General features: G+C 72.2%; 52 protein-coding genes, 1 tRNA gene and 1 pseudogene (2 of these 54 cut by a window edge). 23 read left to right on the top strand and 31 right to left on the bottom strand.

Annotated features, from left to right (window positions below):
- On the top strand, positions 1-1,586 hold the 3' portion of the coding sequence (locus ACKUU6_RS18285) for a histidine decarboxylase (RefSeq protein ID WP_407989649.1). Its footprint begins 49 nt before the window's first position; only the last 1,586 of its 1,635 coding nucleotides appear in the window; the start codon falls outside the window, past its left edge; its stop codon occupies positions 1,584-1,586.
- Positions 1,587-1,711: 125 nt separating this feature from the next.
- Positions 1,712-2,725, top strand: a complete 1,014-nt coding sequence (locus ACKUU6_RS18280; protein WP_407989648.1) for a hypothetical protein — start codon at positions 1,712-1,714, stop codon at positions 2,723-2,725.
- Between the two features lie 203 nt (positions 2,726-2,928).
- On the opposite strand, the gene ACKUU6_RS18275 is transcribed toward ACKUU6_RS18280, so the two are convergent.
- Together ACKUU6_RS18275 and ACKUU6_RS18270 are read right to left on the bottom strand one after the other, a co-directional pair.
- Positions 2,929-3,282 carry a hypothetical protein gene (locus tag ACKUU6_RS18275; protein ID WP_407989647.1) on the bottom strand — a complete coding sequence of 118 codons (354 nt, stop codon included), beginning with the start codon at positions 3,280-3,282 and terminating at the stop codon, positions 2,929-2,931.
- Between the two features lie 431 nt (positions 3,283-3,713).
- Positions 3,714-3,787: transfer RNA gene (locus tag ACKUU6_RS18270), tRNA-Thr, on the bottom strand.
- A gap of 277 nt (positions 3,788-4,064) precedes the next feature.
- Between ACKUU6_RS18270 and ACKUU6_RS18265 the strand changes: the two genes are divergently transcribed.
- From ACKUU6_RS18265 to ACKUU6_RS18255, 3 genes are all read left to right on the top strand, one after another.
- Positions 4,065-5,156: an ABC transporter ATP-binding protein gene (locus ACKUU6_RS18265; protein ID WP_407989646.1), complete on the top strand. Its 1,092-nt coding sequence runs from the start codon at positions 4,065-4,067 to the stop codon at positions 5,154-5,156.
- A 192-nt stretch (positions 5,157-5,348) separates the two neighbouring features.
- On the top strand, positions 5,349-5,786 hold the full coding sequence (locus tag ACKUU6_RS18260) for a hypothetical protein (RefSeq protein WP_407989645.1): 438 nt from the start codon (positions 5,349-5,351) through the stop codon (positions 5,784-5,786).
- 203 nt (positions 5,787-5,989) lie between these two features.
- A complete protein-coding gene (locus tag ACKUU6_RS18255; RefSeq protein ID WP_407989644.1) occupies positions 5,990-6,736 on the top strand; it encodes a nucleotidyltransferase family protein in 747 nt (248 codons plus the stop codon).
- A gap of 91 nt (positions 6,737-6,827) precedes the next feature.
- Here the strand turns inward: ACKUU6_RS18255 and ACKUU6_RS18250 are convergent, their stop codons facing one another.
- From ACKUU6_RS18250 to ACKUU6_RS18225, 6 genes are all read right to left on the bottom strand, one after another.
- The gene (locus tag ACKUU6_RS18250) at positions 6,828-8,360 is read right to left on the bottom strand and encodes a DoxX family protein (RefSeq protein ID WP_407989643.1); all 1,533 of its coding nucleotides are present in this window, start codon (positions 8,358-8,360) and stop codon (positions 6,828-6,830) included.
- 192 nt (positions 8,361-8,552) lie between these two features.
- A complete protein-coding gene (gene rlmB, locus ACKUU6_RS18245) occupies positions 8,553-9,548 on the bottom strand; it encodes a 23S rRNA (guanosine(2251)-2'-O)-methyltransferase RlmB (protein ID WP_407989642.1) in 996 nt (331 codons plus the stop codon).
- 119 nt (positions 9,549-9,667) lie between these two features.
- Positions 9,668-11,062: a cysteine--tRNA ligase gene (gene cysS, locus ACKUU6_RS18240; protein WP_407989641.1), complete on the bottom strand. Its 1,395-nt coding sequence runs from the start codon at positions 11,060-11,062 to the stop codon at positions 9,668-9,670.
- Between the two features lie 61 nt (positions 11,063-11,123).
- Positions 11,124-11,636, bottom strand: coding sequence for a 2-C-methyl-D-erythritol 2,4-cyclodiphosphate synthase (gene ispF, locus ACKUU6_RS18235; protein ID WP_407989640.1), 513 nt, complete (start codon positions 11,634-11,636; stop codon positions 11,124-11,126).
- Complete coding sequence (gene ispD, locus ACKUU6_RS18230; protein ID WP_407992158.1) at positions 11,626-12,363, bottom strand: 2-C-methyl-D-erythritol 4-phosphate cytidylyltransferase; 738 nt, start codon at positions 12,361-12,363, stop codon at positions 11,626-11,628. The genes ispF and ispD overlap by 11 nt, the downstream gene beginning before the upstream one ends.
- A gap of 281 nt (positions 12,364-12,644) precedes the next feature.
- Positions 12,645-13,127, bottom strand: a complete 483-nt coding sequence (locus tag ACKUU6_RS18225; RefSeq protein WP_030244332.1) for a CarD family transcriptional regulator — start codon at positions 13,125-13,127, stop codon at positions 12,645-12,647.
- Positions 13,128-13,499: 372 nt separating this feature from the next.
- On the opposite strand from ACKUU6_RS18225, the gene ACKUU6_RS18220 reads away from it, so the two are divergent.
- Positions 13,500-14,171, top strand: coding sequence for a DUF461 domain-containing protein (locus ACKUU6_RS18220; protein WP_407989639.1), 672 nt, complete (start codon positions 13,500-13,502; stop codon positions 14,169-14,171).
- Positions 14,172-14,246: 75 nt separating this feature from the next.
- On the opposite strand, the gene ACKUU6_RS18215 is transcribed toward ACKUU6_RS18220, so the two are convergent.
- On the bottom strand, positions 14,247-14,942 hold the full coding sequence (locus ACKUU6_RS18215) for a response regulator (RefSeq protein WP_407989638.1): 696 nt from the start codon (positions 14,940-14,942) through the stop codon (positions 14,247-14,249).
- Entirely contained in the window at positions 14,939-16,207 is a 1,269-nt protein-coding gene (locus ACKUU6_RS18210) for a sensor histidine kinase (RefSeq protein ID WP_407989637.1), read from the bottom strand. The genes ACKUU6_RS18215 and ACKUU6_RS18210 overlap by 4 nt, the downstream gene beginning before the upstream one ends.
- Positions 16,208-16,486: 279 nt before the next feature.
- On the opposite strand from ACKUU6_RS18210, the gene phoU reads away from it, so the two are divergent.
- A complete protein-coding gene (gene phoU / locus ACKUU6_RS18205; protein ID WP_407989636.1) occupies positions 16,487-17,164 on the top strand; it encodes a phosphate signaling complex protein PhoU in 678 nt (225 codons plus the stop codon).
- Between the two features lie 418 nt (positions 17,165-17,582).
- On the opposite strand, the gene ACKUU6_RS18200 is transcribed toward phoU, so the two are convergent.
- The gene (locus tag ACKUU6_RS18200; RefSeq protein WP_407989635.1) at positions 17,583-18,170 is read right to left on the bottom strand and encodes a lytic polysaccharide monooxygenase auxiliary activity family 9 protein; all 588 of its coding nucleotides are present in this window, start codon (positions 18,168-18,170) and stop codon (positions 17,583-17,585) included.
- A gap of 254 nt (positions 18,171-18,424) precedes the next feature.
- The gene (locus ACKUU6_RS18195) at positions 18,425-19,183 is read right to left on the bottom strand and encodes a phosphoglyceromutase (RefSeq protein ID WP_407989634.1); all 759 of its coding nucleotides are present in this window, start codon (positions 19,181-19,183) and stop codon (positions 18,425-18,427) included.
- 158 nt (positions 19,184-19,341) lie between these two features.
- On the opposite strand from ACKUU6_RS18195, the gene ACKUU6_RS18190 reads away from it, so the two are divergent.
- Positions 19,342-20,589, top strand: coding sequence for an MDR family MFS transporter (locus tag ACKUU6_RS18190; protein WP_407989633.1), 1,248 nt, complete (start codon positions 19,342-19,344; stop codon positions 20,587-20,589).
- A gap of 24 nt (positions 20,590-20,613) precedes the next feature.
- On the opposite strand, the gene ACKUU6_RS18185 is transcribed toward ACKUU6_RS18190, so the two are convergent.
- Both ACKUU6_RS18185 and mshA read right to left on the bottom strand, forming a co-directional pair.
- Entirely contained in the window at positions 20,614-21,135 is a 522-nt protein-coding gene (locus tag ACKUU6_RS18185; protein WP_407989632.1) for a YbjN domain-containing protein, read from the bottom strand.
- An 83-nt stretch (positions 21,136-21,218) separates the two neighbouring features.
- Complete coding sequence (gene mshA, locus ACKUU6_RS18180; protein WP_407989631.1) at positions 21,219-22,577, bottom strand: D-inositol-3-phosphate glycosyltransferase; 1,359 nt, start codon at positions 22,575-22,577, stop codon at positions 21,219-21,221.
- 142 nt (positions 22,578-22,719) lie between these two features.
- Between mshA and ACKUU6_RS18175 the strand changes: the two genes are divergently transcribed.
- Entirely contained in the window at positions 22,720-23,550 is an 831-nt protein-coding gene (locus ACKUU6_RS18175; RefSeq protein ID WP_407989630.1) for a class I SAM-dependent methyltransferase, read from the top strand.
- A gap of 141 nt (positions 23,551-23,691) precedes the next feature.
- Here ACKUU6_RS18175 and ACKUU6_RS18170 read toward each other — a convergent pair whose 3' ends face one another.
- The gene (locus tag ACKUU6_RS18170; RefSeq protein ID WP_407989629.1) at positions 23,692-24,225 is read right to left on the bottom strand and encodes an O-acetyl-ADP-ribose deacetylase; all 534 of its coding nucleotides are present in this window, start codon (positions 24,223-24,225) and stop codon (positions 23,692-23,694) included.
- A gap of 228 nt (positions 24,226-24,453) precedes the next feature.
- On the opposite strand from ACKUU6_RS18170, the gene ACKUU6_RS18165 reads away from it, so the two are divergent.
- Positions 24,454-25,872 carry a PP2C family protein-serine/threonine phosphatase gene (locus ACKUU6_RS18165; protein WP_407989628.1) on the top strand — a complete coding sequence of 473 codons (1,419 nt, stop codon included), beginning with the start codon at positions 24,454-24,456 and terminating at the stop codon, positions 25,870-25,872.
- Positions 25,873-25,924: 52 nt separating this feature from the next.
- On the opposite strand, the gene ACKUU6_RS18160 is transcribed toward ACKUU6_RS18165, so the two are convergent.
- The 4 genes and pseudogenes from ACKUU6_RS18160 to ACKUU6_RS18145 form a co-directional block, all read right to left on the bottom strand.
- Entirely contained in the window at positions 25,925-26,254 is a 330-nt protein-coding gene (locus ACKUU6_RS18160; RefSeq protein WP_407992157.1) for a DUF2516 family protein, read from the bottom strand.
- Between the two features lie 133 nt (positions 26,255-26,387).
- Positions 26,388-26,912 carry a hypothetical protein gene (locus ACKUU6_RS18155; RefSeq protein ID WP_407989627.1) on the bottom strand — a complete coding sequence of 175 codons (525 nt, stop codon included), beginning with the start codon at positions 26,910-26,912 and terminating at the stop codon, positions 26,388-26,390.
- A 14-nt stretch (positions 26,913-26,926) separates the two neighbouring features.
- The gene (locus ACKUU6_RS18150) at positions 26,927-27,334 is read right to left on the bottom strand and encodes a helix-turn-helix domain-containing protein (RefSeq protein ID WP_407989626.1); all 408 of its coding nucleotides are present in this window, start codon (positions 27,332-27,334) and stop codon (positions 26,927-26,929) included.
- Between the two features lie 43 nt (positions 27,335-27,377).
- Positions 27,378-27,770: pseudogene (locus tag ACKUU6_RS18145) on the bottom strand (hypothetical protein); the annotation flags it as partial.
- Between the two features lie 85 nt (positions 27,771-27,855).
- Between ACKUU6_RS18145 and ACKUU6_RS18140 the strand changes: the two are divergent.
- The gene (locus ACKUU6_RS18140) at positions 27,856-28,020 is read left to right on the top strand and encodes a hypothetical protein (protein ID WP_407989625.1); all 165 of its coding nucleotides are present in this window, start codon (positions 27,856-27,858) and stop codon (positions 28,018-28,020) included.
- A gap of 11 nt (positions 28,021-28,031) precedes the next feature.
- On the opposite strand, the gene ACKUU6_RS18135 is transcribed toward ACKUU6_RS18140, so the two are convergent.
- On the bottom strand, positions 28,032-28,541 hold the full coding sequence (locus tag ACKUU6_RS18135) for a mycothiol transferase (protein ID WP_407989624.1): 510 nt from the start codon (positions 28,539-28,541) through the stop codon (positions 28,032-28,034).
- A gap of 165 nt (positions 28,542-28,706) precedes the next feature.
- Here ACKUU6_RS18135 and ACKUU6_RS18130 point away from each other — a divergent pair, with 165 nt between their 5' ends.
- From ACKUU6_RS18130 to ACKUU6_RS18120, 3 genes are all read left to right on the top strand, one after another.
- Entirely contained in the window at positions 28,707-29,183 is a 477-nt protein-coding gene (locus tag ACKUU6_RS18130; protein ID WP_407989623.1) for a carboxymuconolactone decarboxylase family protein, read from the top strand.
- Between the two features lie 76 nt (positions 29,184-29,259).
- Positions 29,260-30,183, top strand: coding sequence for an RNA polymerase sigma-70 factor (locus ACKUU6_RS18125; RefSeq protein ID WP_407989622.1), 924 nt, complete (start codon positions 29,260-29,262; stop codon positions 30,181-30,183).
- 119 nt (positions 30,184-30,302) lie between these two features.
- Positions 30,303-30,704: a hypothetical protein gene (locus ACKUU6_RS18120; RefSeq protein WP_407989621.1), complete on the top strand. Its 402-nt coding sequence runs from the start codon at positions 30,303-30,305 to the stop codon at positions 30,702-30,704.
- 4 nt (positions 30,705-30,708) lie between these two features.
- Here the strand turns inward: ACKUU6_RS18120 and ACKUU6_RS18115 are convergent, their stop codons facing one another.
- The 4 genes from ACKUU6_RS18115 to ACKUU6_RS18100 all read right to left on the bottom strand — a co-directional run bounded on the left by ACKUU6_RS18115 (position 30,709) and on the right by ACKUU6_RS18100 (position 35,650).
- On the bottom strand, positions 30,709-31,317 hold the full coding sequence (locus ACKUU6_RS18115) for a dihydrofolate reductase family protein (protein ID WP_407989620.1): 609 nt from the start codon (positions 31,315-31,317) through the stop codon (positions 30,709-30,711).
- Positions 31,318-31,443: 126 nt separating this feature from the next.
- The gene (locus tag ACKUU6_RS18110) at positions 31,444-32,211 is read right to left on the bottom strand and encodes a putative protein N(5)-glutamine methyltransferase (protein ID WP_407989619.1); all 768 of its coding nucleotides are present in this window, start codon (positions 32,209-32,211) and stop codon (positions 31,444-31,446) included.
- Positions 32,212-32,366: 155 nt separating this feature from the next.
- Positions 32,367-32,558 carry a hypothetical protein gene (locus ACKUU6_RS18105; protein ID WP_407989618.1) on the bottom strand — a complete coding sequence of 64 codons (192 nt, stop codon included), beginning with the start codon at positions 32,556-32,558 and terminating at the stop codon, positions 32,367-32,369.
- Complete coding sequence (locus ACKUU6_RS18100; protein ID WP_407989617.1) at positions 32,558-35,650, bottom strand: SNF2-related protein; 3,093 nt, start codon at positions 35,648-35,650, stop codon at positions 32,558-32,560. Before ACKUU6_RS18100 ends, ACKUU6_RS18105 begins: the two co-directional genes overlap by 1 nt.
- Before the next feature lie 130 nt (positions 35,651-35,780).
- Between ACKUU6_RS18100 and ACKUU6_RS18095 the strand changes: the two genes are divergently transcribed.
- A complete protein-coding gene (locus ACKUU6_RS18095) occupies positions 35,781-36,311 on the top strand; it encodes a DinB family protein (RefSeq protein ID WP_407989616.1) in 531 nt (176 codons plus the stop codon).
- A gap of 93 nt (positions 36,312-36,404) precedes the next feature.
- Entirely contained in the window at positions 36,405-37,016 is a 612-nt protein-coding gene (locus ACKUU6_RS18090; RefSeq protein ID WP_407989615.1) for a YceI family protein, read from the top strand.
- A 6-nt stretch (positions 37,017-37,022) separates the two neighbouring features.
- Here ACKUU6_RS18090 and ACKUU6_RS18085 read toward each other — a convergent pair whose 3' ends face one another.
- The gene (locus ACKUU6_RS18085) at positions 37,023-37,991 is read right to left on the bottom strand and encodes a LysR family transcriptional regulator (RefSeq protein ID WP_407989614.1); all 969 of its coding nucleotides are present in this window, start codon (positions 37,989-37,991) and stop codon (positions 37,023-37,025) included.
- Between the two features lie 118 nt (positions 37,992-38,109).
- Between ACKUU6_RS18085 and ACKUU6_RS18080 the strand changes: the two genes are divergently transcribed.
- Complete coding sequence (locus ACKUU6_RS18080; RefSeq protein ID WP_407989613.1) at positions 38,110-39,333, top strand: MFS transporter; 1,224 nt, start codon at positions 38,110-38,112, stop codon at positions 39,331-39,333.
- On the opposite strand, the gene ACKUU6_RS18075 is transcribed toward ACKUU6_RS18080, so the two are convergent.
- Positions 39,314-39,832, bottom strand: a complete 519-nt coding sequence (locus tag ACKUU6_RS18075) for a GNAT family N-acetyltransferase (RefSeq protein ID WP_407989612.1) — start codon at positions 39,830-39,832, stop codon at positions 39,314-39,316. The genes ACKUU6_RS18080 and ACKUU6_RS18075 overlap by 20 nt on opposite strands.
- Before the next feature lie 46 nt (positions 39,833-39,878).
- Here ACKUU6_RS18075 and ACKUU6_RS18070 point away from each other — a divergent pair, with 46 nt between their 5' ends.
- On the top strand, positions 39,879-40,652 hold the full coding sequence (locus ACKUU6_RS18070) for a TetR/AcrR family transcriptional regulator (protein ID WP_407989611.1): 774 nt from the start codon (positions 39,879-39,881) through the stop codon (positions 40,650-40,652).
- Positions 40,653-40,659: 7 nt separating this feature from the next.
- On the opposite strand, the gene ACKUU6_RS18065 is transcribed toward ACKUU6_RS18070, so the two are convergent.
- The gene (locus ACKUU6_RS18065; RefSeq protein ID WP_407989610.1) at positions 40,660-41,928 is read right to left on the bottom strand and encodes a GNAT family N-acetyltransferase; all 1,269 of its coding nucleotides are present in this window, start codon (positions 41,926-41,928) and stop codon (positions 40,660-40,662) included.
- Between the two features lie 97 nt (positions 41,929-42,025).
- Between ACKUU6_RS18065 and ACKUU6_RS18060 the strand changes: the two genes are divergently transcribed.
- The 3 genes from ACKUU6_RS18060 (at position 42,026) to ACKUU6_RS18050 (ending at position 47,910) form a co-directional block, all read left to right on the top strand.
- Positions 42,026-43,555, top strand: coding sequence for a helix-turn-helix domain-containing protein (locus ACKUU6_RS18060; RefSeq protein ID WP_407989609.1), 1,530 nt, complete (start codon positions 42,026-42,028; stop codon positions 43,553-43,555).
- Positions 43,556-43,670: 115 nt separating this feature from the next.
- Positions 43,671-45,305, top strand: a complete 1,635-nt coding sequence (locus ACKUU6_RS18055; protein WP_408649637.1) for a sigma-70 family RNA polymerase sigma factor — start codon at positions 43,671-43,673, stop codon at positions 45,303-45,305.
- Positions 45,306-45,504: 199 nt separating this feature from the next.
- The gene (locus ACKUU6_RS18050) at positions 45,505-47,910 is read left to right on the top strand and encodes a non-reducing end alpha-L-arabinofuranosidase family hydrolase (protein WP_407989607.1); all 2,406 of its coding nucleotides are present in this window, start codon (positions 45,505-45,507) and stop codon (positions 47,908-47,910) included.
- A 135-nt stretch (positions 47,911-48,045) separates the two neighbouring features.
- On the opposite strand, the gene ACKUU6_RS18045 is transcribed toward ACKUU6_RS18050, so the two are convergent.
- The 3 genes from ACKUU6_RS18045 to ACKUU6_RS18035 all read right to left on the bottom strand — a co-directional run bounded on the left by ACKUU6_RS18045 (position 48,046) and on the right by ACKUU6_RS18035 (position 52,405).
- Complete coding sequence (locus tag ACKUU6_RS18045) at positions 48,046-49,287, bottom strand: C40 family peptidase (protein WP_407989606.1); 1,242 nt, start codon at positions 49,285-49,287, stop codon at positions 48,046-48,048.
- 216 nt (positions 49,288-49,503) lie between these two features.
- On the bottom strand, positions 49,504-50,577 hold the full coding sequence (locus tag ACKUU6_RS18040) for a hypothetical protein (RefSeq protein ID WP_407989605.1): 1,074 nt from the start codon (positions 50,575-50,577) through the stop codon (positions 49,504-49,506).
- 49 nt (positions 50,578-50,626) lie between these two features.
- Positions 50,627-52,405 (bottom strand): threonine/serine ThrE exporter family protein, encoded by a 1,779-nt coding sequence (locus ACKUU6_RS18035; RefSeq protein ID WP_407989604.1) that lies wholly within the window; start codon positions 52,403-52,405, stop codon positions 50,627-50,629.
- A gap of 217 nt (positions 52,406-52,622) precedes the next feature.
- Between ACKUU6_RS18035 and ACKUU6_RS18030 the strand changes: the two genes are divergently transcribed.
- Both ACKUU6_RS18030 and ACKUU6_RS18025 read left to right on the top strand, forming a co-directional pair.
- On the top strand, positions 52,623-53,591 hold the full coding sequence (locus tag ACKUU6_RS18030; RefSeq protein WP_407989603.1) for a cation diffusion facilitator family transporter: 969 nt from the start codon (positions 52,623-52,625) through the stop codon (positions 53,589-53,591).
- Positions 53,592-53,750: 159 nt separating this feature from the next.
- On the top strand, positions 53,751-54,068 hold the full coding sequence (locus ACKUU6_RS18025) for a hypothetical protein (RefSeq protein ID WP_407989602.1): 318 nt from the start codon (positions 53,751-53,753) through the stop codon (positions 54,066-54,068).
- Between the two features lie 53 nt (positions 54,069-54,121).
- Here ACKUU6_RS18025 and ACKUU6_RS18020 read toward each other — a convergent pair whose 3' ends face one another.
- On the bottom strand, positions 54,122-55,276 hold the 3' portion of the coding sequence (locus ACKUU6_RS18020; RefSeq protein WP_407989601.1) for a TetR/AcrR family transcriptional regulator. 15 nt of this gene lie beyond the right edge of the window; 1,155 of the gene's 1,170 nt are visible here — the last part of the coding sequence; the start codon falls outside the window, past its right edge; its stop codon occupies positions 54,122-54,124.

The raw sequence follows: 55,276 nt of genomic DNA, 5'->3' as shown, positions 1-55,276 counted from the left end.
CCCTCCTCGTCCCGCCCACCGACGAGCCGGACGCCGCCGACTTCGCCCTCCCCGTCACCGGCCTGGGCGAGGACCAGCGCCTGCGCGCGCTCGACCGGCTCGACGGCTACCTGACCAGGAAGCGCCGCAACCTGCTCGGCTACCAGGCGACGCAGGAGATGGGCGGCTGCGCCTTCGACCTCGGCCGGTTCATGCAGCACAACATCAACAACCTCGGTGACCCGTTCCAGAGCGGCGGTTACAAGCCCAACACCAAGGTCGTCGAACGCGCGGTGCTCGACTACTACGCCGCCCTGTGGCACGCGAACGGGCCGCACGATCCGGCCGACCCGGAGTCGTACTGGGGCTACGTCCTCTCGATGGGCTCGACCGAGGGCAACATGTACGCCCTCTGGAACGCCCGCGACTACCTGACCGGCAAGCAGCTCATCCAACCGTCCACCACCTCCGCCCCGACGCCCGGCCCCGCCCACCCCAACTCCCGCCGCCCGGTGGCGTTCTACTCCGAGGACACCCACTACTCCTTCGCCAAGGCGGTCCGCGTCCTCGGCGTCGACACCTTCCAGGCCGTGGGCGCGGAGCACTACCCCGGCGAGTGCCCGCTGCCCGGTCTGCCCGACTGGCCGGCCGAGGTGCCGTCCCGCAGCGGCCCCTCCGGGCACTCCTGGGACGGCACCGGCGAGATCGACGTGGACGCCCTCGCCACCCTGGTGGAGTTCTTCGCCGCCAAGGGCCACCCGATCTTCGTCAGCCTCAACCTCGGCAGCACCTTCAAGGGTGCCCACGACGACGTCCGCCAGGCCTGCGAACGGCTTCTCCCGATCTTCGAACGCCACGGACTGATCCAGGCCCAGGTCACCCACGGCCGTGACCCGCAGACCGGCGAACCCCTCAGCGACCTGCGCCGCCGCTTCTGGATCCACGTGGACGGCGCCCTCGGCGCCGGCTACGCCCCGTTCGTCCGGATGGCCGCCGCAGACCCGTCGCACGGCTGGATCCCCGACACCGGCCTCCCCGAGTTCGACTTCGGCCTCAGCCTGCCCACCCGGGAGTTCGGCGACCTCGACATGGTCTCCTCCATCGCCATGAGCGGCCACAAGTGGCCGGGTGCCCCTTGGCCCTGCGGCATCTACATGACCAAGGTCAAGTACCAGATCTCCCCGCCGTCCCAACCCGACTACACCGGCGCCCCGGACACCACCTTCGCGGGCTCACGCAACGGCTTCTCGCCGCTGATCCTCTGGGACCACCTCTCACGCCACTCCCACCGGGACCAGATCGCCCGCATCCGCCGGGCCCAGGAACTGGCCGCCTACCTCGAGCACCAACTCCGTCTGTTGGAGCTCTCCCACGACCTGACCCTCTGGCCCGCCCGCACCCCGGGCGCCATCACGGTCCGCTTCCGCAAGCCCAGCCCGGCCCTGGTCACCAAATGGTCGCTGTCCTCCCAGGACGTGCTCACCACCCCCGGCGACGAGTCCACCCGCCGCAGCTACGTCCACGTCTTCCTGATGTCCTCCGTCGACCGCCCCAAGCTCGACGCCCTCCTCCACGACCTCGCCCACGACCCGGTCATCCTCGGCTGAACCCGTCCGGCGCGGGTACCTCCGGACCGCAGGGTTGCACCGCTGATCACCCGGGTCGAGGCTGGAACCGGGAGACCGTACGTCCCAGTCCGCACCCTCAATTACCGCGCTCCCATGGAGGATCCATGGCGGTAAGAGCTACGACCGAGACCAGGCACTCCGACGTGACCGGCATCGGCCAGTCCTCCTGGCGGCAGAGGTGTGCGTCATACATCGCCGACCTGCAGTCCCAGGTCGACAGGTTACGACCCCTGGTGGCGGCCGAGAACCAGAGCATCGCCACCATGGCGGACCGGCACCTGGAGGCCGCCCGCCAGGCCGTCTCGACCGCGGGGGGACTGCGCTCGATCTGGTCAGGCTCGGCAGTGGACCGGGCCTGGCCGAACCTGCACTCGGCCGAGGAGGCGATCCTCCGCATCTCTCCCACGGCCGACCTCCGATGGTGCGGAGCGACCGTCCTGGCCAAAGCGGAGCAGCACCTCGGGAACCAGGACCCGCAGCGAAAGCTCCTGGAGAGCCACCTGACCGACAACAGCCACCAACTCGACGAGACCTTCCGCGACTTGGCCGTACGTACGCTACACGCCGCCAACGACGCGGCGGACTCCGAACGGGCCCAGGTCCGAACGTTCCGCAACTTCCTCCTGGCCTCGGTCTTCGCCCTGACGATCCTCGTCGCCCTGTCCATCGCCTGGGGATTCGCCGCCCCCGGAGCCCTGGCGGAGAAGACCTGCTTCTATCCCGACGGAGTACGCCAGTGTCCGGTCGGCACCGGCGCGCCCTCGGGCGTCGACCTGATGCTCGTGGAGTTCATCGGAATGTGCGCAGCGGCCGTGGCCGGCGCGATCTCCCTCCGGCACATCCAGGGCACTGCGACGCCCTACATGGTGCCGATGGTGCTCATGCTGCTCCGGCTACCCCTGGGAGCTCTCTCCGCCCTGCTCGGAATCATCCTCATCCGCGGCGAGTTCGTCCCCGGCCTCACCTACCTCGACAACAGCGGCCAGATCGCGGCCTGGGCAATATTCTTCGGCATCGCCCAGGAGTCGATCACCCGCATGATCGACCAACAGGGCAACCGCGTCCTCGACAACGCCCGGGGCTCCATGAGGGAGTTCGCCACGGTCCCCCGCGAATGACCCACCCGACCGGGCCACACCCAAGCCACCGACAACGGAGGGCCGGTCCCGGGCACCGCCCGCGAGCCGGCTCCCCGCGCATTCGACGGACGCTGCGTGCGCCGAGCCCGTCGAGTTCGAACCGGCCATCCCGCTTTGCTCCCGGTCCGACCAACTCCGGCCTCAGACTCCCCTGACCACGACCCGATCACCACAGAGAAGTCTCATGTCCTCCTCATCGGACGTGAAGATCGTGACGTCGCCACGCTGACGCAGCGCCACGGCGGCAAGAGCAGCATCGGCGGCGCACTTGTGTCCACGCAGTCCAGCTGCCTCCGCAACTCGATCGCCTCCCCCGCGATCTCCTTCGTCACCGGCTCAACGGCGATCTTGGAGAGGGCCCATGCCCACGCGGCCTTCTTGACCCGCCCGTGGTAGCCCTCGATGAGCGTCATCGACGTGGTCACGACCCGGATGCCGGACCGATCCGCTTCCTTCAACCGGGCACCCGTCACCCGGTGCCCGAGGACGGCTTGTGACAAGCCCTCACTGTCGAGCACGTAGACGACCTCTGACATCAACCCGCCTTGCGGTGCGGCACAGAACGGGCCTTGCGCTCCGAGTGCTCTCGCTGGAGCGCGACCCTCTCCGCCTCTGCGAGCGCCAGCTCCGCGTCGCTGACCGCACCGTGCTCGCCCTCCCACCAGCCGACGAACTCATGCAGATGATCCCTCTCACGCTGACGCTCTATGGCCTGCGCGACGTACCTGCTGAAGCCCCCGACCCCACCTCGGCACGGATCTCCTCGGCCAGCTCCTCCGGCAGCGTCACCGTGTACTTCTTCGTTGCCATACCAGTCACCATACCGACCGAGCGCCACAGAGGAGCCGACGTGACACCGACCTGTAAAACATCGCGCCGCATACGCAAATGGCCTCGGACATCGTCCGAGGCCAGCGGTGAAGCCCCCAGAAGGCCAAAGCTGCAGCTCATCCGGGGTGGAAACGAGAGCCCCCTGTCGGGTTCGAACCGACGACCCCCGCTTTACAAGAGCGGTGCTCTGGCCAACTGAGCTAAGGAGGCGCGGTGACCGTCCGCGGCGAGGCCACGGCGGTACCAGTGGGCAGTGTACCGGGCGGGGGTGGCCGGGTGGGGAGGGTTATCGATCACCGGGGGCGGGGTCGTGATCGGACTGATGCCGAAATCGGCCGCTCGTAGGGCTGACAATCGGACGATCCGCCAGGTAGCGTCACCGGAAGCCCTCCCGTCAGTGGTACAGACCACTCGGGGAGGCGGACGACAACCCAACCTTTACTCGGATCGTCCGGCACGTTCCTGCCGGTGAAGGAGTGTGAGAACCATGGCTTCTGTCACGTTCGACAAGGCGACCCGGCTGTACCCCGGCGGCACCAAGCCCGCCGTGGACGCCCTGGAGCTGCATGTCGAGGACGGCGAGTTCCTCGTCCTGGTCGGCCCCTCCGGCTGTGGCAAGTCCACCAGCCTCCGGATGCTCGCGGGCCTGGAGGACGTCAACGGCGGTGCGATCCGCATCGGCGACCGTGACGTCACCCACCTGCCGCCGAAGGACCGGGACATCGCGATGGTGTTCCAGAACTACGCGCTCTACCCGCACATGACCGTCGCGGACAACATGGGCTTCGCGCTCAAGATCGCCGGCGTCAACAAGGCCGAGATCCGCACCAAGGTCGAGGAGGCCGCGAAGATCCTCGACCTGACCGACTACCTGGACCGCAAGCCGAAGGCGCTCTCCGGTGGTCAGCGTCAGCGTGTCGCGATGGGCCGCGCGATCGTCCGTGAGCCGCAGGTCTTCCTGATGGACGAGCCGCTCTCCAACCTGGACGCCAAGCTCCGCGTCTCGACCCGTACCCAGATCGCGTCGCTCCAGCGCCGTCTGGGCATCACCACCGTCTACGTGACGCACGACCAGGTCGAGGCCATGACCATGGGCGACCGGGTCGCGGTGCTCAAGGACGGTCTGCTGCAGCAGGTCGACAGCCCGCGCAACATGTACGACCGCCCGGCCAACCTCTTCGTGGCCGGCTTCATCGGCTCGCCCGCGATGAACCTGGTCGACGTGCCGCTGGTGGACGGCGGCGTGAAGTTCGGCGGCTCGGTCATCAACATCTCCCGTGACGAGCTGGCCGGCGCCGGCACCGACAAGAGCGTGACCGTCGGCATCCGTCCGGAGCACTTCGAGATCGTCCCGGCGGGCGGCATCGAGGGCGTCGCGGTCACCGTCAACGTGGTCGAGGAGCTCGGCGCGGACGGCTTCGTCTACGGCACCACCAAGATCGGTGGCGACGACAAGGACATCGTCGTTCGCGTGCACGGCCGTCAGATCCCGATGAAGGGCGAGACCATCCACGTGGTCCCGACCGGTGGCGAGACCCACGTCTTCAACACCACCACCGGTGCCCGCCTGAGCGCCTGACCGTCGTGACAGGGCGCGGCGGCGCCTGACGACTTGTCGACATCACGAACCCCCGGCCGGGGCATCACCGGTCGGGGGTTCGGTCGTCCGTGCCCCGTGCGTCAACCGAATGGCAGGACGAAACAGGACACGCGTCACTCATTGGGGTAACGGAGGGCGACCCGGGCCCCACACACCGCTACGCTCCTGACCGTGAAGCAGCTCGTGCGCCGCATCGGCCAGACCGTTGCCCTGACCCTGCCCGTGATCCTGGTGACCACCGGCACGCTCGCCGTCACCCGCGTCCCCTGGGCGCCACCGACCGGTCTCGACCAGCAGGTGGTGGCCGCCTCCAGCGGTGACGGCACCATCGGCCGCTCCGCGACCGCCACCAACACGCAGGGCATGGCCCCGCAGGACGCCCTCCGGGTCGACCTGATGGACGAGCTGCGCACCCACAACCCGGGTACCGCGCTCGACCTGCTGGAGCGCACCATGCGGGAGAAGCCCGCGCTCACCCCGTACTGCAGCACGCTGGCCGCCGACCTCGGCAAGGCCGCCGTGCGCAAGTACCAGGGCGACGCGCAGCGGGCCCGCTCGTTCGCCCGCCCGGTCTGTGACGGCTCGTTCGCCGCGGGTGTGGTCGGCTAGCGCCGCACTGCGGGCAGGGTCTGCCGCGGCACGTCGTAAGGCTCGTGCCCTCGGCGTGCCGGGCGAAGGCCAGACGTAGCGGACCTCCCCGGGCCTTCGGCCGGGTGCGGCGAGAGGATGTGCCAGGGCGAACCTCGCCGCGCGGCACCGGCTCGCGTTCCGGGTACCCCGTACGGTCCCGTCGGCAGCCCTAGAGTGCTGCCATGACCGCTGACTCCGCCGCACTGCACCCGTACGCCCCCGCCGTGACCCAGGCCGTCATCCTGGCGGGCGGGCAGGGTTCGCGACTGCGCCCGTACACCGACGACCGGCCCAAGCCGCTGGTCGAGATCCCCGGTACCGGGATGCCCATCCTGGGGCACCAGCTCGGCTGGCTCGCCGCCGAAGGTGTGACCGATGTGGTGATCTCCTGCGGGCACCTCGCCGAGGTGCTGCAGGAGTGGCTCGACCAGGCCGACCTGCCGCTCGCCGTCAGCACCGTGGTGGAGACCGTCCCACTCGGGCGCGGCGGCGGCCTGAAGTACGCGGCCAAGGCGCTCCCCCGCCCCCGTGAGCCCTGGTACGCCACCAACGGCGACATCTGGACCAGGTTCAGCCTGCGCGACATGGCCGCCTTCCACCACGAGCGGGACGCCGTCGCGACGCTCGCACTGGCCCGGCCGCGGATCCCGTGGGGCGCGGTGGAGACCGACCAGTTCGGCAACGTGCTCGACTTCATCGAGGCGCCGCCCTCGCCCTTCCTGATCAATGCCGGGCTGTACGTCTTCGGCCCCGACTTCCAGGACCTGCTGCCCGACGTCGGCGACCACGAGCGCACCACCTTCCCCCAACTCGCCCGCAGCAAGCGGCTGGCGGGCTACCAGCTGCCGCAGGGGTGCTTCTGGCGCGCGATCGACACCGCGAAGGACCTCACCGAGGCGGCCAAGGAGCTTGCCACGCTGAACTCCTGACGGGAAACCACCACAGTGGAGGGGCGGTGGACCGTTGGTACGGTCCACCGCCCCTCCACTGCTCAGCCGTCCGAGACGTCCGAGCCGGCTGTCAGGCGTCCACCCCTGCCGGACCGGCGCCGGCACCGGCGCCCGCAGCCGAGCCCATCCCGACCAGCAGCGGAGCGCCGAGCACCCCGCCCAGCAGCCCGCTGGGGCTGCTGGAGGCCGGCCTCGGCGCGGTGCCCGTGCCGCCGGTCCCGGTGCTGCCGGAGCCGGTGCCCGCCGTGCTGCCCTTGCCCGACGGCACCGGGGCGACCGAGCCGGACTCCGACTTGGTCGAGTGCGGCTTCGCGCTGCCGCTCTTGCTGGGCGAGGGCGTCGGCGTCGGCGTGGGGGTCTTCGGCGCCGGGCTGGCCGGGGGCGGCGTCGGCGAGGGGCCGTTGCCGGGCCACATCGGCGAGCCGAAGTCGGTCGGGGGCCTGACCGGCGCCGGGTCGGGACGGCCGCCGGTGCGGACCGCCGCGCCGAGCATCGAGCCGAGCAGCAGGGTCAGCCCGACCACCACGGCGGTCACCACGCCGCTGCGGCGCAGGATCCGCCGTCGCAGCGCGGCCGGTGCCGAGGTGCCGTACCGGCGCCAGGCCTCCAGTGCGATCCGGCCGTCCAGCGAGCCGAACGGCGCCCCGGCGATCAGCAGCGGGCTCCAGGCCGCCAGGAAGATCAGGTCGGGAGTGTCGTAGACCGGCACCGCCCGCCAGCTGACCGTGAAGAGCAGCGCGGCCGAGAGAGCCATCGCCATACCGGCTGCGACCCGCTGCCAGAGGCCGAGGATCGACAGCACGCCCACCACGATCTGGATGAACGCGACCGCGAGACCCGAGCCCACCGGGTGGGCCATCGCGAAGTCCAGCAGCGGCCGGGCGACCCCCCACGGGTGCAGCGAGGAGAGCCAGCGCATCATCGAGCCGCGGTCGCCGCCGTCGAAGTACACCGGGTCGCAGAGCTTGCTGAACCCGGCGTAGACCGAGAGCGAGCCGAGCACGATCCGCAGCGGCAGCAGCACCAGGCCGAGGTCAACCTTGCGGCCGGGGTACTTGCCCTGCCCGTAGTCGGTGCCGACCGCCGAGACCTCGGGCAGCTCGCCCGTCGGGGCCCAGCTGTCCACCGGCTCCGGCACGGGCGGCCTGGCCGGCCGGTACGCCTGGAGCTGTTCGGTGGCCTCGCCGCCGACCGGCCGGGCCGGGGCCGGCACGGTGTTGAGGCGGACCGCCTCCAGCAGCTGGGTGGCAGCCTGGTCGCCGGGGGCCGCCTGGCCCGTCCAGGTGACGGCGGTGACCCGCCCCTTGCGCCGGACCGGGGTGGCACCAGCCACCGCCGCGCCGGCGAGCGCCGCTGCGCCGGCACCGGCCAGCGCCGGGACCTGTACGCCGCCGACCACGACCTGGGGGGTGACCATCGGGCGTGGGGTGAAGGCCGCCGTCCCGTACGGGTCGCCGAAGACCGCGCCCGCCGGGGCGTCGATCATCGGGGCCACCGGGGCGGCCAGCCGGACCCGGAAGCTCGCCTGGGTACTGCTGAGCCGAGCCGGGTCGGACGGCACCTTGACCGTGTTGAGGCCGGGGCCGGCATCTATTCCCGCCATGCCGCCCGGGGCAGGGCGCCGAGGTGTTCTGGTGTCCACACCCGTCTAACCGGGTGACGGCCGGTTAGGACACTCTCCCGGGTGGATTCTCGACCCGGATTGAACTGATCATGAGTAAACCGACCGGGCCTGACCAGGCCCGATCGGTTCACGTCGGTTCACTGCGACAAATGAGCGTCAGGTTCCGGTGGTTCAGGCGCCCTTGGCCCGCATCCGGGCGGCCTCGTAGAGCACGATGCCCGCCGCGACACCGGCGTTCAGCGACTCGGTCGCCCCGGGCATCGGGATCCGCACCCGGATGTCACAGGTCTCCGAGACCAGCCGGGAGAGGCCCTTGCCCTCGCTGCCGGCCACGATCACGACCGGCCCGGTGAGCGCCGCCAGATCGCCGATCTCCGCCTCGCCGTCGGCCGCCAGGCCGACCACGAGCAGACCGGCCTTCTGGTACGCCTCCAGCGCGCGGGTCATGTTGGTGGCGCGCGCCACGGGCAGGCGCGCCGCGGCGCCCGAGGAGGTCTTCCACGCCCCGGCGGTCATGCCGGCGGCCCGGCGCTCCGGGATCACGACGCCGTGCGCCCCGAAGGCGGCGGCGGAGCGGACCACGGCGCCGAGGTTGCGGGAGTCGGTGACCCCGTCCAGCGCGATCACCAGCGCGTCCTCGCCGTTGTCGGCGGCGTCGGCGAGCAGGTCCTCCGGGTGCGCGTACTCGTACGGCGGAACCTGGAGCACCATGCCCTGGTGGTTCATCCCACCGGTCATGTTGTCGAGCTGGACGCGCGGCGCCTCCATCAGCGGCACACCGCGCTCGGTGGCGGCCTGCAGCGCCTCGCGCACCCGGTCGTCGGTGTCGATGAACTGGAGCACGTACAGCGCGGTGGCGGGCACCCCGCCGCGCAGCGCCTCGACCACCGAGTTGCGTCCGAAGACCAGCTCGGCCGCGCCCGCGCCGCCACGGCCGCCACGGCCGGCGGCCCCGGCCCGGCGCATGCCGGCCCGCGACTTGGCGTCCATCTCGCGCTTCACGGCGGCGTTGGCCTGCCGCTGCTTGATGTGACCCTTGCGGGCCGAGGCGGGCGGCGTCGGGCCCTTGCCCTGGAGCGCCTTCCGGCTGTGCCCGCCGGTGCCGACACTCGCGCCCTTCTTCGAGTCGGGGTTGCGTCGGTTCCTGCGCTGGCTGTTGCCGGCCATGGCTGTACTTCCCTTGTCTGTCTCGCACGCCCCGGCGGCGACCGCCGGCAGCATACTCTGCGTCATGCGGATGGGCCGTACCGGTCAGGTACGGCCCACCCTCACCCCGGAGAGCGGGGTTACTGGTTGTTGAGCGTCCAGCGTGAGCCGGTCGGGCCGTCCTCGATGGACAGGCCCGCCAGCACCAGCTGGTCGCGGATCGCGTCCGCGGTCGCGAAGTCCTTGCGGCCCCGGGCGGCCTGCCGCTGCTCCAGCACCAGCTGGACCAGCGAGTCGACCACTCCGTGGAGGTCGTCGCCGCGTTCGGCGCCGGCCCAGTGCTCGTCGAGCGGGTCGAGACCCAGTACACCGAGCATCGCACGGACCTCGGCCAGTCGCGCCACCGCGTTCTCCTTGTCGTCCGCGGTCAGGGCGCTGTTGCCCTGGCGGACGGCGGTGTGCACGACGGCCAGCGCCTGCGGCACCGCGAGGTCGTCGTCCATCGCCTCGGCGAAGGCCAGCGGCACCTCGGGCGCCGCGTCCACCGGACCGCAGAGCTCGGTCACCCGCTGGATGAAGCCCTCGATCCGCGCGAACGCGGTCTCCGCCTCGCGCAGCGACTCCTCGCTGTACTCGATCATCGACCGGTAGTGCGGCCCGGCCAGGTAGTACCGGAGCACGATCGGGCGCCAGCGCTGGACCATCTCGGAGATCAGCACCGAGTTGCCGAGCGACTTCGACATCTTCTCGCCGCTCATGGTGACCCAGGCGTTGTGCACCCAGAAGTTCGCGAAGTCGTCGCCGAAGGCCTTGGACTGCGCGATCTCGTTCTCGTGGTGCGGGAAGATCAGGTCGAGCCCGCCGCCGTGGATGTCGAAGGACGCCCCGAGGTACTTGTGCGCCATCGCCGAGCACTCCAGGTGCCAGCCGGGACGGCCGCGCCCCCACGGGGTCTCCCAGCTGGGTTCGCCCTCCTTGGAGCGCTTCCACATCGCGAAGTCGCGCGGGTCCCGCTTGCCGGTCTCGCCGGTGCTCTCCGGTTGCCGGAGGTTGTCCAACTCCTGGTTGGAGAGCGCCAGGTACTCGGGGTACGTGGTCACCGCGAAGTAGACGTTGCCCTCGGACTCGTAGGCGTGGCCCTTCGCGATGAGCGTCTGCATCATCTCGATCATCTCGGGCACGTGGCCGGTGGCCCGCGGCTCCGCCGAGGGCGGCAGGCAGCCCAGCGCCGCGTAACCCTCGTTGAAGGCACGCTCGTTGGTGTACGCGATCTGCCACCACGGGGTGCCGAGCTCGCGCTCCTTCTGGATCACCTTGTCGTCGATGTCCGTGACGTTGCGGACGAAGGTGACCTGGTAGCCGCGGTAGCCGAACCACCGGCGCATCACGTCGAAGTTGAGGTTGGACCGGATGTGTCCGATGTGCGGGGGCGCCTGGACGGTCGCGCCGCACAGGTACATGGAGACACAGCCCGGTACAAGCGGGACGAAGTCGCGTACCTGGCGGGTGCTGGTGTCGTACAGGCGAAGGCTCACAGCGTCAAGCGTAGTGGGCGGCGGGGGGTGCCCCGCCACCTTTCGTCAACGGGGACGTCAACTACTCCGGGTTTCGGGGCGCCTGGACCCGGTAGACCAGTGCGGTGGCGATCGCCGCCAGGCCCTCGGCCCGGCCGGTCAGGCCCAGGCCGTCGGTGGTGGTGCCGGAGACCGAGACGGGTGCGCCGACCGCCGCCGAGAGCGCGGCCTGCGCCTCCGCCCGGCGCTTGCCGATCTTCGGGCGGACCCCGATCACCTGGACCGCGACGTTGCCGATCTCGAAACCCGCCGCCCGGACGATCCGGGCCGCCTCGGTGAGCAGCGCGACGCCGGAGGCGCCGGACCACTCGGGGCGGTCGGTGCCGAAGTGCGCACCCAGGTCCCCGACCCCGGCCGCCGAGAACAGCGCGTCGCAGGCGGCGTGCGCCGCCACGTCCGCGTCCGAGTGCCCGGCGAGGCCGAACTCGGCCCCGGGCCAGTCCAGTCCGGCCACCCGGAGCGGTCGGCCGGCCTCGAAGGCGTGCACGTCGGTGCCGATCCCGACCAGCGGGATCAGGGGAGTGTCAGAAGCCATCGGAGGCCCTCCTCCGGGCGAGTACGGCCTCGGCCAGCACCAGGTCGAGCGGGCGCGTCACCTTGAACGCCTCCTCGTGACCCGGCACCACGACCACCCGGCCGCCGAACTGCTCCACCAGACCGGCGTCGTCGGTGACCGCGACGGGCTCGGTGAGCGCCCGCTCGTGCGCGGCGGCCAGCACGTCCCGGCGGAAGCCCTGCGGCGTCTGCACGGCTCGCAGCGCGGAACGGTCGGGCGTGTCCAGCACCGGCTCCGGGCGGCCGCCGCTCTGCGGCTCGACCAGCTTCACGGTGTCGGCCAGCGGCACCGCGGGCACCACCGCCACGGCCCCGGCCCGGACGGCCGCGGCGACCGCGTCCACCACCTCGACCGGGACCAGCGGCCGGGCCGCGTCGTGCACCAGCACGACGCCGACCTCGGCCGGGATCGCGGCCAGGCCGAGCCGGACCGACTCCTGCCTGGTCTCTCCGCCGGCCACCACCCGGATGTCCTTGCCGTCCAGACCGTGACTGTCCAGCAGGGCGATCACCTCGGCCACCCCCTCCGGCGGGGCGGCCACCACCACCAGGCCGACCGCCCGGCTGCGCGCCAGGGCCCGGACCGCGTGCACCAGCAGGGGCACCCCGCCGAGCTCGCGCAGGGCCTTCGGGGCTCCGGGCCCGAGCCGCTCGCCCCGCCCTGCGGCGGGGACCACGGCTGCTGCGACTGCTGCTGTGCCGTTCAGGGTTTCGCTCCTTCGGCGCTGTGCCGGTTCTTCGCCGGTTCTTCGAAGTCCCGAGGTCAGGTTTCACGCCTTCGGCGCGATGGGTATGGCCCTGGCGAACGTCCGGCGGCGCCCCGGCCCCTTCCGAAACCCAGGGCTCCGTGAGACCGTTCGACCACCGCCCGGGGGCTCGTCGGCATCCGGGTACGCCGAAGCGCCCGAGGTGCCGGTGCGTCACCATGGTCACGTACGTGACCATGGTGACGCACCGGCATCGGGCGCTTCGACATGCGGGGGCTGTACTACGAGGCCAGGACCTCGTCGAGCAGCGTCTCCGCCTTGTCCTCGTTGGTGTTCTCCGCGAGCGCGAGCTCGCTGACCAGGATCTGGCGCGCCTTGGCGAGCATCCGCTTCTCTCCGGCCGAGAGACCGCGCTCACGCTCGCGACGCCACAGGTCGCGGACGACCTCGGCCACCTTGATCACGTCGCCGGAGGCGAGCTTCTCGAGGTTCGCCTTGTACCGACGCGACCAGTTGGTCGGCTCCTCGGTGTACGGCGCCCGCAGCACCTCGAACACGCGGTCGAGGCCCTCCTGACCGACTACGTCCCGCACGCCTACGAACTCCGCGTTCTCCGCGGGAACGCGCAGCGTCAAGTCTCCCTGCTGCACCTTCAGCACCAGGTAGGTCTTGTCCACACCTTTGATCTGGCGAATCTCGATGGCCTCGATCAGCGCAGCCCCGTGATGGGGGTAGACCACCGTGTCGCCAACCTTGAACGTCATGTGACAGGGCCCCTTCCGTGGCTTACCAGAATAACATGGTTCTCGGTTCACCCGAAGGGCGTTTTCGCAGGTCAGAGCCGGTCTCGGGGCTTGACAAGGGCCCCTCCGGCGTGCTGCGACCAGTGTTCGACCGGGCCTTACCGCAGGTCGGAGGCGGTATACACACCTGACGAAACCTCTGGCAACACTCCGGAAACCATGATTTGATCATGGGTTTTTGCCGTATACGCGGTCGCGCCTCCCGGCGGGCCCCGTCGGCCACCCGAGCGGCGACTCAACCCGCGACACGGGACCACCCCGTGAGAACCGGATAACCGCGGTCGGTAATCTGACCCTGACCACCGACCCGAGATCCAAGGAGATGCCGCCGCCGTGAGCCGCAGCCTTCGACGCGGCGCGATCGCCGTGATCGCCCTCGCCGCGATCCTCCCGCTGTCCGCCTGTGCCGCCGGGAACCGCCCGGACACCCTGCAGATCAAGCCGGACAACGCCGCGACGTCGATCGGGGAGAACCTCAAGCTCAACAACATCGTGGTGGTGACCGCGGCCGGGGCCAGCTCCGAGCACGCGGGGCCGGCCCAGCTCACCGTGAACATCAGCAACTCGGGCGACAGCGCCGAGACCCTGCAGTCGATCACCGTCGGCGAGGGCGCCACGGCGACCTTCGCGGACGCCAAGGGTGCCGCGCTGTCCGGGATCGTCATCCCGGCCGGCGGCGCCGTCCTGATCGGCGGCGAGGGCCAGCCGGTCGCCAAGATCGCCTCGGCCAAGGTGGAGGTCGGCGGCTTCACCCCCACCTCCTTCTCGTTCGCGAACGCCGGCAAGGTCGCCACCGAGGCCCAGGTGCACCCGGCCACCGGCCTGTACGAGGGCTTCGGCCCGGCCGGCGGCGCGTCGCCGTCCGCCTCCGCGTCGGCCTCGCCGTCCGCCCCGGCCTCCCCGTCCCCGTCGGCCTCGGCTTCGGCCGGCGCCTCCGGTTCGGCGTCGCCGTCCGCCGGTGCCCCGGCCTCGCCCTCGGCGTCGACCACCGTGGCCTCGCACTGACCCCAGGTCGTGCCGAAGGCCCCCGCTCGGGCGAGCGGGGGCCTTCGGCACGTCGGTCTACGGCGGCGTGTGGGTCTACGGCTCGAACTTGTAACCCAGGCCACGGACCGTCACCAGGTAGCGCGGGGCCCCCGGGTCCGGCTCGATCTTGGCCCGCAGGCGCTTGACGTGGACGTCCAGGGTCTTGGTGTCACCGACGTAGTCGGCGCCCCAGACCCGGTCGATCAGCTGCATCCGGGTGAGCACCCGGCCGGCGTTCCTGAGCAGCATCTCCAGCAGGTCGAACTCCTTGAGCGGCAGGTCGACCTTGGCGCCGTCCACCGTGACCACGTGCCGGTCGACGTCCATCCGGACCGGGCCGGCCTCCAGCGTGCCGGGGCCGCCGCCGTCCGTACCGCCGTTGCCGTCCTCACCGCGGCGGCGGAGCACCGCGCGGATCCGGGCGACCAGCTCCCGGGTGGAGTAGGGCTTGGTGACGTAGTCGTCGGCACCTATCTCCAGGCCGACCACCTTGTCGATCTCGCTGTCCTTGGCGGTGACCATGATCACCGGGACGTTGGAGCGGACCCGGAGCTGGCGGCAGACCTCCGTGCCGGGCAGGCCGGGGAGCATCAGGTCGAGCAGCACCAGGTCGGCGCCGTTGCGCTCGAACTGCTCCAGCGCGTCCGGGCCGGTGGCGGCGATGGCCACCTCGAAGCCCTCCTTGCGGAGCATGTACGACAGGGCGTCGCTGAACGACTCCTCGTCCTCGACCACCAGTACTCGGGTCACGATCGGGCCTCCGGGGCAGGAAGGGGGTTGGTGCGGATGGTTGGGGTCTGCGGGCTCGCCGCCGGAGCCTGACCGGCGGGGAGGCGGACGGTGAAGGTGGAACCCTGGCCCTCGACGCTCCACACCGACACGGTGCCGCCGTGGGAGGCCGCCACGTGCTTGACGATGGAGAGGCCGAGGCCGGTTCCGCCGGTGGCGCGGGAGCGGGCCGGATCGACGCGGTAGAAGCGTTCGAAGATCCGCTCGCGGTCCTTCTCGGAGATGCCGATGCCCTGGTCGGTCACCGAAATCTCGATCAGCTCGCCGTCCGCCTCACCGAGGGCGGCGGCGCTGGAGATCCGCCGGGTGGCGATCGCCACCCGGGTACGGGGCGGACTGTAGTTGACCGCGTTCTCCACCAGGTTGCCCAGCGCGGCGGCCAGCTGGCCGCGGTTGCCGTACAGGTAGAGGCCGCCTATGCCGCCCGCCGCGATGTGGATCTGCTTGGCGGCTGCTGGCTGGCGGCAGCGGTCGATCGCCTCGGCGATCAGGGTGTCCACCGGGACCGGCTCCGGGTCGACCATCAGCTGGTCGTCCTGGACCCGGGACAGGTCAATGATCTCCTGCACCAGGCTGGCCAGCCTGGTGGCCTCGATCTGCATCCGGCCGGCGAAGCGCTGCACCGCTTCCGGGTCGTCGGACGCGTCCGCGACCGCCTCGGAGAGCAGCGAGAGCGCGCCGACCGGGGTCTTGAGCTCGTGCGAGACGTTGGCCACGAAGTCCCGGCGGACCGCCTCGATCCGGCGGCGCTCGGTGAGGTCCTCGACCAGCACCAGGACCAGCCGGGAGCCGAGCGGGGCGACCCGGACGGAGACCGCCAGCGGGTCGGTGGCGCGGGCCGCGCCCGGCCGCGGGACCTCCAGCTCGACCTGGCGGATCTCGCCGTCCCTGCGGGTGGCGCGGGCCAGCGAGAGCATCTGCTCCACCGCCATCGCGCCGCCCCTGACCAGGCCCATCGCGTAGGCGGCGGAGCTGGCCTTGACCACCTCGTCGCCCTCGCCCAGCACGATCGCGCAGGAGCGCAGCACCGAGAGCACGGTGTCCACCCCCGGCGGGAGAGGCGCGTCCTGGGCCGGCGTACCGCCGAGACCCGTCCTTCCGCCCTTGTCTCCGCTGCCTGCCCTGGCCTGCTCCCGCTCACTCCAGCGGAAGGCGATCGCGGCCGTGAGACCGACACCGAGCCCGGCTATGGCGCAGGCTGCGGCGAGGGCCACATTCACGTCCATGTGGCCAGCGTAAGCGCATGTCGGCGGCCCACCCCCGGGGTGAGATCAAGGCATCGGCCGCACGTTGCCGAGAATTCACCTTCACGCTGCCACCGGTTCACTGCCCCGGCCGTGCGAGGTCGCCCAGACGGCTCAGGGTGGGTTGCGCAGCCCGCGCGGGCGGTGACGGCACTACGATGCCGCCACCAGCAGCGGCCGTCCCGATCGTCAGACGGGCTCGCTTGTCATGTGAGAGGCCGGTCGGCACCGCCACCGACAGAGCTACTGAGGAGAGCAGCAATGCGCGACGCGTACCACGAGGAACTCGACTCGATCAGCGACGGCCTGGTCGAGATGGCCCGGTTGGTCGGTTCGGCGATGGGTCGGGCCACCACCGCGCTGCTCGACGCCGACCTGGCACTGGCGGAGAGCGTGATCGCCGCCGACGACAAGGTCAACGCCCTGCACCACGACCTGGAGAACCGGGCCATCGACCTGCTGGCCCGTCAGCAGCCGGTCGCGACCGACCTGCGGATCGTGGTCACCTCGCTGCGGATGAGCTCGGACCTGGAGCGCTGCGGCGACCTGGCCAGGCACGTGGCCAAGGTGGCCAGGCTGCGCTTCCCGGAGACCGCCGTCCCGGCCGACCTGCACCCGATCGTGCTGGAGATGGGGCAGCTCGCCCAGCGGCTGGTGGCCAAGGCCGGTCAGGTGATCGCCACGAAGGACGTCGAGAAGGCGCTGGAGCTGGAGCAGGACGACGACGCGATCGACGCGCTGCACCGCGAGCTGTTCTCGCACCTGCTGGACGACCGCTGGCAGCACGGCATCGAGACCGCGGTGGACGTCACCCTGGTCGGCCGCTACTACGAGCGCTTCGCCGACCACGCGGTCTCGGTGGCCAAGCGCGTGGTCTTCCTGGTGACCGGCGAGCACGTGGCCGAGTTCGTCGCCGCCAACGCCGACTCCGCGGAGTAAGGGGACGGCAGGCGGCGCGGGGGCGCACGGGGCGGTGGTGAACCGCCCCTGCGCGCCCGTTGACGCCCCGTCACCGGCGGGGCTTCACTCAGGGGTGGGCACACCTCCGTGTGCGCCGCAGTGTGCCAGTGCCAAGGAGGGCCCAGCGCGATGAAGGCAACCACCGCTCCGACCAGTCCACCGGCGAGCGTCGTCGAGCCGACCAGTCCCGCCCTGCTGCCGATCCTCGCCGCCGGGTGCGGCTGCGGCGGGGGGTGCGGATGCGGCTGCCAGTCGGGTGCGCCCTGCCAGTGCGGCGGTGCCACCGGCGGCTGCTGCGGCGGCCACTGACCCGGGCCGGTCCCACCGTCCCGCCCGTCGGCCGGGCGTCCCTGTCCTGAGCGGGGCGCCCGGCCGACGTACGCCTGCGGCCCCGGCCTCAGAACTGCAGGTCGACGCAGGAGTAGAAGGCGTTCGTGGTGTCGGCGACGTCCCACACCGCGAGCAGCACGTGGTGCCCGGTCAGCCCGGCCGGCAGCGGGACGCTGTGGGTGAGCGTGCTGGGCGGCTGGGCGTTGTTGCCCGGGACGGTCAGCAGCGGGGTGAGGTCGAGGCTGCTCCGGCTGAGCACCGAGGCGGCGCTGTAGCCCGGCTTGGTGAGGAAGTACCGGTACCGGGCGGTGGCGTGCCTGGCGGTGAACTTCCAGGTGAAGTTCTGCTTCTGACCTGCCGTCACCTTGGTGGTCGGCCAGGCCCCGTTCCGCGGGTTGTCCAGCTGGGCGAACCGGCTGTTGCCGCCCGCACAGAGCTTGCCGTCGGCCGGGCCGCCGCCGGGGAAGCCCTTCGGCCCCTCGACGCTCTGCGGCTCCCACTGGATGTCGCCGCAGCCGGTGACGGTGCCCGCCGCGCAGTACGCCGCCCGGCTGGGCGGCCCGCTGATGTACCCGTGCGAGAAGGCCGGGATCGCCGTGGCGACCGGTACGGCCAGGGCCCCGACGAGGGCCGCGAACACGTGACGCTTGCGCATGGTGCTCCTTCCGGACCCGCCCCGGGCAGGCCGGAGCGAGCTGTGGGGGGTGGATGGAGTGCACGGCCGGCGCCCGACCGCCGGTGGGGGGACCTGGCGTGCCCGCGCCAACGCTGCCGCCTACGGTAGGAGCGCCGAGCCGACCCGTCAATGGTCTGAACCACCCTCCGCCGAAGGCGAGTTGACGCCCCCGCACAGCAGAGGGCCCCGCTCGCGCTGACGCGCGGGCGGGGCCCTCCGGAACGACGTACGGGCTACTTCTTGCCCTGGTTCTTGACCGCCTCGATGGCGGCCGCGGCGGCGTCCGCGTCCAGGTAGCGGCCGCCCTTGGTGACGGGCTTGAAGTCGGCGTCGAGCTCGTAGACAAGCGGGATGCCGGTGGGGATGTTCAGGCCGGCGATGTCCTCGTCGGAGATGCCGTCAAGGTGCTTGACCAGCGCGCGCAGGCTGTTGCCGTGGGCGGTGACCAGGACCGTCTTGCCGACTGCCAGGTCGGGGACGATCGCGTCGTACCAGTACGGGAGCATCCGGTCGACGACGTCCTTGAGGCACTCGGTGCGCGGACGCAGCTCGCTCGGGATGTCGCCGTAGCGGGCGTCGCCGGACTGCGAGTACTCGGTGCCGTCCTCGAGCTCCGGCGGCGGGGTGTCGTACGAGCGGCGCCAGAGCTGGAACTGCTCCTCGCCGAACTCGGCGAGGGTCTGGGCCTTGTCCTTGCCCTGGAGGGCGCCGTAGTGGCGCTCGTTCAGTCGCCAGCTGCGGCTGACCGGGATCCAGTGCCGGTCGGCCTTGTCCAGGGCGATCTGGGAGGTGCGGATAGCGCGGCGCAGCAGGGAGGTGTGCAGCACGTCGGGGAGGAAGCCCTCGGCGGCGAGGAGTTCGCCACCGCGTGCGGCCTCCTTCTCGCCCTTCTCGTTGAGGTCGACGTCGACCCAGCCGGTGAAGAGGTTCTTCTGGTTCCACTGGCTCTCGCCGTGACGGAGCAGGATCAGTCGGTAGGTCGTGTCAGCCATGGGGGTCAGCTTAATAGAGCCGGATAACCACTGGCCGGGGCCGAGACTCGCCGGTAATGTTCACTTCGAAGTTAAGCCACTTACATCGCCGCTGAGCGGTCAGCCTGCCATGCCTTGACACCGCTCAGCGCGACCCCACGCCCTCCGGGAGCCCTCGTATGCCCGCTCTGCAGCGCCTGGTCGTCTCACTATCAGAGACAGGCCGTGGACTCCCCCGCCGGTTCTGGTGGCTCTGGACCGCCACCCTGGTCAACAAGCTCGGCGGCTTCGTGGTGCCGTTCCTGGCGCTGTACCTGACCGCCGACCGCGGCTACTCGGCGGCGTACGCGGGCCTGGTCGCCTCGCTCTTCGGCCTCGGCTCGGCGATCGCGGCGATCGGCGGCGGCGTGCTGACCGACCGGATCGGGCGGCGTCCCACGCTGCTCGCCGCGCAGCTCGGCACCGCCGTCAGCATGGCGGTGCTCGGCTTCACCGACGGCCCGGTGGCGATCGCCTCGATGGTCTTCCTGGTCGGCCTGGCCAGTAACGCCTCGCGCCCGGCGATCTCGGCGATCATCGCCGACCTGGTGCCCGCCGAGGACCGGGTGCGGGCGTACTCGCTGAACTACTGGGCGATCAACATCGGCTTCGGCGTCTCCGCCGCCGCGGCGGGCGTGATCGCGGCTGGCGGCTACCTCACGCTCTTCCTGCTGGACGCGCTGAGCACGCTGCTCTGCGCGGTGCTGGTCTTCGTGAAGATCCCGGAGACCAGGCCCGCCGTCGGCACTCCGGAGCGTTCCGCACCCCCGGTCCACCTGGGCACGGTCTTCGCCGACCGCCGGTTCATGGCCGTGGTCGGGATCAACCTCCTGCTCGCCCTGGTCGCCCAGCAGGGCAGCACCACACTGGCCGTCGACATGGGACGGGCCGGGATCTCCGCCACCCAGTACGGCCTGGTGATCAGCCTGAACGGCCTGCTGATCGTGCTGCTCCAGCTCCCGCTGACCCGGGCGATGCAGGGCCGGAGCCGGACCGCGCTGCTGCTGGCCAGCGCCCTGCTGATCGGCTGGGGTTTCGGGCTGACCATGTTCGCGGGGTCGTCGGTCTGGTTCTTCGCCTTCACCGTCGCGGTCTGGACGATCGGCGAGATCATGAACGCCCCGACCATGACGGCACTGGTCGCCGAACTCGCCCCGGCGCAGGCCAGGGGGCGCTACCAGGGCGTGTACTCGCTCTCCTGGTCGCTCGCCATGTTCATCGGCCCGGTGGGCGGCTCCCTGCTGCTCCAGTACGGCGGCGGGGTCGCGGCCTGGGGCACCTGCGCGGCCCTCGGCACGGCCGCCGCGGCCGCCTTCCTGCTGCTCGGGCGGCGGCGCACGGTCGAGACCGTACCGGCAGCGGTGCAGCCGGCCCGGGTCGCCGCCTAGGCCCCGTCAGGGCCCGGACAGGGCCTAGACCGACGGCTCGCCGCTCGGACCCGCCAGGTGGGTGAAGGCTTCCAGGTTGCGGGTGGACTCGCCGCGCTTGGTGCGCCAGTCCCACTCGCGCCGGATCGCGGTCGCGAAGCCGAGCTCCAGCAGGGTGTTGAAGGGGTCGTCGGCCCCCTGCAGCACGGTGCCGAGCAGTCGGTCCACCACCTCGGTGGTCAGCCCCTCCAGCGGCAGCCGTCCCGCCAGGTAGACGTCCCCGAGCGCGTCGATCGCGTACGCGACGCCGAACAGCTTGGTGTTCCGCTCCAGCAACCAGCGGTAGACCGCCTCGTGGTTCTCGTCCGGGCGGCGGACCACGAAGGCGTTCACCGAGAGGGTGTGGTCGCCGACCCGGAACGCGCACGGGGTGGCCAGCTTGCGCGTCCCGGGCAGCGTCGCGACCAGCGTGTACGGATCGGTCGCGGCGGGCTCCCAGGCCACGCCCGCCTCGTCCAGCGCGGTCCGGAGCACGGCGAGGGCGTCGTCCTTGGTACGGGTTGCCATGAGGAAGACGTTACTCGGCGGTACGGCGGCCCGGCGTTCTGACTCCCCGGCAGACGCGGCCCAGGCCGGGCCCGCGGTCGGACTCAGGCCCGCCGCAGGCCGCTGCGCAGCCCCGACCGGTGCAACGCAGCGGTGTACACCTCGGCGGTGCTGGCCGCGGCGGTCTCCCAACCGAACGCGGCCGCGTGGGCGGCGGCGGCCACCCCCTGACGGTGCACCAGCTGGGCGTCCGTCACGTACGGACGCAGCGCCCGGGCCCAGTCGCGCGGCTCGTGACCGGGCACAAGAGCGCCCGTCAGGCTGTCCTGGACCGCTACCGGCAGACCACCGACGGCCGCCGCCACCACCGGGGTACCGCAGGCCTGCGCCTCCAGCGCGACCAGGCCGAACGACTCGCTGTACGAGGGCATCACCAGGGCGGTGGCCGCTCGGTACCACTCCGCCAGCTCGGCCTGACCGACCGGCGGGTGGAACCTGACCACGTCGCCGATGCCGAGCTGGGCGGCCAGCTTCTGCAGGCTCTCGGGCTTGGCGAGGCCGCTGCCGGACGGGCCGCCGACTACCGGCACGACCAGTCGGTGGCGCAGCTCGGGCTCGCGCTCCAGCAGCACGGCGACAGCCCTGAGCAGCACGTCGGGCGCCTTGAGCGGCTGTATCCGGCCCGCGAAGAGCAGCACCGCGGCGTCCTGCGGCAGGCCGAGCCGCGCCCGCGCCGCCTGCTGGTCACCGGGGCGGAACACGTCGAGGTTGACGCCGGGGTGCACCACGGCCAGCTGGTCCGGCCGGGCGGCGTAGTGGAAGGCCAGCTCGCCGGCCTCCTCGGCGGTGTTGGCGATCAGCCGGTCGGCGGCCTCGACCACCTGGCTCTCACCGATCACCCGGGCGGCCGGCTCGGGGGTGTCACCCTCGGCCAGCGCCGCGTTCTTCACCCGGGCCATGGTGTGCATGGTGTGCACCAGCGGGACACCCCAGCGCTGCGCGGCCAGCCAGCCGACCTGGCCGGAGAGCCAGTAGTGGGAGTGCACGAGGTCGTAGTGGCCAGGGCGGTGGCCCGCCTCGGTGCGCAGCACGGCGTGTGTGAAGGCGCACAGCTGGGCCGGCAGGTCCTCCTTGATCAGACCCTCGAACGGACCGGCGGTGACGTGCCGGACCAGCACCCCCGGCGCCAGCTCGACCGTCGGCGCGTCGTCGGAGCTGATCGCCCGGGTGAACACCTCGACCTCGATGTCCAGCTGTGCCAGCCGCTTCGCGAGCTCGACGATGTAGACGTTCATCCCGCCCGCGTCGCCGGTGCCCGGCTGGTGCAGGGGGGAGGTGTGCACGCTCAGCATCGCTATCCGGCGCGGCCGACGGGAACGACCGCCCACCAGCGCCTGCAACCGCCCTCGGGCGGGTGGCAGGAGCTGGGCACGGCGAGCCGTTCTTGCAGGGTGCTGAGTCACCTGCGGAGGCCTCCTTGGTTGCTCCCCGTCTGCCGCCCACGGGCCGCGGGCATTGGTCCAGTGTGACAACCGCCGGAGGTGCGGACGGCATTCCCGTCCGCCGACTGGGACGGTCCGGGGGTCCCGCCGTAGGCTGCCCGGCATGGCTGCCACGTTCGATCCCTCCAGCTCCGCCGCCCGTGGGCGGAGGGACCGACCGGTCGGCACGGTCACCCGGGGCACCACCAACACCAACCGGCTGCGGCGGATGGACCGCTGGATCGCCCACACCCTGGGCCCCGCGCTGCGCTCCGCCGACCGCCCGCCGGCCGCGGTGGACCTCGGCTACGGCGCCGCGCCCTGGACGGCCGTCGAACTGGCCGGCCGGCTGCGCACCGTACGGCCCGACGTCCGGACGGTCGGCATCGAGATCGAGCCCGAGCGGGTCGCGGCGGCGCTGCCGTACGCCGAGCCGCCGCTCCTGACCTTCCGCCGGGGCGGGTTCGAGGTCCCGCTGGACGACGGGGAGCGGCCGCTGCTGATCAGGGCCGCCAACGTGCTGCGGCAGTACGAGGAGTCGGCGGTAACCGCGGTCTGGGAGCGGCTCTGCGGGCGGCTGGCGCCCGGTGGGCTGCTGGTCGAGGGCACCTGCGACGAGATCGGGCGGCGGCACGTCTGGGTCGCGCTCGGCCCCGAGGGTCCCCGGACGGTCACCTTCGCGGCCCGGCTGGGCGGGCTGGAGCGGCCGTCCGACCTGGCCGAGCGGCTGCCGAAGGCGCTGATCCACCACAACGTGCCCGGGCGCCCGGTGCACGCCTTCCTCACCGACTTCGACCGGGCCTGGTCGGCGGCGGCGCCGTACGGGGCGTTCGGAGCCCGGCAGCGCTGGGTGGCGGCCTGCCGGGCTCTCGGCGGGACGTGGCCGCTGGTGGACGCGCGCGGGCGGTGGCGGCAGGGGGAGATCACGGTGCCGTGGAGCGCGCTGGCGCCGTAGCCGTCGGCCTGCACAGGTCGCCCGGTGCACCGCTCGTCGCGATTCACTCGAACGAATTATCGATTATCCCTGGCGCGCCGACGCCTCGTCAGGTCACCATGGGTGCACCGCACGAGCGGCCGGTGGCTGTCCCAGCCCCGGTCAGCTCCTCTGCCCCGCAGCGCGCTCGAACGCGTCGTACGCGTCCCGGCCGAACAGCACGAACCGCACCTCCTCCAGTTCCGACCCACCGTCAGTGACCTCTCCCACCGCCGCGAGGGCGATCCGCGCCGCGTCCTCCAACGGCCACCGGTAGACCCCGGTTGAGATCGCCGGGAAGGCCACCTTCCGCGCACCCAGCTCCGTCGCGACCCGAAGGGACTCCCGATAGCAGGACGCCAACAGCCCGGCCCGCTCCTCGTACTCCTCCGGCAGGTGGACGGGCCCCACCGTGTGCACCACCCAGCGGGCCGGCAGCCGGCCGGCCGTCGTGGCGACGGCCCGGCCGACCGGCAGGCCCTTGCCGTAGTGCGAGGCGCGCAGCTGGCGGCACTCGGCCAGGATCTCCGGCCCGCCCCTGCGGTGGATCGCGCCGTCCACCCCGCCGCCGCCCAGCAGTGAGGTGTTCGCGGCGTTGACCACCGCGTCCACCTGCTGCTCCGTGATGTCACCCTCCACCAGAGTGATCCGCGTCACCGCACCGACCCTTCGTCATGTCCCATGCCGGGCACCACAACCAGGAGCGCCCGCCGTCAGCGCCCGGCCGGTCCGACGGCGTGGCGATAGCCACAGAGCCGCCCGCCGGCCGGAGAAATCTTCGGAGATCACGTTATGGTCGCGGGAAGCTCCCCGACACACAGTGCCATGCGGGCACTGCGCGCGGACCTCAGCCGTTGCCCAGTCGGGAAAAGGGAGGACCGACCCATGCCCGCAACGGGAGACGGGCGGGCACCTCGTGCCGCGCACCGGCCGGGCGCCCTCACCGAAGCACGCGAGACGCGCGCGGAGGCGGTCGAGGCTGGGCACAGTCCGATACCGCACCCCCGGGGCAGCGCCGGCGCACCGGACGCCCCGTTCCGGCTGCTGGTGATCGAGAACGACTTCACCGACGCGGCCTTCCTCGAGCAGCTGGTCACCGACAGCGGCTCGGCGATCGAGCTGCACTGGGCCCAGGGCGTGGCCTCCGCCGCCACCCGGCTGGCCCGGCCGGGTACCCGACGGGGCCGGTCGCGCGAGGTCGAGTTCGGCTGCGTCCTGCTGGACCTCGCCGACCCGGCCGACCAGAGCGGCCCGCTGCAGGGCCTGGAAGGGCTGCGCGAGCTGCTCCGGCACGCCCCGCAGACCGCCGTCGTGGTGCTCACCGACGCGGCCGGGGCCGAGCTGGGCGCGGCGGCCGTGGCGGCCGGAGCCCAGGACTTCCTGATCCGGCACGAGACGGACGGCCCCCTGCTGGCCCGCGCGCTGCGCTACGCCGTGGAGCGCAAGCGGGCCGACGAGTCCCAGCGCCGCCTGGTCGAGGCCGAGCTGCGCGGCCAGGAGAACGCCCGCCTCCAGCGCCACCTGCTGCCCACCCCGCTGCTCGACGGCGCCGGGCTCTCCTTCACCCGCCGCTACCGCCCCGGCCGCAGCCGCGCCCTGCTCGGCGGCGACTTCTACGACGCCGTCCGGACGGACGACGGCGTGGTGCACGTGGTGATCGGCGACGTCTGCGGCCACGGTCCGGACGAGGCCGCCCTCGGTGTGGCGCTCCGGATCGCCTGGCGTTCGCTGGTCTTCGCCGGGCTGACCGGTCAGGCCCTGCTCACCACCCTCCAGCACGTCCTGGAGCACGAGCGGCGCAGTGACGAGATCTTCGCGACGCTCTGCATGCTGGTGCTCGTCCCCACCGGAGCCTCCGCCACCCCCGGGAGCGACCCGGCCCTGCTCCCCGGGCAGGAGCGGGCCAGGCTCTACCTCGCCGGGCACCCCTCACCGCTGCTGCTCGCCCCCGGCGCCACGCCCGCCCTGCTCTCCGCCGACCAGGCCGGCCCCGCCCTCGGGCTGCTGCACTGCAACGACCCCGGCGCGGCCTGGCCCGCCCAGGAGCTGACCCTCGACCCGGGCTGGAGCCTGCTGCTCTACACCGACGGACTGGTCGAGGGCCGGGTCGGCGCGGGCTCCCGCAGACTGGGCCAGGACGGTCTGGTCGAGCTGATCGGCGACCACCAGGCCGGTGGCCTGACCAGGGGCCGACTGGTCGACACCGCGATCGCCGAGGTCGAGGAGCTGAACGGCGGCGCACTCACCGACGACGTGGCGGTGCTGCTGCTGGAGCGCAACCCCGCCCCGGTCATCATGGGCTGACACGCCGAAGGGGAGTGCCGCCCGGGCACTCCCCTTCGCTGGTGACGCCTCGTCACCAGGGCCCGTACGGCCCCATGTTCCGCTTGCTGTCGTTGCCCTGACCGCCTGTCAGCTGCTTGATCGCGGGCCGGACGTCCACCATGTAGACGATCGCGGCGACCAGCCCGACCAGGGTCAGCATGCTGAACACCGCCGCACCGAGCAGCAGGTCCAAACCGAGCGCCAGCCCGAGGATGATCAGCCAGAACGGCTTGGTCTTCTTGTCGGCGGCCCGGAAGGCGTCCTCCCGGCGCGTCACCGCGTCCACGAAGGCGAACAGCTTGAAGCCCACGACCGCCACGGCCAGCCACCAGAACGGATTCAGGTAATCCAACTGCAGGATCACGGACACTGCGGACTCCTCACTGCGGCTCCGGTGACACCGTCGCCCATTCGGGCACGGCCGGATGACCGTACCCGGCACAACGAACCGTTACGCCCGGTTGTGCCCGCCTGACCTCCGGGTCGGCTCTCGGCTACTTCGCCGCGTCGCCGGTGCTCTTCCGCGCCCGGGGTGCCCGCTTCGGCGCAGCCGCGGACGTCTCCGACGTCTCGGTCTCCGGCTCCACGTCCACCGCGACGGCCTCGACCTCGATCTCGGCGACCGGCTGCTCCGCCGGGGAGGCCTGCGGGCCCTCCACCACGGACTTGCCCCGGACCGCCAGCTCCTCGTACGCCTCCTTGGCCTTCACGGCCAGTTCGAGCGCCAGGCCGACCTGCTGGAGCGCGAAGCTCTGCGCCTTCTCCTGCAGACCCTTCAGGTCACCCGGCAACGTGGAGACCGTCTCGGTCACCTTCGCCTGCGCCTCGGCCAGCCGGGTCTGCGCCTCCTGGAGGCGGGCGGTGGCCTTCTCCTGGGCGCCCTTGCGGTCCGCAGCGAGCGCCTCGACCTTGGCGGGCACCTCGCGCAGCTTCTCGTACGCCAGGTCCCCGGCGCCCGCGATCGCGTACAGCGGGGTCGGGTCGCTCAGGGTCTTCTTGATCTCGTCGGTGATCGGCATGACAGGTCCTCCTGCTATCCCTCGACAGTCCGGCGGTCGGCCTGTCCTTCTCCTGCTCCCCCCGGCTCCCCGACACTCTCCTGATTCTCCTTCAGGAAGGCGTCGTAGACCGCGAGCAGCGCCTGCTTCTGCCGCTCACTGATCAGCGGATCGGCCAGGATCGCGGCCCGCAGTTCGAGCCCCTCCCCCTGCCGCTCCTCCAGCATCCCGGCCTGCACGTACAGCGTCTCCGCCGAGATCCGCAGCGCCTTGGCGATCTGCTGCAGGATCTCCGCACTAGGCTTCCGTAGCCCGCGCTCGATCTGACTCAGGTACGGGTTCGAAACCCCCGCGACCTCCGCCAGTTGGCGCAACGAGTACTGCGCGTTCCGCCGCTGCTCGCGGATGTACTCCCCGAGCGAGCCGACCTTCAGTGAAGCCATACCCGCACTCTGCCCGACCTTGCTTGCAATTGCAAGCACAGTGCTAGCGGCAGCAACCGCGCGGGTCGGGCGCCGCCGCCTTGACAGTGGGCCAGCGGACGAGGGAGACGGCGAAGGGCTTGAAGCCGCGGCGCCGGAGGATGTGGGGAACCAGGAGGATCACGGCCTCGGCGGCCCGGGCCGTGGCGATGCCGCCGAGGCCCTCGATCCATGCGGGCTGCCAACCAAGGTCCCCGAGCAGGGCGGTGACGCTCTTCTTCGCGGCCTGGTCATCGCCCGAGAGGTAGGCGGTCGGCGGGGTGGCCAGGGTTTCGGGGGCGGTCATGACCATGAACAGCATGGTGTTGAGGGTCTTGACCACCCGGGTGTCGGGCAGGGCGGCCTGGAGCTGTTCGGCGAGGCTGCTGCCGGGATACCAGAGGTCGCCGGGCAGGCCCACCGCCCTGACCATCGCCGTCCACCGCCAGGGCCCCGGCGTCCGGCTGCGCCTGACAGCCGAAGCAGGCGCGGACACACCCGAGTTGCGCCGGGAGCAGCTCGGCCTGGCCACCCTGCCGCCGCCGCTCCCGCTGCCGGAGGTCCCGCTGTACCTGCTGTGGCACCAGCGCTACGACGAGGACCGCACCCACGTCTGGCTGCGGGACCTGGCCACCGAGACGGTCCGGGCACTGTTCGCACCGGCGTAGGACCGAGCCCGCTACCGCCGCCGCAGTACGCCGCGGATGAAGGCTGCCTGGCCGGCGTGCTGGAGGCTGTCGGAGACGACGCTGACCAGCCGGACGCCCAGGGTCACCGGCGGGGTCCAGCTCTCGTCCACGATCCGGTCGAGGGCGGGGCCGCTGAGCCGGCGCACGTACGACAGGGTGTGCTCGTGCACGGCGTCGTAGTAGTCGGTGAGCAGTCGGGCGGAGGAGACCTGGACGGCCGCGACCTCGTGGGTGGTGTGTCCGTAGCCGGTGGCGGTCGCGGGGAAGGGGAGGTCGAAGCGGTCGTGCCAGCCCTGTGCGGTCCAGAGCTGTTCGGTGCCCGCGACATCGGCCACGTGGTCGTCCTGAATTCGCGTCAGGTGCCAGACGAGCCAGGCGATCGAGTTGGCCTTCGGGTCCAGCCGCGCCGCCAACTCGTCGGGGCCGAGCCCGGCCACCGCCCCGTGGACGACCTCGCGGACCCGACCGAACGCATCGACCAGCAGAGCGGCTGAGTTCATGAGGGCGATCCTTCCACGCTGGGGCCGGATGGCGCGGTCACCGACGTGACCGGCATGTCGGGTGCCATCGGGAGACGCAGGTCACATCCGCCCGTGTCACAGGCGGGCGGGCCGTCTCGTCTCGGGTGGTGCAGGCAAGACCGACCCACCACGGAGGAGCAAGCCATGAACGCCCGACTGAACCTCTTCGCCGACCCGACCGCAGGTAAGGCCGTCAAGCACCTCATGGCGGCGGGCAAGGTGCTCAAGGACTCGCCGCTGCCGGCCGCCACCCAGGAATTGGTGGCGTTGCGGGTCAGCCAGATCAACGGCTGCGCGGTCTGTCTCGACATCCACACCAAGGACGCCACCGCCGCCGGCGAGACCCCGGTGCGGCTGAACCTGGTCGCGGCCTGGCGGGAGGCCACCGTCTTCACCGACGCGGAACGGGCCGCACTGGAGCTGGCCGAGGAGGGGACCCGGGTCGCGGACGCGGCCGGCGGGGTGTCGGACGAGGTGTGGGCGCAGGCCGCGAAGCACTACGCCGAGGAGCAGCTCGCCGCGCTGCTGATGCTGATCTCCTTCATGAACATGGCCAATCGGATCAACATCATCACCCGTCAGCCGGCCACCGGCGACTACGAGGCAGGGAAGCTCCACTGACGGCACGACACCGGCACGGGCCGGTGGTCGGCCGGCCGATTATCCGTCAGAAGGCAGCAAGGGGAAAGGACGCGTGGTGAGCAAGGTCGAGGAGTTCGAGGAGCTGCGGCCGCTGCTGTTCTCGATCGCCTACCGGATTCTCGGCAGCGTGAGCGAGGCGGAGGACGCGGTGCAGGAGAGCTGGCTGCGGTTCGACGGCTCGGCCACCGTACCGACGTCGACCAAGGCCTTCCTGTCGGCGGCGGTGACCCGGATCTCGATCGACGTGCTGCGCTCCGCGCGGGTGCGGCGGGAGGCGTACGTCGGGCCGTGGTTCCCCGAGCCGCTGCTGAGCGATCCGTACCAGGACCCGGCCAGGGCGGCGGAGTTGGCCGACTCCGTGTCGATGGCGGCGCTGCTGCTGCTGGAGCGACTGAGTCCGCTGGAGCGGGCGGTCTTCCTGCTGCGGGAGGTGTTCGGCTTCGGGTACGACGAGGTCGCCGCGGCGGTGGGCCGGTCGGAGGCGGCCTGTCGGCAACTGCTGGTCCGGGCCCGGCGGCACATGGAGGCCGGACGGCCACGGTTCGACGCGGACCGGCGGGAGCGGCAGGAGCTGGCGGCGCGGTTCTTCGACGCCCTCCGTGAGGGCGACGTGGTCGGCCTGCGGGACCTGCTCGCCGCCGACGTCTCGATGGTCGGCGACGGGGGCGGCAAGACCCCGCAGCTCGCCAGGGCCGTCGTCGGCGCGGAGAACGTGGCCCGGCTGCTCGCCGCCGTCTTCCCCTGGCTGGCCCGGATCGACGTCACGTTCGAGCCGCACCTGGTCAACGGCCAGCCGGGCGCGGTCTTCCGTGACCGGGAGGGCAAGGTGCTCCAGGCCCTGGCGCTCGATGCCCTGGACGGGCAGGTCCTGGCGATCCGCCTGGTGCTCAACCCCGACAAGCTCGGCCACCTCGGCCCGGTGGCGGACGCCTGGGCCGTCCACCACGAAGTGAGGCGCGCTCGCCGGGCCGCGGAGTAGCCGACGGCGTTCCTCCCCGACGGCGAACGGTCGGCGCGGCCGCCGAACCGGGCGGCGCGGCGGGAACCGGCAGGGGGCCGGACACGTCGACACACAGGACTGATCAACAGGGGGGCGGCGTGGAGTCCGTGCAGGACCGCAGGACAGCTGATGGCTGTGCATGGACGGTGGCCTGGGCGCTGACCGCCCTCGTCCTCGCCACGGCGGTCATCCTCGTCGGCAACAGCTGGGTGATCGAGGCATGGCACTGGTGCCTGTCACAGGATCACGAGCCCGATCCCGACATGGCGGCGGCCGTCCGCTCGGTCTGGGCCGTCAGCCTCGCCCTGTTGCTGCTCCTTGGTGCGGTGCTCTCCCGTCTGCCGGGCAGCCGGTGGTACCTGTTGCCGGCCATGCTCGCGGTGGCCGCAGCGCTGACCTGGCTGTTCGTGATCGGGATGGGCTCCCCGGCACCCCTGCAGCCGGGCGCGCCGGAGGAGACCCCCTGCTGGTCGATGCGGAGCTTCCCGTTCCTCGACTGAGCCGTCACACCGCGCTCTGGCCTGCTGCCGCCGGGCGGTAGGTGCACACGCTCGCGCCTGCCTTGTTGGTGACCGTCGAGACCAGTTCGAGGGTGCGCAGAGTGCCGTCGGCGGGGAAGATCGTCTTGCCACCGCCGAGCAGCACCGGCATGACGATGAGGCGGAGTTCGTCGAACAGGCCCTCGCTCAGCAGGGTGCGGACGAGGGTGGGGCTGCCCATCACCACCACGTCGCCGCCGGGGGCGTCGTGCAGCTCGCGGAGCCGGGTGACGGCCTGGTCGGCGGGGATCCGGGTGGTGTTCTCCCAGCTCAGGTCGGAGTCGCCGAGGGTGGCGGAGACGACGTACTTGGGAAGGGCGTTCATCAAGTCGGCGAACGGGTCGCCGGCCCGGTCGGGCCAGGCGGCGGCCATGGTCTGCCAGGTGCGGCGGCCGAACAGCAGCGCCTCGGCCTTGGCGGTCACCTCGGCGAACGCGCCGCCCACCACCTCGGGGTCGAAGAACGGGTGCGACCAGCCGCCGTGCGCGAAGCCGCCGTCGCGGTCCTCCTCCTGACCACCGGGGGCCTGGACCACGCCGTCGAGGCTGATGAACTCGCTGATCACGATGCGCATGGGAGTCGCTCCTCTGTCTCACTACGGACGCACCTCAAGGGGGCCGGTACGGCTTGGATCAGATCATGCTGCACCGACAGACGGGCCGTCAGATCCGACGCGACGTCAGCTGCCGGACCGGTACGGTCAGGCCGGCAGCGTGCCCACGACCACGGTGGCGTCGTGGTCGTCCGAGGTGCGGATGTCGGTGGTCAGTCCGCGGGCGGTCATGGCGGCGGCGGTGCCGACGGCCTGGCGGGTACTGGTCTCGATCAGCAGCCGGCCGCCCGGGGCCAGCCACCGGGGTGCCTGGGCGATGACGCGGCGTTGGACGGCCAGGCCGTCGGGGCCGCCGTCCAGGGTGAAGTGCGGTTCGTGGTCGCGGGCTTCGGAGGGGAGGAAGGGAATCGCGTCGGTGGGGACGTACGGGGCGTTGGCGACCAGGACGCTGATCCGGCCCCGCAGGGTGGCGGGGAGCGGGCCGTAGAGGTCGCCCCGGTACACCGCGGCTGTGGCCGGGAGATTGCCGCGGGCGCAGTCGGCGGCGGTGGCGTCGAGGTCGGCGGCGTGCAGCTCCGCCGACGGCACCCGGTCGGCCAGGACCGCGGCCACCGCGCCCGCGCCGCAGCAGAGGTCGAGCGCGACACCCTCCGGGCGGAGCAGCGCTGCGGCCTGCTCGGCGAGGAACTCGGTGCGGCGGCGCGGGACGAACACCCCGGCGGTGACGGTGATCCGCAGACCGCAGAACCCGGCCCAGCCGAGGACGTGTTCGAGCGGATGGCCCTCGACCCGGCGGGCGACCATGGCCGCGAGCTTCGCGGGTGTGTCGGCGGTGGCTAGGAGGAGGTCGGCCTCGTCCTCGGCGAAGACACAGCCGGCGGCGCGGAGGGTGGTGACGATGGTGGCGTACGGCATGACAGCGGCCTTTCGGGCGGACGAAGGGCGCCCTCGTGGCCTGCCGGTCAGTGCGGCGGGACGACGGAGGAGAGCGCCCATACGGATCGAGCGGTGATGGGTCTCACCTCCTGGGTCGAGTCGGGTACTGCCGGGGGAACCCTACCAAGCAGGGATCAGGCGCCGCTCCCGTCCGGATCGGCGAGCCTGCGGTAGGTCTCGGCCAGCAGGACGCTCAGCTCGCGGCCGCCGATCCGGAGCCCCGCCGGGCCGAGGCCGTCGATCGGCGTGGCCGAAGCCGTCGCCGGGGCGGGCGGGGTGGCCTGCAGGGTGAAGTCACCGTCCCAGAAACCGGTCGTGGGGTCCATCAGGCGGCTCCGATCGCGTCGGCGGAGAGGGTGACGAGCTCCCGCAGGGTGCCGGGGTCCAGGCCGGAGAGCCACTGCTCCTCGGTGGAGACGGCGGACTCCGCGAGGACGCGTTTGGCCTCGATCAGCTCGGCGATCCGCTCCTCGACGGTGCCCACGCAGACCAGGCGGCGGACCTGCACGTCGCGCCGCTGGCCGATCCGGAAGGCCCGGTCGGTGGCCTGGTCCTCGACCGCCGGGTTCCACCAGCGGTCCAGGTGGACGACCTGGTTGGCGGCGGTGAGGTTGAGCCCGGTGCCGCCGGCCCGGAGGGAGAGCAGGAAGACCCGGGGACCGCCGGGGGCCTGGAAGCGCGCGACCAGCTCCTCCCGCCGGTGCTTCGGCACGCCGCCGTGCAGGTAGAGCACCTCCTCGCCGAGCCGCTCGGCCAGGTGCGGCTGGAGCAGCCGGCCGAACTCGGCGTACTGGGTGAAGACCAGCACCCGGTCACCCTCGGCCAACGCCTCGGCGAGCAGCTCCTCCAGCCGGGCCACCTTGCCCGAGCGGTCGCCCAACGGCGATCGGTCGTGCAGCAGTTGGGCCGGGTGGTTGCAGACCTGCTTGAGCTTGCCGATGGCGGCCAGCACCGTACCCTTGCGCTCGACGCCCCGGATGCCCTGCACCCGGTGCAGCACGTCGGCGACCACCGCCTGGTAGAGCCCGGCCTGTTCGGCGGTCAGGTTGCACCAGACGGTGATCTCCTGCTTCGCGGGCAGCTCGGCGGCGATCGAGGGGTCGGTCTTCAGCCGCCGGAGCACGAACGGGCCGCTGAGCCGCCGCAGTTTTGACCCGACGTCGGCGCTGCCGTGCTGTTCGACCGGGACGGCGAACCGCTCCCGGAACGACTCCGTACTCCCGAACAGTCCCGGGTTGGCGAAGTCCAGGATGGCGTGCAGCTCGGCCAGCCGGTTCTCCACCGGCGTACCGGTCAGCGCGATCCGGTGGACCGTCACCGGGAGCGAACGCAGCGCCCTGGACTGGGCGGTGGCGAAGTTCTTGACGTACTGCGCCTCGTCGGCGACCACCCGCCGCCACCGGATGCCGGCCAGTGTCCGGATGTCCCGCTGGAGCACCCCGTACGTGGTGATCACCAGGTCCGCGTCGGGGATCGCCGGACCACGCTCGCTCCCGTGGTGGACGTGCACCCGGAGCATCGGCGCGAACCGGGCCGCCTCGCGCTGCCAGTTGCCGACCAGCGACATCGGGCAGACCAGGAGGGTGGGTCCGGTCATGGTGCCCGCGTGCTGTTCGGCGGCCAGCAGGGCCAGCGTCTGGACGGTCTTGCCGAGGCCCATGTCGTCGGCCAGCACCCCGCCCAGACCCAGCCGGGCCAGGCCGTGCAGCCAGGCCAACCCCCGTTCCTGGTACGGGCGGAGGGTCGCGCCGAAGTCCGGCGGCAGGACCGGGACGGCGGTGTCCTGGGTCCGGCCCGCCAGCAGCTCGCCGAGCGGTCCGGTGGCGGTGACCTCGGTGACCGGGAGGCCGCCTGCGGTGGCCGTCGGGTCGAGGGCGAGCCGGAGCAGCTCGGCCGTCGGCAGCGATCCGGTGCCGTGCCGGGCGAGGAAGTCGAGAGCGGCGGCGATCTGCCCGGCGTCCACCTCGACCCAGCGGCCGCGCAGCCGGACCAGGCCCTGCTGGGCCGCACCCAGATCGGTCAACTCCTGCTGGGTGAGCCTGACGTCGCCGATCGCGGCCTGCCAGCGGAAGTCCACCACCGCATCCCGGTCGACCTGGGCGGCCCGCTCCACCGTGCCGGGCGGTGCGGTCCGGGCGGCGGTCAGCGCGAGGCCGAGGGCGGGCCTCCGCTGCCACCATGCGGGCAGCAGGACGCCGAATCCGGCCTCGGCGAGCGCGGGTGCGGCCTCGCGGAGGAAGTCGAGTGCCCCGGCCCGGTCCAGTCGCAGGCCGGTCGGACGGCGGCCGGACGAGCCGGGGCGCAGCTCGGGACGGCGGAGCGCGGCGCGGTCGAGTTCGGCCAGGTAGCTCTCCACCGGGTCGGCGAGCTGCCGGGCCAGTGCGGCGAACGCCGGTCCACCGTCCCAGAGTTCGGCGGCGGGGATCAGCAGTGAGGGCTGTTCGACCGCCTGGACCAGGAAGTCGAGCCGCCAGTCGTCGTCGGACGGCCGCCCTTCGGCGTCGTCGTGGGAGGGCCCGAGCGGTTCGGAGAGCCGGAAACAGAGCCGGACCGGGCTGTCCGCCGGGGGCAAGCCGGCCAACCAGACCGCCAACTGTTCGCGCAGGGAAGCGAGTTCGTCCGCAGCTGCGTCGAACCGCCCGTCGGCCCGGTGCAGCGCGGCCCACCAGGCCGCCGACGTCCCGTTGGCGGCCGGCACCTGCGTCCCGTCCAGCGCGGTCCTGATCTCCTGGTCCACGAAGCGGTCGAGCAGGTCGGCGACCAGCTCGGCGGGCCCGGCCGCGCCGGCCGCCAGGACGGCCGGCGGGCAGCCCCGGACCAGCGCGTCCGCCTCCCGCCGGTCGGCCCGCTCCGGCGCGGGCTGCCAGTGCGCGTACGGGCCGCCGTCCCGCTCGCGCACCACCGGCAGCGCCCGGCCCCGGCCGGCCAGCCGCCAGGCCAGGTCGTGGACGGCGGTGAGCCAGCGCAGCGAGGCGCCGTACGCGAGCTCCACCGACCCTGCGGCGCCCGGGAGTTCGAGGCTGGCACCGGACCAGTACGGGTCGAACAGCTCGCCGAGCAACTGGGCCGCCTCGGTCGGCGGGAAGAGCAGCACCGGCACCCGCCAGGCGGTCAGCGAGACGCCCTGGCCGGTGGCGCCGATCGGCAGCTGCGGGGAGGGGGTGGGGGCGCCGCCCAGGCTGGGCAGCCGCAGGGTGCTCCACCGTTCGGGGGCCTGCTCAGCCAGCCAGCCGGGGCCCGGGCCGAGGGCGGCGAGCAGCCGGGCCACCTCGGCGGCCGGGGCCGCGAAGGGGTGAGCGGTGGCTGGCACCGAGGCGGTGGCCGGGCGGTGCAGTCGGGCTGCCGTGTAGGCGCGGGCGTCCTCGGCCCAGAGCGCCAGGCGGCCGTCGGCCCGCCAGAGCGCGTGCAGGGCGTACATGGCAGGGCCTCCCGGGAACGGCAGCAGGCTTTCACCCTAACCGGGAGCGAAGTGGACATGATCCGACCTGGCTCCGCCCTACCGCGGTCGTACCGAAGCGGGGGGACCCGCCCGAGGAGAGGGGATCGACATGGTGGTTCTGGTGGCCGCGGAGACGGGTGAGCGCGAGGGGCTGCTGGCCTTCCTGGAGGCGCACCGGGGCGCGGTGCGCCGCTCGGTGCACGGTCTCACCGAGGAGCAGGCGCGGGCGACCCCGACCGCCAGCAGCCTCTCGCTGGGCGGCCTGCTCAAGCACGTGGCCACCTGCGAACGGCACTGGACGGAGGCCGTGCTCACGGGCCGGGAGCTGCCCCAGCGGCCCTGGGAGGACCAGCACCGCCTGTTCGACGACGAGACCGTGGCCGGCCGGCTGAAGCGGTACGAGGAGATCGCCGCCGAGACCGAGCGGATCATTCGGGCCCTGCCGAGCCTGGAGACGGACGCGGCGCTGCCGGACCGGCCCTGGTACCCACCGAACAGCCGTCGGACGGCCCGCTGGATCCTCACCCATCTGTGCACCGAGGTGGCCCGGCACGCCGGCCACGCCGACATCATCCGGGAGACCCTGGACGGCAGCACCGCGCTGGAGCTGGTCGCGGCGGCCGAGCGGGACCGGGCGTGAGCCATGGTTGAACATTGAACGAAATGGGGTTATGGTGGTGGCACGCCAACAAGTTGAAGCCTAAACAAATGGCTTCCGACCCGAGGAGAAGTCATGGGCATCTTCAACCGCACCAGCAGCAAGGCCGCCACCACCACCGTCGCCGAGACCCCCGCCGGGCCGGACCTGGCGCACCTGACGGGCGACTACACGATCGACGCCTCGCACAGCCGGATCGGCTTCGCGGTCCGCCACGCGATGGTGACCAACGTGCGCGGCGTGTTCGCCGAGCACGACGGCCTGCTCCACCTGGACGGCACCAACCCGGAGAACTCCACCGCCGCGCTGACCATCAAGGTCGCCAGCATCGACACCAGCAACACCCAGCGCGACGAGCACCTGCGCACCGGCGACTTCTTCGAGGCGGAGACCTTCCCGGAGATCACCTTCCGCTCCACCTCGGCCGAGCGGCTGGGCGGCGACTCGTACCGGATCACCGGTGACCTCACCATCAAGGACACCACCGGACCGGTCGTCCTCGACCTGGAGTACACCGGCAGCGCGACGGACGTCTACGGCGCCCAGCGGGTCGGCTTCGAGGGCAGCGCCACCATCGACCGCACCGCCTGGGGCCTGACCTACAACGCCGCGCTCGAGACCGGTGGCGTGCTGATCGGCGAGAAGGTGAAGCTGAGCTTCGACATCTCGGCCGTGAAGAGCGTCTGACCCGGATCAGGGACGTAGCAGCGCGGCATCCTCGGCGGGCAGCCAGCTCACCGGCGGACGCCGCAACCACCCTTCGCGCGAGCCGAGTTCGGCAACCGCCTCGCGCAACGCGGTGAACCCCGGATGACGCAGCTCCGGGCGGTGCACCAGGCTCACCAGACTGAGCGGCACCGGATCGACCAGCGGACGGGTGACGGCCCCGGGTATCCCGGGGCCGCCGGTCGTGGTCAGCATCGCCTCACCGTGCCGGGCCAGGTAGTGCCCGACCTCCTCGACGCCGACCGGCGGGCTGTGCGGGGCGGCCGCGACCAGACCGTGCGCGCCCAGCAACCGCCGACCCAGCTCGGTCCACTCGGTGGTCGCCGGATTCCCCGCGCAGATGTCCACCGGATGCCCCGCCAGTGCGCTCAGCGGCACCTCGGAGAGTGCGGCCAGCGGATGGGCGCGCGGCAGGAAGACCGCCATCGCCTCGAACCGCACCGGCAGCTGCGCCAGTTCGGACCGCAGCCCGGTCGGCAGTCCGGCGAACCGGCCGAACGATACGTCCAGCCGATGGGCCGTCAGCTCCACCGCCGCAGCGGCCAGACCGCCGTGGAACCGGGCCAGCAGCTCCAGCTCGGGACACGCCGCCCGGGCCGCCGCGAGCAGCCGGACGGCGGTCAGGTCGTCCCCGGGGACGTCGTTGTTCAGGTCCACCAACAGCGGCCGGTGCCCGGCCTGCTCGGCCAGCAGCTCGTCGTGCAGCGCCAGCAGGCGACGGACCTTCGGCAGCAGCCGCTCCCCCTCCGGCGTGAGCCGCACACTGCGGGTACTGCGGTCGAACAGCTGCCGCCCGAGCGCCTGCTCGAGCGCGCGGACGTCCCGACTGAGCGCCTGCTGCGCCACGTGCAGCAGCTCCGCCGCCCGGCCGAAGTGCAGGGTCTCGGCGGTCGCGGCGAAGCCGCGCAGCAGGCGCGGGTGCAGGTCACGGGGCATTCCCGCACCCTAGGCCATTGACAACAGAAGCATGTCAATGGGGCCGAACAGGTGTTGGACCGGGTCGCCCCACCCCCGCCAGGCTGGGTGCACACCCCGCGCCCACTCCAGGAGTTCCGTGTTCGCCTCGTACCGCCGCCTGTTCGCCGCTCCCGGCGCGCTCGCCTTCACACTGACCGGCCTGTTCGCCCGGCTGTCCTTCGCGATGACCGGCGTCAGCACCGTGGTACTGATCGCCACCCGCCGCGACTCGTACGCGCTCGCCGGGGCGGTCTCGGCCACCGGCGTGGTGGCGGTCGCCGTCGGACTGCCGCTGATCGGGCGGCTGGTGGACCGGTACGGGCAGTCCCGGGTCTCGGTCGCCGCCGTGCTGCTGGCGGTCTGGCCGACGGCCGGGCTGCTGCTCTGCGCGCACTTCGGCGCCCCCGCCTGGACGCTCTTCGTCTGCTGCGCCGCCTCCGCGGTGCTCCCCAACCTCGGCGGCATGGCCAGGGCCCGCTGGGCGCACCTGCACCGGGACGACCCGGCGGCCCGGCACGTCGCGAACTCGCTCGAACAGGCCCTGGACGAGCTCTGCTTCATGGGCGGCCCGGTGCTCGCCATGCTGCTCTGCACCTCACTCTTCCCGGAGGCCGGGCTGCTGGTCGGCGCGGTGCTCGGCTCGGCCGGACTGCTGCTGTTCGCCGCCCAGCGGCGGACCGAACCGCCGGTGCAGCCGCCGACGGAGACGGCCGAGCGGGGCGCGCTGCGGCACGGCGGCCTCCGGGTGCTGGTGCTGGTCTTCGCCGCAACCGGGGTGGTGTTCGGGTCGATGGAGGTCACCACCCTCGCGTACGCCGACGCGCTCGGCCAGAAGCCTCTGGCCGGTGGCATGTTGGCGCTGGTGGCGGCCGGGTCCTGCGTCTCCGGGCTGCTCCTCGGGCTGGTCCGGGGCCGGGTGGGCACCACCGGGCGGCTGCTGCTCGGGGTGGCCGCGATGTCCGTCCTGCTGCTGCTCCCGCTGGCCGCCGGGGTGTCCGGGGCCGGGCTCGCCGTGCTGGGGCTGACGCTCTTCGTAGCCGGTTCGGGGACCGCGCCCACCATGGTGGCCGGTATGACCATGGTTCAGGAGGTGCTGCCCGCGCGGCAGTTGAACGAGGGCATGGGGCTGGCCGTGGCGGGCATCCTGGTCGGCATCTCGACCGGGGCGGCGCTCGGCGGGGTGGTGGCCGAGCAGGCCGCACCGGGCACCGGCTACCTGGTACCGGCCGGGGCCGCCGGGCTGGCCCTGCTGACCGCGCTGGCCGGGCGCCGCCGCCTGCGTGAGCGCCCCGCGCCGCCACTCAGCGTCCTGGCGGCCTGACCGGGAAGCTGTACTCGTACTCGGGCAGCGGATGTCCGCCGGGGAACCAGCCGATCCGGTCGTCGGTGCGCACCGCGCCCGCCCGCTCGTAGAACGCGATCGCCCGGGCGTTGGCCTGCAGCACCTCCAGATACAGGACGCGGTCGGTGCAGTGCGCCCGGCAGGCGGCCAGCAGCCGGGAGCCGATCCCCCCGCCGGTCAGGCCGGGGCGGACGTGCAGGTTGTCCAGCAGCACCCGGCCGTCGGGCTGCGGGACCAGGTACGCGAAGCCGTCCAGCCGCCCCGCGCTCTCGGCCAGCAGCAGCAGCGGGGTGTTGGCGGGCTCGCCGTAGTCGACCGACAGCCGCAGCTCCCAGAGCTCACGGCGCTCCTCGGCCAGGCCGTCGCCGAGCACCTCGGCCGGGACCATGCCGGTGTACGTGGTCAGCCAGCTCGCGCTGTGCAGGGCGGCGACCACCGGGGCGTCGGCGGCGGTGCCCGGGCGGATCTCGTGTGACATGGCTCCGAGCCTGTCACACCGGCCCGCCAAGGTAGGCTCCACAGGCGTGGAGCAGCCCAACGACGTCACGGACCCGGTACCGACCCCGAGCGAGCCCGGCAACGCGGAGCTGCCGGGTGGTCGGGCCAGACCGAAGACCGACAAGAGCGAGCAGACCCGGGCCCTGATCCTGGACACCGCGATGCGGCTGTTCAAGGAGCGCGGCTACGACAAGACCACCATGCGGGCGATCGCCGCCGAGGCCGGGGTCTCGGTCGGCAACGCGTACTACTACTTCGAGTCGAAGGAATTCCTGATCCAGGGTTTCTACGACCTGATGACGCACGACCACGCCAGGGAAGCGCGGGCCAGGATGGCCGGCCACACCGAGTTCGCGGACCGGCTGGAGATCGCGCTGAGCTCCTGGCTGGACTGCGCGGCGGAGTACCACACCTTCGCCTCGCAGTTCTTCCGGACCGCGGCGGACCCGAACAGCTCGCTCAGCCCGTTCTCGAACGACTCCCACCCGGCCCGGGCCACGGCGGTCGAACTCTTCCGCGACGTGCTGGCCGGCTCCGACCTGAGCAGCAAGCTGGACGCCGAGCTGGTCGAACTGCTGCCCGACCTGCTCTGGCTGCACCTGATGGTCGTCGTCCTGTACTGGGTCTTCGACCGCACCCCGGACACCGAACGGACCAGGGAGTTCGTCCGCCGCTCCACCCCGATGGCGGCCCGGATCCTGACCCTCTCCCGCTACCGGGTGTTCCGGCCGATCGTCCGGGACGCCAAGGGCCTGATCCAGGACTTCATCCTGCCGACCATCGGCCGGACGACGTCCTGACGGACCATCAGAAGCTGTCCGGGTTCCAGGACCTGAGCGGCGTACGGAGCAGCAGGTCCGCCTCGGCCGCCGCGCCGGGGCGGAGTTCGGTGACCAGGCCCCCCGCGACCAGCCGGGGCAGGGTCTCGGCGCCCAGGTAGAGGCTGCCCAACTGGCTCGCGCCGAGGGCGAGATCAGCAGGGTCCTCGGTGCGGGTGCAGCGGCCGGCGCCGTCCGGGGCCACCTCCAGGGCCCAGCGGCCCTCGGTCCAGCCGTGGCGGTCGGAGACCTCGAGCACCGTCCGGCCCCCGGTGCCGTAGCGGCGGGCGGCGAAGGCCGCGGGCACGTCCAGCACCCGGAGCCAGGTGAAGTCGGCGTTCTCGCGGCCGGGCCTGGCCATCCGGGGGTCGTTCAGCCAGAGCGGCAGCGGGTCGTCCGGGGCGAGGTTGCCGACGTCGACGGTGCGGACCCAGTCCACCGAGAAGGCCAGCCGCCAGAGCGCCACGGCGGTGGGGGCGTCCAGGGCGAGGAAGTCGCCCACGGTGAGCGTGCAGTTGGGGACCGGGCCGTTCCAGTTGTCGTCCAGCCGGTAGACGATCAGACCGGTCACCGTGCCGCTCGCGTCGCGGTGCACGGCGGCGAACGGCTCCTTCCAGTCGAAGCCGGGCAGCGTCGCCTCACCGGTCATCAGCCGCCACCAGTACGGCTTGCGGGCGATCGCGCCCGGCTGGCTACGCCGCCAGCGCTCGTGCAGGTCGGGGCCGAGCTCGCGGAGTTCCGCCATGGTGACGAAGTCGACCCGGCCGCCCGGGCTCTCCGGCAGGTCGGCGCGGAGACCACCGGACTCCTGGATGTCGATCCGCAGACCGGCGTTGACTGTGGCGGGACCGAAGCCGAACCGGCCGTAGATGTTGTACTCGGCCGCGATCAGGATCGCCACCGGGCAGCCGCGCCGGTGCGCGTCGGCCAGGTCGGTGGTCATCATCCGGCTGAGCAGGCCGCGTCGGCGGTGGGTGGAGTTGACCGTCACCCCGGTGATCGCGTCGGCCCGGACGGTGTCACCGCCCGGGACGGTCAGCTCGGTGTCGAAGCTGCGGAAGGTTGCCACGCAGCGGTTGGGGTCGAACGGGTCGAAGGCGCCCTGAAACCGGTTCGGCTCGAACTGCAGCCGGCGGAACTCGGTGCCGTCCGCGACGTGCGGCCGCAGGAAGCCGCGTGCCACCGCCCGGTCCCAGACCGAAAGCTCCTCCTCCGTGATGTACCGGATGTCGGAGTTGTCGCCTCGTTCGTTGCCCATCCCGCCACCGTACGACGGCCCGTCAGGCGCGGCATCCGAATTTCCTGACCACCCTCCCAGGCTTCTCTCATCTCACATATGAGATATCGTCTGCCCCATGAGCGACGACTACCTCCAGCGCATCGGCGGTCTCATCCGCACCGCCCGCGAGCACAAGGGCAAGACCCAGGGCCAGCTCGCGGCGGCCCTCGGCACCAGCCAGAGCGCCGTCAACCGGATGGAGAAGGGCCAGCAGAACCTCACGCTGGAGATGGTCGCCCGGATCGGCGAGGCGCTGGACAGCGAGATCGTCTCGATCGGCTACGCCGGCCCGATGCACCTCCGGGTCGAGGGCGGAAGGCAGTTGAGCGGTGCGATCGACGTCCGTACCAGCAAGAACGCCGGGGTCGCGCTGCTCTGCGCCTCGCTGCTCACCACCGGCCGCACCACCCTGCGCCAGGTGGCCAGGATCGAGGAGGTGTACCGGATCCTCGAGGTGCTCGCCAGCATCGGCGTCAAGGCCCGCTGGACCAACGACGGCCGCGACCTCGAACTCACCCCGCCCGCCCGGCTGGACCTGGACTCGATGGACGAGACCGCTGCCAAGCGGACCCGCAGCGTGCTGATGCTGCTCGGGCCGCTGATGCACCGGGCCGAGCGGTTCCGGATCCCGTACGCGGGCGGCTGCGACCTCGGCACCCGGACGGTGCAGCCGCACCTGGCCTCGCTGCGGCAGTTCGGCCTCGAAGTGGCTGCCACCGACGGCAGTTACCACGCCCGGGTCGAGGCCGGGGTTTCGCCGGGACGGCCGATCGTGCTGACCGAGCGCGGGGACACCGTGACCGAGAACGCGCTGATGGCCGCCGCCCGGCACGACGGCGTGACCGTGATCCGCAACGCCAGCCCGAACTACATGGTCCAGGACCTGTGCTTCTTCCTGGAGCAGCTCGGCGTCAAGATCGAGGGCATCGGCACCACCACACTCACCGTGCATGGGCTGGCCGATATCACCTGTGACGTGGACTACGCCCCGGCCGAGGACCCGGTCGAGGCGATGAGCCTGCTCGCCGCCGCCGTGGTGACCTCCTCCGAGCTGACCATCCGCCGGGTGCCGATCGAGTTCCTGGAGATCGAGCTCGCGGTGCTGGAGGGCATGGGCCTGGACCACGACCGCACCCCCGAGTACCCGGCCCGCAACGGCCGGACCCGGCTGGTCGACCTGACGGTCCGTCCGTCCAAGCTGACCGCGCCGATCGACCGGATCCACCCGATGCCGTTCCCCGGCATCAACATCGACAACGTCCCGTTCTTCGCCGTGATCGCCGCCGCCGCGCACGGCACCACCCAGATCAACGACTGGGTCTACGACAACCGCGCCATCTACCTCACCGACCTCACCCGGCTAGGCGCCGACGTCACCCTGCTGGACCCGCACCGGGTCATGGTCCAGGGCCCGACCCGCTGGCGCGCCGCCGAGACCGTCTGTCCGCCGGCCCTGCGGCCCGCCGTGGTCATGCTGCTCGCCATGCTCGCCGCCGAGGGCACCTCGGTCCTCCGGAACGTCTACGTGATCAACCGCGGCTACGAGGACCTGGCCGAGCGCCTCAACTCGATCGGCGCGGCCATCGAGACCTTCCGGGACATCTGACCGACCGCCGGGACGTCGCCCGGTCCTCGTCCCCGCGCGCGCCGTTCTGTACCTTTGCCGAACGCCAGGGTGTGGCGGCCGCGCTCGGTGGACCGCTCCCCTGCAGAAGGCGGGGATGGGGCTCATGGATGCGGACCACGCGGGGCTGGTCATCGCGGCGCAGGCCGGTGACCGTCGGGCGCGCGAGGAACTGGTCGCCACGTACCTGCCGCTGCTCTACAACATCGTCGGACGGGCGCTGAGCGGACACGCCGACGTCGACGACGTCGTCCAGGAGACCCTGCTGCGGGTGGTGCGCGACCTGCCTGCGCTGCGCACTCCGGAGAGCTTCCGGTCCTGGCTGGTGTCGATCACGCTCCGTCAGATCAACACCCACTGGCAGCGGCAGCGCGCCTTCGCCGACCGCACCACGGTCATCGACGAGGCGCGCTGGATACCCGACACCGGCGCGGAGCCCGAGGACGTGACGATCCTGCGGCTGCACGTGTCGGACGAACGCCGTCAGGCCGTCGAAGCCGGGCGCTGGCTCGATCCGGACCAGCAGGTGCTGCTGTCGCTGTGGTGGCAGGAGTGTGCAGGCTCGCTGAGCCGTGACGACCTCGCCACCGCGACCGGGCTCACCGTCGCCCACGTCGGGGTGCGCCTGCAACGCATGCGCGAGCAGCTGGACCTGAGCCGGACGATCGTCGCCGCGCTGGGGGCCGAACCGCGCTGTCCGCAGCTGGACCGGACCGTCGCCGGCTGGGACGGTCTCCGAACGTCCGTGTGGCGCAAGCGGATCGCGCGGCACACCCGCGACTGCCCGGTCTGCACGGGGACGACGACCGAGCGGGTTCCGGCCGAGCGCCTGTTGCTCGGCCTCACGCCGCTGGCCGTCCCGGTCGGGCTGGTCGCCGCGCTGGCCGCCAAGGGCCTGCTGCCGAGTGCGGCCGCGGGCGCCGCCGGGCTGGCCTCGGCGCAGGTCGCCGCCGGCACGGCCACGGCTCAGGTCGCCGCCGGCACGGCCACGGCTCAGGGCGCCGCCGGCACGGCCACGGCTCAGGGCGCCGCCGGCATGGCGACGGGGGGAAGCGGTCTACACGGCGCGCTGGTCGGCAAACTCCACGCGGTGACCGCTCATCCGCTGGTGAGCCTCGCCACCGGCGCCGTGCTCATCGCCGGGACCGCCACCTACGTGACCTGGTCCGAGCCGGCGGATCGGGCGCCGGGCGCCACCGCCGCTCCGACGGTCGGCAGTCCCGTGGTCGGCAGCCCCACAGTCGGCACGCCGACGGTCGGCGGTCCCGCACCGAGTCCGGCCGCCGTCGCTGCCGCCGTTCCGCTGGGCGCACACTCGCTGGAGTCCGTGGACGGCCCCACCCAGTACCTCACGTACGGCGGCGACTTCGCGACGCTCGGCCCGGTCTCCGCGTCCAGCAGCGCGCAGATCCGGCAGCGGGTCACCTTCACCGTCGTCGGCGGGCTGGCCGACGCACGGTGCGTCACCTTCCGGGCGGCCGACGGCCGTTACCTGCGCCATCGGGACCTGCGGCTACGGCTGAGCACCGACGACGGCAGCGAACTGTTCCGCGAGGACGCCACCTTCTGTCCCACCCCGGGGGCGGTGGCCGAGTCGGTGACCCTGCACGCGCACAACTATCCCGGGTCGGTCATCCGGCACCGCGACGGCGGCATCTGGCTCGACGGCTCGGACGGCACTCCGGCCTTTTCCGGCCAGGCCTCCTTCGTCGTGCGCGGGCCCTGGACCTGAGGCCGGGGCCCGGCGTAACGCTTTTCGGACGCGAGATGCATCACGGACCAATCGTCCGGGCGGCGCCACTTTTCTGTTACGAGACCTCGAGTCCGGCGGCCTCCACTACTGGGTGCTCTGCTCGCCGCTCACCGGGATGTCCCGGTGTGGCGGGTTCCCGAGTGCCCCGTGACGTATTCCCTGGAAGAAAGCCGCTCCCATGACGCGACACACCCACGAACCCCGGGCGAAGGGCCTGCACCGGCTCGGCCGGCGTCGCCGGAACCTGACGATCGGCCTGTCGGCCGTGGCGCTGGTGGCCGGTGTTGTGACGCTCCTCCCCAACGCCGCCGGAGCCGCCGCCCTGAGTGCGCAGGCGGCTCCCTCCGGCAGGTACTTCGGCACCGCGGTGGCCGCCGGCCGGCTCGGCGACTCGGCGTACGCCGCCATCGCGGACCGGGAGTTCAACATGATCACCCCGGAGAACGAGATGAAGTGGGACGCCGTCGAGCCGTCCCGCGGCAACTTCAACTTCGGCCCTGCGGACCAGATCGTCAACCGTGCCCTGTCACACGGCCAGCGCATGCGCGGCCACACCACGGTCTGGCACTCGCAGCTCCCGTCCTGGGTCAGCTCCATCGGCGACGCGAACACGCTGCGCAGCGTGATGAACAACCACATCACCACCGAGATGACCCACTACAAGGGCAAGATCTACGCCTGGGACGTGGTGAACGAGGCGTTCGCCGACGGCGGCAGTGGCCAGCACCGCAGCTCGGTGTTCCAGAACGTGCTGGGCAACGGCTTCATCGAGGAGGCGTTCCGCACCGCACGGTCGGCCGACCCGGCGGCCAAGCTCTGTTACAACGACTACAACATCGAGAACTGGTCGGACGCCAAGACCCAGGGCGTCTACACCATGGTCAAGGACTTCAAGGCCCGCGGTGTGCCGATCGACTGTGTCGGGTTCCAGAGCCACTTCGGTAACGGCGGGGCGCCGTCCAGCTTCCAGACCACCCTGTCCAACTTCGCCGCCCTCGGCGTCGACGTCCAGCTCACCGAACTGGACATCGCCCAGGCCTCGGCCACCAACTACGCCAACGCGGTCAACTCCTGCCTGGCCGTGGCCCGGTGCACCGGCATCACGGTCTGGGGCGTCCGCGACAAGGACTCCTGGCGGAACGGCGAGAACCCCCTGCTGTTCGACAACAGCGGCAACCCCAAGGCCGCGTACACCGCCGTCATGAACGCCCTGAAGGCCGCCCCCGGGACCAACCCCGGTGGGACGACCGGGGGCGGTACCGGTACGGGTACCGGCGAGATCAAGGGTGTCGCCTCCGGTCGCTGCGTCGACATCAACGGCTTCACCACCGCCAACGGCACCCAGGCACAGCTGTGGGACTGCAACGGGCAGACCAACCAGCGCTGGACCTACACACCCACCAAGCAGCTGAAGATCTACGGCAAGAAGTGCCTGGAGGCCAAGGGCACCAGCAACAGCTCCGCCGTGGTCATCGGGGACTGCAACAACGGCGCGGGCCAGCAGTGGAACCTCAACGCCGACGGCACCATCGCCGGCGTCCAGTCCGGGCTGTGCCTCGACGCCGTCGGCGCGGGGACGGGCAACGGCACCAAGATCCAGCTGTACTCCTGCTGGACCGCCGGCAACCAGAAGTGGACCGGCCTGTCCGGGGCCCCGACCCCGACGCCCACGCCGGGCGGTAGCTGCGCCCTCCCCTCCACCTACCGGTGGTCGTCCACTGGCGCCTTGGCGCAGCCGGCCAACGGGTGGGGGTCACTGAAGGACTTCACCGACGTCGTCTACAACGGCAAGCACCTGGTCTACGCGTCGAACGTGTCCGGGTCCTCGTACGGTTCGATGGCGTTCAGCCCGTTCACCAACTGGTCGGACATGGGCTCGGCCGCTCAGATCGGGATGAACCAGGCCACGGTGGCGCCGACGCTGTTCTACTTCGCGCCCAAGAACATCTGGGTGCTCGCCTACCAGTGGGGTGCCTGGCCGTTCATCTACCGCACCTCCAGCGACCCGACCAACCCCAACGGCTGGTCCGCCCCCCAGCCGCTCTTCACCGGCGGCATCCCCGGCGCCGCCCCCATCGACCAGACCCTGATCGCCGACGACCAGAACATGTACCTGTTCTTCGCCGGTGACAACGGCAGCATCTACCGCGCGAGCATGCCGATCGGGAACTTCCCCGGCAACTTCGGCTCCTCCTACACCACCGTCATGACCGACACCGTCAAGAACCTCTTCGAAGCCCCCCAGGTCTACAAGGTCAAGGGCCAGAACCAGTACCTCATGATCGTCGAGGCACGGGGCGCCAACGAGCAGCGCTACTTCCGCTCCTTCACCGCCACCAGCCTCAACGGCTCCTGGACCCCCCAGGCCGCCACCGAAGCCAACCCCTTCGCCGGCAAGGCCAACAGCGGCGCCACCTGGACCAACGACATCAGCCACGGCGACCTCGTCCGCAACAACCCCGACCAGACCATGACCATCGACCCCTGCAACCTCCAGCTCCTCTACCAGGGCAAGTCCCCCACGGCGACGGGCCCCTACGACAAGCTGCCGTACCGACCGGGTGTCCTCACCCTGCAGCACTGACCCACTTCCGAGTAGGTACGAACGGCCATCGCGTGATCGACGGAGAGTGTGTGCACTCCCGAAGATCGCGCGGTGGCCGTTCCGTTGCTCGGTGACGGGCAGTCTGATCACCGGGATGTCGCGATACCGCCGGGGTCAGGGGCGCGCGTAGAAGTCCGGGCGGCCCATGATCCAGAGGCTGGCCTGCTTGATGGCCATCCCGGGGCGGGGGGCCTCGATCATCTGGTCGTCGCCGACGTAGAGGGCGACGTGGTGGATGTCGCGGGCGCGGCCGGTGTCGGTCCAGAAGACCAGGTCTCCGGGGCGGAGTTGGGCGTAGCTGACCGGGGTGGACTCGGCGTACTGGTCGGCGGCGAAGTGGGTCAGGTTCTTGCCGGCCCGGCGCCAGGCCATCATCGTCAGGCCGGAGCAGTCGTAGCCGGCCGGGCCCTCGCCGCCCCAGATGTACGGCAGGCCGATCTTTGAGCGGGCGAAGGCGATCGCGGCCTGGGCGCCGCCGGCCGACCAGGAGGATTCGGTGGCGGAGTCGGCGGACGGACGGGCTGCGGCGGCTGCCGCGGCTTCGGCTGCCGCGGCGGCTCGGGCGGCCTCCTCGGCCTGCCGGGCGGCGACCGCTTCGAGTGCCTCCCGGCGCTGGCGTTCCAGGTCCAGGGTGGTGTTGCGGGCGGCGGCCAGGGCGGCGAGCAGCTGCTCCCTGCGGGCGGCGATCTCGGTGACCTGGGTCTGCTGGGCGGCCAACCGGGCCTCCGCCCGCTCCTTGGCCAGCCGGACGGCGTCGGCCGCCCGGACCGCCTCGGCCTCGGCCGCTCCGGCGGCCTCGGCGGTGCGGGCCGCCTCGGCGGCGGTGGCGGTGGCGGTGTCCAGGATGCCCTTGGTGCGGGTGCCGACCATGCCCAGGGCGGCGGCCTGTGCGCTGATCGCCCGGGGCCCGTCGGCCCCCAGGAGGGCGTCGAGCGCCGAGAGTTGGGGGCTCACACCCTGCCGGTAGGTCTCGGCGGCCAGCTCGGCGGCCCGTTCGGCGGCTGCCACCCGGGCGGCTGCGGCAACTGCGGCCTCCGCACCCGTCCTGGCGGCCTCGGCCCGGGCCCGGGTCAGCCGGGCCTGGGCGCCGTTGTAGGCCTCGACGGCCTGTTCGGCTTCCCGTCCGGACCGTTCCAGATCGGCCTGGGCTGCGCTGAGCCGGGCCTCGATGGCGGCGGCGTCGGTGGCCCGGGCGGCCTCCTCGGCCTGGGCGGCGGCGATGTCGTCGGAGGTGGGGTACGGGTCGTCGGCCGGGGCGGCGATGCCGGGGGCGGCGGGGGCGGCACCGGCGACGGGCAGCAGGCCGAAGAGGCCGGAGAGGGTGAGCAGGAGGGTCGGGAGGATTCTGCGGGCCACGGGTTCTCCCTCTCGCGACGACTGACGACTGACGGCTGACGGCTGATGACGCGGGACTGACAGTGGGTCATATATCCCATCAAGTGACAAATCGTTCACTCATCGTCATAGTTTCAGACCTGACGGTGCCTCAGCGCCATACCCACGCCGCCAGGCGGGTGACAGGTGCGATTGTCTGCCCCGCCACGGCGGCGTGCGCCGGGGTGTGACCGCCCGTCAGTGCGGGCGCCGGGCCTGCGGATGCGGCAGCCGGGGGGCGGCGGCGGTCCGCAGGCGCCGGTACGGGGCGTGCGGCTCGGGGCCGGCCGGCGTGGTGGCCCGGACGGCGTACGTCCGGGCCCGCCCGGCCCGTACCGTCCGGCGGCGGGCCACCGCAGGCGAGCGCCGCTCGGGGGCGGATGCCGGGCCGGGGGTCAGCACGGTGGTCCGGCGGTCGGCCAGCCGGGCGGAGCGGCGGGCCAGTGCCCTGGCCGCGTGGGCGTCCAGGTGCGCGGTGGCCCGGGCGGCCATCCGTTCGGCGACCCGGTGGGTGGTGGTGTGGTGGGCGGGGACCTTGTCGGGTGCGCCCGCGATCAGGTCGAAGAGCCAGGTACGCGCGCGGTCCGCGCGGGCGTGCAGCCGCCGTTCGCGCCGGACGGCCCGGGCCCTGCGCCGGGGCCGGGTGGCGTACCGCCAGCGCGCCCAGGGGCTGGTCGGCCGGGCCAGCCGGATCGCGCCGATCCAGGACAGGCCGGGGACCATGATGCCCAGCAGCCCGGTCCACACCTTGCCCTTGAACAGGGCGACGATCGAGACCAGGGCGTTCACGCTGATCACCGCGACCAGACCCCACCGGGTGTCCTGCCCGGGCACCACCCCGAGCGGCACGTACCCGGTGAGCAGCAGCGCGGTGAACAGGATGCCGAAGATCACCGCGTCCACCGACTTCCGGCCCTGCTCGCTCCAGTACACGTCGTCCAGGTGCAGGATCAGGGCGAACTCGTCCAGCACCAGACCGCAGCCGATGCCGAAGCCGAAACCGAACCAGTCGACCCACGGGGCCGCGCCGTTGGTGGCGAACACCCCGATGCCGCCGAGCAGCAGGAAGCCCAGGCCGAACACCATGTGGTGGATGTGCAGGCCGCCGGGGGTGATGTTGCCCGGCCACCAGCGCACCTTGGCCCGGATCATCCGCACGCTGAACCGGATCATCACGAACGACAGGATGAAGCCCACCAGCAGCAGGAAGAGCGGCTGCTTGTGCGCGGCCACGATGTGCGTCCGGTAGCCGTCCAGCAGGGCTTCGATCATGGTTCGTACCCTCCTTCCTTCGTCGCGCTCCACCGGTCCTGACGCCTGGTCAGAAACCGCGGGTCCGCTTGGCCGCCCGGCGTGGCACCAGCAGGTAGGGGGCAAGGCGCTCCGCGGCCGCACCGGCACCCCGGCCCGGGAGGGCGCTGGGCATCCTCATGAAGAGACGCGCGATCTCCCCACCGAGGTTCACCCCGACCGCCAGCGCGAGTGCCAGCGCGGCGGCCCGGCCGACCTGGACCACGCCCCCGACCGGGTTGTTCTGGGTGAAGGCCAGCATGCCGAGGTAGATCGCCGAACCCGGCATCAGCGGCCCGAGGGCGGCGGTCATGTACGGCAGCGCGGAGGTCGCCTGGTAACGGGCGGTCAGCTGCCCGAACAGACCGACCAGACCGGCCGCGATGCCGGTGGCGACGATCGGGGACACCCCCGCGTTGTGCGTCAGCACCCCGTACGTGGACCAGCCGATGCCGCTGTTGAGGGTGACCAACGGAAGGATTCTGCGGTCGGTCTGCAGCAGCATCGCGAACGCCAGCGCGAGCACCATCGCCGCCACCAGCTGCACCGGCGGGTGGCTGATCCCGCTCAGGCTCTCGCTCGGGTTCAGGTTGGGATCGAGTTTGGAGCCCGCGTAGAGCACCAGCATCACGCCGATCACGATGCCCGCGACCAGGTACAGGACCTCCAGCAGCCGGGCGGCGGCGGTGATGTAGAAACCCGTCAGCCCGTCCTGCACGGCGGCCACCAGGGCCCGGCCCGGCAGCAGCGCGAAGAGTCCACCGGTGATCACCACCGAGCCGCGCAGGCCCAGGTGGTTGAGCGACAGGATGATGCCGGAGACCGCCGCGGGCATCGCCGCCAGCACGAACTGATAGAACTCCGGCAGCCCGCGCCGGGCGATCAGCGAGGCCAGCCGGTCACCCAGTATCGCGGCCACGAAGGCGTTCGCGAAGACCAGCCAGGCCTTGGCGTCGAGCCTGCCGCCGACCAGGAAGGTCGCCGCCCCGGCCAGCAGCCCGGTGGCCAGCGCCAGCAGCCAGGCCGGGTACGGGTGCCGGTTGCGGCGGATCTCGGCGAGCCGCCGGTACGCGTCGTTCACCGTCAACCGCTCGGCGGTGATGTCGGCGACCAGCCGGTAGACGGCGGCCAGCCGGGTGTAGTCGGAGGTCCGGCGGCGGACCACCCGGTCGGCGGTGACCGGGGGTTCGACCAGCGAGGGCTGGTAGGAGATGCCGATCAGGGTGAAGGTGACCTGCGGCTCGCAGTGGTCGAGGCGGAAGGCGTGCGCGATGCCGAGCATCGCCGCCTCGACATCCTCGGCGGCCTCGCCGCTGGCCAGCAGCAGTTCGCCGATCCGCAGGGTCAGGTCGAGCACGCGCGGCACGTTGCGCTTCACCACGGACTCGGGCTTCTGCCCCCGCGGGGTCCGCTCGTACGCGGGCCGCTCGGCCATCGGCGTGCGCAGGAGGGTACGCATCCGGTCCTGCCAGGGGGCCTCGCCGGGCGCGCCCTGACGGAGCATCGGGACGCCGATCCCGGTCGGCGGGCTGAAGCCGACCGCCTTCCAGACCTCGGGGGTCAGCGTGTCCTCAGGATTCCAGACCGGCTCGGTCGACTCCGCCGGGCTCAGCAGGCCCTCGGTCTGCTGCGGCGGCGGGGCGAGCGGGATGACGGTCTGCCGCTCGACCGGGGGCGCGGCCGAGCCGAGCAGGCCCTCGGTGGGCGGAGCCTCGCTCGGGGGCACCGGCTTCCTCGCGGCCGGCCGGGACGGCCTGCCGCCCCTGACCTTCTTGCCGCCACCGGGTCGGCCCCGGCCCCGCTTCGGCACTGCCGCTCCTCCGCCGCCCCGTTCCGCATGGTGATCGTCGGTCCCACCTTGCCCGATCGGAGGGCCGGATGCACAACCAGGTCGGCCCGCGCGCTGGGCGGCCCGACGGGACCTCAGCAGTCCGTCGGGGCCTCGGCGGTTCGACCGGCCGATCAGCGGACGGACAGAGCGGCGCGTAGAGCCATGATTCCCGCCAAGCCGGACATACTGTCAGACCATGGGCAGCAACGAAGCCGGGGAGAGCCTCGGCACCGTGATCGTGGCCGGGCTCTGCAACCTGGGGATCGCTCTCGCCAAGGCGGTCGCGGGCGTGGTGAGCGGCTCCGGCGCGATGCTCTCCGAGGCGGCGCACTCGTTCGCCGACACCGCCACCGAGCTGCTGCTGTACTTCTCGATCAAACGCGGCTCCCGGCCTGCCGACGACACCCACCCGTTCGGCCACGGCCGGGAGGGCTACCTCTGGGCCCTGCTCGCCTCGGTCGCCACCTTCGTCGGCGGCGCGGTCTTCTCGGTCAACGACGGCATCCACACCCTGCGGGACGGCGAGGACCTGGGCAGCCCGACCCTCTCCTACATCGTGCTCGCGGTCGCCTTCCTGCTGGAGGGCGTCTCGCTGCGCCGGGCCGTGCTCCAGGTCAGGGCCGAGTCGGCGCGGATCGGGGCCGAGACCGGCGAGTACCTGCGGCACACCCCCGACACCGCCGTGAAGGCGGTCTTCCTGGAGGACTCCGCCGCCCTGACCGGTCTGCTCCTCGCCTTCGGCGGACTGCTCGGCGCCCACCTCACCGGCTCCCCCGTCTGGGACGGTGTCGCCTCGCTGCTGATCGGCGCCCTGCTGGCCTGGGTGGCGTACGTCCTCGCCCGGGACAACTCCTCGCTGCTCATCGGCCGTTCACTCCCGCAGCCGATGGAGGACCGGATCGAGCGGACCATCCGGCGGCAGCCGCACGTGGACGCCGTCCTGGACCTGATCACCATCCTGCACGGCCCCAAGGAGGTCCTGGTCGCCGCCAAGGTCACCTTCTCCCAGCTCGCCACCGCCGCCGAGATCGAGCACGCCTGCGAAACGGCCGAACGGGCCGTCCGCGCCGCGTTCCCCTCGGTCACCCGCATCTACCTGGACCCGACCCCCGGTCAGGCACGTGCCGAGCCCGGCACCGCCGCGGGTCACCTCGAAGGGTCCTGAGCCCCATGGGTCGTGACACGTTCGGGCGAACCGGGTGGCCGGTCATTGAAGTGGGCCGACCGTCTGGTGAATGCTGAGCAGGCGACGTCAGGCATCGGCGCGTTACGGGGCGGCCACCCCAACGCGCGCCACATTCGCACCAGTTACAGGGAGACCACCGTGTCCCGAATTCGCGCAGCCGCCACCGTCACCGCCTTCGCCGCCTTCGTGCTCCTCGGAGCCGGCGCCGCCCACGCCGACAACGGCGCGGGGGCCGCCCACGGCTCCAACAGCAGCGTCGTGAGCAACATCGGCTCCAGCAACGTCGTCGGCAGCGTCAACGGCAACGGCAACGCGACCCAGCAGGCCGCCACCGGCTCCGGTGCGTCCAACCAGAACAACAGCTCGGCCGTGGCCGGGAACTCCGGCGGTGTCGGCGCGGTCCAGGGCAACGGCGCCTTCGCGCACAACGTGTACTACCCCTTCGTGCTCTACTAGGCCGATTCGCGCCGTGCGGGCGGGCCCTTCCCGGGACCGCTCGCACGGGCGTGTCAGGCGACCCCCAACACTGCCCTGGAGAAGGCTTCCAGACGCTCCGTCAGATCCGGGCGCTGGCAGCCGGGGCGGTTCCGGACCCCGTCGTTGACGAGCGAGAACATCGCGTGCACCCGGATCCTGGCCTCGGCCTTGTCGTAGTCGGGCCGCACCTGGCGGAGCAGGTCGACCCAGGTCCGCAGGAAGTCACGCCGGGCGTCGATCGCCGCCTTCCGGTCCGGCTCGGGCAACCGCTCCGTCTCGCTGACCGTCACCCCGAGGTAGTCCACGTGCCGCCGGGCGAAGTCCAGGTAGGCCCGCAGCCCGGAGTCGAGCGCGGCGGCCGGGGTGACGGCACCGGCCAGCGCACCGGAGATCTCGTGCCACAGCCGCTCCCGGCTCCGCACCAGGGTGGCGGCCAGCAGGTCCGCCTTGGTGTCGAAGTGCTTGTAGACGCTGGGCCCGGCGATGCCGACCGCCGCTCCGAGCTGGTCGGTGCTCACGTTGTCGAAGCCGCGCTGGTGGAACAACCTGGCGGCGGCCGCGAGCAGTTCCTCCCGGCGGGTACCGGCGACCAGCTGCTCCGCCGGCCCTGCGGACGCCCTGGCCGGGCCCGGCGGGCCGAACGGGACGTCGAACAGCGCCTCGCCGAGACCGGTCAGCAGCCGTTCGAACTGCCGCCGGGGCGGCGCGAAGGTGTGGTATGACAGGCCGCCGTACGCCGAGAGCAGTGACCAGCACAGCAACTCCGTTTCGGCCTGGCCAAGTTCGGGCCTGGCCGCGCCCAGCACCTCGGCCATCCGCCGGACCTCGGACCGCAACTCGCGGCGCAGCCCGGCACGTTGGGCTGCGGGCAGCAACCGGGCGTCCCGCTGCCAGAGCGTACCGAGGGCCCGGTGGTCGATCGCGGCGGCGGCGAGCCCGGCGCACAGCTCGGCCGGTCCGGCCCGGCCGGAGTCCACGGCCCTGCGCAGCGCGGCGAGTTCGGCCCGCACGGCCTGGCGGAGCAGCTCGGGCTTGTTCCTGAAGTGCCGGTAGAGCGCCGGCGCGGTGATCCCGACCCCGGCCGCCACCTCGGCCATCGACACCTGGTGGTACCCGGACCGGTGGAAGAGCTCGCTCGCGGCCACCAGGATCTGCGCCTTGCGCCCGGGCGGGCGGCGGACCACGCC

This window comes from Kitasatospora sp. CMC57 (assembly GCF_045866025.2).
GTDB lineage: Bacteria > Actinomycetota > Actinomycetes > Streptomycetales > Streptomycetaceae > Kitasatospora.
This window is presented reverse-complemented; position numbering and strand designations above follow the sequence as displayed.

Bases quoted from the DNA above. Each gene is read 5' to 3' on its own strand.
- ACKUU6_RS18280 (WP_407989648.1), top strand. From the start codon at position 1,712: ATGGCGGTAAGAGCTACGACCGAGACCAGGCACTCCGACGTGACCGGC.
- ACKUU6_RS18275 (WP_407989647.1), bottom strand. From the start codon at position 3,282: ATGTCAGAGGTCGTCTACGTGCTCGACAGTGAGGGCTTGTCACAAGCC.
- ACKUU6_RS18265 (WP_407989646.1), top strand. From the start codon at position 4,065: ATGGCTTCTGTCACGTTCGACAAGGCGACCCGGCTGTACCCCGGCGGC.
- ACKUU6_RS18255 (WP_407989644.1), top strand. From the start codon at position 5,990: ATGACCGCTGACTCCGCCGCACTGCACCCGTACGCCCCCGCCGTGACC.
- ACKUU6_RS18250 (WP_407989643.1), bottom strand. From the start codon at position 8,360: ATGGCGGGAATAGATGCCGGCCCCGGCCTCAACACGGTCAAGGTGCCG.
- rlmB (WP_407989642.1), bottom strand. From the start codon at position 9,548: ATGGCCGGCAACAGCCAGCGCAGGAACCGACGCAACCCCGACTCGAAG.
- ispF (WP_407989640.1), bottom strand. From the start codon at position 11,636: ATGGCTTCTGACACTCCCCTGATCCCGCTGGTCGGGATCGGCACCGAC.
- ACKUU6_RS18225 (WP_030244332.1), bottom strand. From the start codon at position 13,127: ATGACGTTCAAGGTTGGCGACACGGTGGTCTACCCCCATCACGGGGCT.
- ACKUU6_RS18210 (WP_407989637.1), bottom strand. From the start codon at position 16,207: ATGGACGTGAATGTGGCCCTCGCCGCAGCCTGCGCCATAGCCGGGCTC.
- phoU (WP_407989636.1), top strand. From the start codon at position 16,487: ATGCGCGACGCGTACCACGAGGAACTCGACTCGATCAGCGACGGCCTG.
- ACKUU6_RS18200 (WP_407989635.1), bottom strand. From the start codon at position 18,170: ATGCGCAAGCGTCACGTGTTCGCGGCCCTCGTCGGGGCCCTGGCCGTA.
- ACKUU6_RS18195 (WP_407989634.1), bottom strand. From the start codon at position 19,183: ATGGCTGACACGACCTACCGACTGATCCTGCTCCGTCACGGCGAGAGC.
- ACKUU6_RS18190 (WP_407989633.1), top strand. From the start codon at position 19,342: ATGCCCGCTCTGCAGCGCCTGGTCGTCTCACTATCAGAGACAGGCCGT.
- ACKUU6_RS18185 (WP_407989632.1), bottom strand. From the start codon at position 21,135: ATGGCAACCCGTACCAAGGACGACGCCCTCGCCGTGCTCCGGACCGCG.
- ACKUU6_RS18175 (WP_407989630.1), top strand. From the start codon at position 22,720: ATGGCTGCCACGTTCGATCCCTCCAGCTCCGCCGCCCGTGGGCGGAGG.
- ACKUU6_RS18165 (WP_407989628.1), top strand. From the start codon at position 24,454: ATGCCCGCAACGGGAGACGGGCGGGCACCTCGTGCCGCGCACCGGCCG.
- ACKUU6_RS18155 (WP_407989627.1), bottom strand. From the start codon at position 26,912: ATGCCGATCACCGACGAGATCAAGAAGACCCTGAGCGACCCGACCCCG.
- ACKUU6_RS18150 (WP_407989626.1), bottom strand. From the start codon at position 27,334: ATGGCTTCACTGAAGGTCGGCTCGCTCGGGGAGTACATCCGCGAGCAG.
- ACKUU6_RS18135 (WP_407989624.1), bottom strand. From the start codon at position 28,541: ATGAACTCAGCCGCTCTGCTGGTCGATGCGTTCGGTCGGGTCCGCGAG.
- ACKUU6_RS18130 (WP_407989623.1), top strand. From the start codon at position 28,707: ATGAACGCCCGACTGAACCTCTTCGCCGACCCGACCGCAGGTAAGGCC.
- ACKUU6_RS18115 (WP_407989620.1), bottom strand. From the start codon at position 31,317: ATGCGCATCGTGATCAGCGAGTTCATCAGCCTCGACGGCGTGGTCCAG.
- ACKUU6_RS18110 (WP_407989619.1), bottom strand. From the start codon at position 32,211: ATGCCGTACGCCACCATCGTCACCACCCTCCGCGCCGCCGGCTGTGTC.
- ACKUU6_RS18105 (WP_407989618.1), bottom strand. From the start codon at position 32,558: ATGGACCCCACGACCGGTTTCTGGGACGGTGACTTCACCCTGCAGGCC.
- ACKUU6_RS18100 (WP_407989617.1), bottom strand. From the start codon at position 35,650: ATGTACGCCCTGCACGCGCTCTGGCGGGCCGACGGCCGCCTGGCGCTC.
- ACKUU6_RS18095 (WP_407989616.1), top strand. From the start codon at position 35,781: ATGGTGGTTCTGGTGGCCGCGGAGACGGGTGAGCGCGAGGGGCTGCTG.
- ACKUU6_RS18090 (WP_407989615.1), top strand. From the start codon at position 36,405: ATGGGCATCTTCAACCGCACCAGCAGCAAGGCCGCCACCACCACCGTC.
- ACKUU6_RS18085 (WP_407989614.1), bottom strand. From the start codon at position 37,991: ATGCCCCGTGACCTGCACCCGCGCCTGCTGCGCGGCTTCGCCGCGACC.
- ACKUU6_RS18075 (WP_407989612.1), bottom strand. From the start codon at position 39,832: ATGTCACACGAGATCCGCCCGGGCACCGCCGCCGACGCCCCGGTGGTC.
- ACKUU6_RS18065 (WP_407989610.1), bottom strand. From the start codon at position 41,928: ATGGGCAACGAACGAGGCGACAACTCCGACATCCGGTACATCACGGAG.
- ACKUU6_RS18060 (WP_407989609.1), top strand. From the start codon at position 42,026: ATGAGCGACGACTACCTCCAGCGCATCGGCGGTCTCATCCGCACCGCC.
- ACKUU6_RS18055 (WP_408649637.1), top strand. From the start codon at position 43,671: ATGGGGCTCATGGATGCGGACCACGCGGGGCTGGTCATCGCGGCGCAG.
- ACKUU6_RS18050 (WP_407989607.1), top strand. From the start codon at position 45,505: ATGACGCGACACACCCACGAACCCCGGGCGAAGGGCCTGCACCGGCTC.
- ACKUU6_RS18040 (WP_407989605.1), bottom strand. From the start codon at position 50,577: ATGATCGAAGCCCTGCTGGACGGCTACCGGACGCACATCGTGGCCGCG.
- ACKUU6_RS18030 (WP_407989603.1), top strand. From the start codon at position 52,623: ATGGGCAGCAACGAAGCCGGGGAGAGCCTCGGCACCGTGATCGTGGCC.